The organism is Pseudoalteromonas prydzensis (genome assembly GCF_001661495.1).
Lineage (GTDB): Bacteria > Pseudomonadota > Gammaproteobacteria > Enterobacterales > Alteromonadaceae > Pseudoalteromonas > Pseudoalteromonas prydzensis.
Genome location: NZ_BDDT01000006.1, coordinates 229,318 through 286,988 on the forward strand (window position 1 = coordinate 229,318; position 57,671 = coordinate 286,988).

Annotated in this window: 46 protein-coding genes and 3 pseudogenes (2 of these 49 only partly in view); 31 read left to right on the forward strand and 18 right to left on the reverse strand. The window is 40.0% G+C overall.

Annotated features, from left to right (window positions below; genetic code table 11):
• A protein-coding gene (yejK, locus tag A7968_RS13415; RefSeq protein WP_064667073.1) for a nucleoid-associated protein YejK crosses the window boundary here: on the reverse strand, positions 1-174 show its beginning. It extends 840 nt beyond the left edge of the window; 174 of the gene's 1,014 nt are visible here — the first part of the coding sequence; it begins with the start codon at positions 172-174; the stop codon falls past the left edge of the window.
• A 62-nt stretch (positions 175-236) separates the two neighbouring features.
• On the opposite strand from yejK, the gene A7968_RS13420 reads away from it, so the two are divergent.
• The 7 genes from A7968_RS13420 (at position 237) to A7968_RS13450 (ending at position 6,486) form a co-directional block, all read left to right on the forward strand.
• Complete coding sequence (locus A7968_RS13420; RefSeq protein WP_016707302.1) at positions 237-449, forward strand: YejL family protein; 213 nt, start codon at positions 237-239, stop codon at positions 447-449.
• 5 nt (positions 450-454) lie between these two features.
• Positions 455-1,951: a DUF3413 domain-containing protein gene (locus A7968_RS13425; RefSeq protein WP_064667074.1), complete on the forward strand. Its 1,497-nt coding sequence runs from the start codon at positions 455-457 to the stop codon at positions 1,949-1,951.
• A gap of 73 nt (positions 1,952-2,024) precedes the next feature.
• On the forward strand, positions 2,025-2,501 hold the full coding sequence (locus A7968_RS13430) for a DUF4124 domain-containing protein (protein ID WP_064667075.1): 477 nt from the start codon (positions 2,025-2,027) through the stop codon (positions 2,499-2,501).
• 81 nt (positions 2,502-2,582) lie between these two features.
• On the forward strand, positions 2,583-4,295 hold the full coding sequence (aceK, locus tag A7968_RS13435; protein WP_064667076.1) for a bifunctional isocitrate dehydrogenase kinase/phosphatase: 1,713 nt from the start codon (positions 2,583-2,585) through the stop codon (positions 4,293-4,295).
• A gap of 15 nt (positions 4,296-4,310) precedes the next feature.
• On the forward strand, positions 4,311-5,249 hold the full coding sequence (locus A7968_RS13440) for a LysR family transcriptional regulator (RefSeq protein WP_064667077.1): 939 nt from the start codon (positions 4,311-4,313) through the stop codon (positions 5,247-5,249).
• 174 nt (positions 5,250-5,423) lie between these two features.
• On the forward strand, positions 5,424-5,867 hold the full coding sequence (locus tag A7968_RS13445; RefSeq protein ID WP_064667078.1) for a ferritin-like domain-containing protein: 444 nt from the start codon (positions 5,424-5,426) through the stop codon (positions 5,865-5,867).
• 223 nt (positions 5,868-6,090) lie between these two features.
• A complete protein-coding gene (locus A7968_RS13450; protein ID WP_064667079.1) occupies positions 6,091-6,486 on the forward strand; it encodes an ExbD/TolR family protein in 396 nt (131 codons plus the stop codon).
• A 58-nt stretch (positions 6,487-6,544) separates the two neighbouring features.
• Here the strand turns inward: A7968_RS13450 and A7968_RS13455 are convergent, their stop codons facing one another.
• The 4 genes from A7968_RS13455 to A7968_RS13470 form a co-directional block, all read right to left on the reverse strand.
• Positions 6,545-9,544: a TonB-dependent receptor plug domain-containing protein gene (locus A7968_RS13455; protein ID WP_064667080.1), complete on the reverse strand. Its 3,000-nt coding sequence runs from the start codon at positions 9,542-9,544 to the stop codon at positions 6,545-6,547.
• Between the two features lie 42 nt (positions 9,545-9,586).
• A complete protein-coding gene (locus tag A7968_RS13460) occupies positions 9,587-10,663 on the reverse strand; it encodes a FecR family protein (RefSeq protein WP_064667081.1) in 1,077 nt (358 codons plus the stop codon).
• Positions 10,660-11,217 carry an RNA polymerase sigma factor gene (locus tag A7968_RS13465; RefSeq protein ID WP_064667082.1) on the reverse strand — a complete coding sequence of 186 codons (558 nt, stop codon included), beginning with the start codon at positions 11,215-11,217 and terminating at the stop codon, positions 10,660-10,662. Before A7968_RS13465 ends, A7968_RS13460 begins: the two co-directional genes overlap by 4 nt.
• Before the next feature lie 128 nt (positions 11,218-11,345).
• Positions 11,346-12,236 (reverse strand): LysR family transcriptional regulator, encoded by an 891-nt coding sequence (locus A7968_RS13470; RefSeq protein ID WP_064667083.1) that lies wholly within the window; start codon positions 12,234-12,236, stop codon positions 11,346-11,348.
• 112 nt (positions 12,237-12,348) lie between these two features.
• On the opposite strand from A7968_RS13470, the gene A7968_RS13475 reads away from it, so the two are divergent.
• The gene (locus A7968_RS13475) at positions 12,349-12,996 is read left to right on the forward strand and encodes a peroxiredoxin-like family protein (RefSeq protein WP_064667084.1); all 648 of its coding nucleotides are present in this window, start codon (positions 12,349-12,351) and stop codon (positions 12,994-12,996) included.
• Positions 12,996-13,760, forward strand: a complete 765-nt coding sequence (locus tag A7968_RS13480; RefSeq protein WP_064667085.1) for a haloacid dehalogenase type II — start codon at positions 12,996-12,998, stop codon at positions 13,758-13,760. The genes A7968_RS13475 and A7968_RS13480 overlap by 1 nt, the downstream gene beginning before the upstream one ends.
• A gap of 85 nt (positions 13,761-13,845) precedes the next feature.
• Here A7968_RS13480 and A7968_RS13485 read toward each other — a convergent pair whose 3' ends face one another.
• Positions 13,846-14,448 (reverse strand): TetR/AcrR family transcriptional regulator, encoded by a 603-nt coding sequence (locus tag A7968_RS13485; protein WP_064667145.1) that lies wholly within the window; start codon positions 14,446-14,448, stop codon positions 13,846-13,848.
• Between the two features lie 238 nt (positions 14,449-14,686).
• On the opposite strand from A7968_RS13485, the gene A7968_RS13490 reads away from it, so the two are divergent.
• From A7968_RS13490 to A7968_RS13525, 8 genes are all read left to right on the forward strand, one after another.
• Complete coding sequence (locus A7968_RS13490) at positions 14,687-15,889, forward strand: efflux RND transporter periplasmic adaptor subunit (RefSeq protein ID WP_064667086.1); 1,203 nt, start codon at positions 14,687-14,689, stop codon at positions 15,887-15,889.
• A gap of 14 nt (positions 15,890-15,903) precedes the next feature.
• Positions 15,904-19,077 carry an efflux RND transporter permease subunit gene (locus A7968_RS13495; RefSeq protein WP_064667087.1) on the forward strand — a complete coding sequence of 1,058 codons (3,174 nt, stop codon included), beginning with the start codon at positions 15,904-15,906 and terminating at the stop codon, positions 19,075-19,077.
• A gap of 120 nt (positions 19,078-19,197) precedes the next feature.
• Positions 19,198-19,839, forward strand: a complete 642-nt coding sequence (locus tag A7968_RS13500) for a hypothetical protein (RefSeq protein WP_064667088.1) — start codon at positions 19,198-19,200, stop codon at positions 19,837-19,839.
• 68 nt (positions 19,840-19,907) lie between these two features.
• Positions 19,908-20,963 (forward strand): agmatine deiminase family protein, encoded by a 1,056-nt coding sequence (locus A7968_RS13505; RefSeq protein WP_064667089.1) that lies wholly within the window; start codon positions 19,908-19,910, stop codon positions 20,961-20,963.
• Positions 20,960-21,853, forward strand: a complete 894-nt coding sequence (locus tag A7968_RS13510; protein ID WP_064667090.1) for a carbon-nitrogen hydrolase — start codon at positions 20,960-20,962, stop codon at positions 21,851-21,853. Before A7968_RS13505 ends, A7968_RS13510 begins: the two co-directional genes overlap by 4 nt.
• Before the next feature lie 44 nt (positions 21,854-21,897).
• Positions 21,898-25,371: a transcription-repair coupling factor gene (gene mfd / locus A7968_RS13515; RefSeq protein ID WP_064667091.1), complete on the forward strand. Its 3,474-nt coding sequence runs from the start codon at positions 21,898-21,900 to the stop codon at positions 25,369-25,371.
• A complete protein-coding gene (locus A7968_RS13520) occupies positions 25,372-26,208 on the forward strand; it encodes a CsiV family protein (RefSeq protein WP_064667092.1) in 837 nt (278 codons plus the stop codon).
• A 19-nt stretch (positions 26,209-26,227) separates the two neighbouring features.
• Positions 26,228-26,479: a hypothetical protein gene (locus A7968_RS13525; RefSeq protein ID WP_064667093.1), complete on the forward strand. Its 252-nt coding sequence runs from the start codon at positions 26,228-26,230 to the stop codon at positions 26,477-26,479.
• 52 nt (positions 26,480-26,531) lie between these two features.
• Here the strand turns inward: A7968_RS13525 and A7968_RS13530 are convergent, their stop codons facing one another.
• The 4 genes from A7968_RS13530 to A7968_RS13545 all read right to left on the reverse strand — a co-directional run bounded on the left by A7968_RS13530 (position 26,532) and on the right by A7968_RS13545 (position 32,447).
• On the reverse strand, positions 26,532-27,080 hold the full coding sequence (locus A7968_RS13530; protein ID WP_064667094.1) for an HPP family protein: 549 nt from the start codon (positions 27,078-27,080) through the stop codon (positions 26,532-26,534).
• A gap of 69 nt (positions 27,081-27,149) precedes the next feature.
• Positions 27,150-28,505, reverse strand: a complete 1,356-nt coding sequence (locus A7968_RS13535; protein WP_064667095.1) for a hypothetical protein — start codon at positions 28,503-28,505, stop codon at positions 27,150-27,152.
• Between the two features lie 111 nt (positions 28,506-28,616).
• Positions 28,617-31,334, reverse strand: a complete 2,718-nt coding sequence (locus A7968_RS13540; protein WP_064667096.1) for a TonB-dependent receptor — start codon at positions 31,332-31,334, stop codon at positions 28,617-28,619.
• A gap of 690 nt (positions 31,335-32,024) precedes the next feature.
• Positions 32,025-32,447 (reverse strand): hypothetical protein, encoded by a 423-nt coding sequence (locus A7968_RS13545; RefSeq protein ID WP_064667097.1) that lies wholly within the window; start codon positions 32,445-32,447, stop codon positions 32,025-32,027.
• A 340-nt stretch (positions 32,448-32,787) separates the two neighbouring features.
• On the opposite strand from A7968_RS13545, the gene ccoN reads away from it, so the two are divergent.
• From ccoN to A7968_RS22955, 13 genes and pseudogenes are all read left to right on the forward strand, one after another.
• Positions 32,788-34,221 carry a cytochrome-c oxidase, cbb3-type subunit I gene (gene ccoN / locus A7968_RS13550; protein ID WP_064667098.1) on the forward strand — a complete coding sequence of 478 codons (1,434 nt, stop codon included), beginning with the start codon at positions 32,788-32,790 and terminating at the stop codon, positions 34,219-34,221.
• 12 nt (positions 34,222-34,233) lie between these two features.
• Positions 34,234-34,908, forward strand: coding sequence for a cytochrome-c oxidase, cbb3-type subunit II (ccoO, locus tag A7968_RS13555; RefSeq protein ID WP_064667099.1), 675 nt, complete (start codon positions 34,234-34,236; stop codon positions 34,906-34,908).
• Between the two features lie 6 nt (positions 34,909-34,914).
• Positions 34,915-35,100 carry a cbb3-type cytochrome oxidase subunit 3 gene (locus tag A7968_RS13560; protein WP_064667100.1) on the forward strand — a complete coding sequence of 62 codons (186 nt, stop codon included), beginning with the start codon at positions 34,915-34,917 and terminating at the stop codon, positions 35,098-35,100.
• A complete protein-coding gene (gene ccoP, locus A7968_RS13565) occupies positions 35,097-36,062 on the forward strand; it encodes a cytochrome-c oxidase, cbb3-type subunit III (protein WP_064667101.1) in 966 nt (321 codons plus the stop codon). The genes A7968_RS13560 and ccoP overlap by 4 nt, the downstream gene beginning before the upstream one ends.
• Before the next feature lie 148 nt (positions 36,063-36,210).
• On the forward strand, positions 36,211-36,702 hold the full coding sequence (locus A7968_RS13570; protein ID WP_064667102.1) for a FixH family protein: 492 nt from the start codon (positions 36,211-36,213) through the stop codon (positions 36,700-36,702).
• Between the two features lie 10 nt (positions 36,703-36,712).
• On the forward strand, positions 36,713-39,088 hold the full coding sequence (locus A7968_RS13575; protein ID WP_064667103.1) for a heavy metal translocating P-type ATPase: 2,376 nt from the start codon (positions 36,713-36,715) through the stop codon (positions 39,086-39,088).
• A complete protein-coding gene (gene ccoS, locus A7968_RS13580) occupies positions 39,085-39,252 on the forward strand; it encodes a cbb3-type cytochrome oxidase assembly protein CcoS (RefSeq protein WP_064667104.1) in 168 nt (55 codons plus the stop codon). Before A7968_RS13575 ends, ccoS begins: the two co-directional genes overlap by 4 nt.
• Positions 39,245-39,916 (forward strand): sulfite exporter TauE/SafE family protein, encoded by a 672-nt coding sequence (locus tag A7968_RS13585; protein WP_064667105.1) that lies wholly within the window; start codon positions 39,245-39,247, stop codon positions 39,914-39,916. The genes ccoS and A7968_RS13585 overlap by 8 nt, the downstream gene beginning before the upstream one ends.
• Positions 39,917-39,957: 41 nt before the next feature.
• Complete coding sequence (locus A7968_RS13590; protein WP_064667106.1) at positions 39,958-40,692, forward strand: FNR family transcription factor; 735 nt, start codon at positions 39,958-39,960, stop codon at positions 40,690-40,692.
• 104 nt (positions 40,693-40,796) lie between these two features.
• Positions 40,797-41,723, forward strand: coding sequence for a universal stress protein UspE (gene uspE, locus A7968_RS13595; protein WP_064667107.1), 927 nt, complete (start codon positions 40,797-40,799; stop codon positions 41,721-41,723).
• A 74-nt stretch (positions 41,724-41,797) separates the two neighbouring features.
• Positions 41,798-41,941 (forward strand): annotated as a pseudogene (locus A7968_RS23200) (tRNA 2-thiocytidine(32) synthetase TtcA); the annotation flags it as partial.
• A 142-nt stretch (positions 41,942-42,083) separates the two neighbouring features.
• On the forward strand, positions 42,084-42,407 hold the full coding sequence (locus tag A7968_RS13600; protein WP_064667108.1) for a hypothetical protein: 324 nt from the start codon (positions 42,084-42,086) through the stop codon (positions 42,405-42,407).
• A 259-nt stretch (positions 42,408-42,666) separates the two neighbouring features.
• A pseudogene (locus A7968_RS22955) lies at positions 42,667-42,843 on the forward strand (IS66 family transposase); the annotation flags it as partial.
• Positions 42,844-43,090: 247 nt separating this feature from the next.
• On the opposite strand, the gene A7968_RS13605 reads toward A7968_RS22955, so the two are convergent.
• The 4 genes from A7968_RS13605 to A7968_RS13620 form a co-directional block, all read right to left on the reverse strand.
• A complete protein-coding gene (locus tag A7968_RS13605; RefSeq protein WP_064667109.1) occupies positions 43,091-47,635 on the reverse strand; it encodes an NACHT domain-containing protein in 4,545 nt (1,514 codons plus the stop codon).
• A gap of 312 nt (positions 47,636-47,947) precedes the next feature.
• Positions 47,948-48,841: a tRNA 2-thiocytidine(32) synthetase TtcA gene (gene ttcA / locus A7968_RS13610; RefSeq protein WP_064667110.1), complete on the reverse strand. Its 894-nt coding sequence runs from the start codon at positions 48,839-48,841 to the stop codon at positions 47,948-47,950.
• A 147-nt stretch (positions 48,842-48,988) separates the two neighbouring features.
• Positions 48,989-50,167, reverse strand: a complete 1,179-nt coding sequence (locus A7968_RS13615; RefSeq protein WP_064667111.1) for an HNH endonuclease — start codon at positions 50,165-50,167, stop codon at positions 48,989-48,991.
• Complete coding sequence (locus A7968_RS13620; RefSeq protein WP_064667112.1) at positions 50,160-52,112, reverse strand: AAA family ATPase; 1,953 nt, start codon at positions 52,110-52,112, stop codon at positions 50,160-50,162. Before A7968_RS13620 ends, A7968_RS13615 begins: the two co-directional genes overlap by 8 nt.
• A gap of 363 nt (positions 52,113-52,475) precedes the next feature.
• Here A7968_RS13620 and ttcA (A7968_RS13625) point away from each other — a divergent pair.
• Positions 52,476-53,246, forward strand: a pseudogene (ttcA, locus tag A7968_RS13625) (tRNA 2-thiocytidine(32) synthetase TtcA); the annotation flags it as partial.
• Positions 53,247-53,314: 68 nt separating this feature from the next.
• Here ttcA (A7968_RS13625) and secF read toward each other — a convergent pair.
• The 4 genes from secF to A7968_RS13645 all read right to left on the reverse strand — a co-directional run.
• Positions 53,315-54,241, reverse strand: a complete 927-nt coding sequence (gene secF, locus A7968_RS13630; protein ID WP_064667113.1) for a protein translocase subunit SecF — start codon at positions 54,239-54,241, stop codon at positions 53,315-53,317.
• Positions 54,238-56,082: a protein translocase subunit SecD gene (secD, locus tag A7968_RS13635; RefSeq protein WP_064667114.1), complete on the reverse strand. Its 1,845-nt coding sequence runs from the start codon at positions 56,080-56,082 to the stop codon at positions 54,238-54,240. The genes secF and secD overlap by 4 nt, the downstream gene beginning before the upstream one ends.
• Before the next feature lie 104 nt (positions 56,083-56,186).
• Complete coding sequence (locus A7968_RS13640) at positions 56,187-56,684, reverse strand: hypothetical protein (protein WP_064667115.1); 498 nt, start codon at positions 56,682-56,684, stop codon at positions 56,187-56,189.
• A gap of 121 nt (positions 56,685-56,805) precedes the next feature.
• Positions 56,806-57,671: the 3' portion of an NAD(P)-dependent alcohol dehydrogenase gene (locus A7968_RS13645; RefSeq protein ID WP_064667116.1), read on the reverse strand. Its footprint extends 184 nt past the window's final position; only the last 866 of its 1,050 coding nucleotides appear in the window; its start codon lies off the right edge, out of view; its stop codon occupies positions 56,806-56,808.

Below are 57,671 nucleotides of genomic sequence, written 5' to 3' on the forward strand. Positions count from 1 at the left end.
ACTGAAAGCACAAAACCCTTTACCTGGTTTGCCGTTGTATGCGTGATGAAGTTGCTCGATGAATACAGCAACTTTTTCATTCACTGCCATTTCGTCATTGCGCAAATGAATTTGCGTATCGTCGTCTTTTTTGTCTACATAATGAACGACTAACTTTTTAACATCTATTGCCATCTTTGTTTTTCACGCCTCTGGTGTTAAAATGTGAGAATATAACTCTTTTATTGAACCAACTGATGCCAATCTTATCAAAATATTCTAATGATGAAGTAGAACAAATCGTCGATCAGCTCATTGATGTGTTAACTAAGCACAATGCGCCGGTTGATTTAAGTCTTATGTGTTTAGGAAATTCTATCACGCATATCTTAAAAGAGCATGTACCAACAGGGAAAAGACAAGCGGTTGCAGACAATTTTGCTAAAGCACTTGCGCAATCGGTTAAATAGACTTTATGAATTTATCGCAGCACAATCAATTTTCGTCTAAAGCAAGTCAATTATTAAGTTGGGGGCATTGGTTTACTTTCGCCAATATCGGCTTAGTGTTGCTTATAAGTTTAAGCTACTTATTTGCCGACTCTCCGCCAACTAGCTTTATGGGTATTCTTTATATGCTAGTGACTTGGCTTAGCCACACTAGTTTTATTACCTTTATTGCTTTTGTGCTGACGGTATTTCCGCTGAGTTTAATATTTCCTTATCCGCGACATATTCGCGGTATGGCGGCGATCCTCGCCACCTGTGGAGCATCTTTACTGACTCTCGATGCCTATGTCTATTTTAACTTAGGGTATCACTTAAGTAGCTCTGCACTACCTGAAATTATCAGTTTATTGTGGCACCGGTTAACTAGTTCCCCAGCCCTAACCACCTTACTTGCTGGCGGTATTGTCATGCTCATTTTTGCATTTCAATTACTCGCAAGTAACTATACATGGCATCATTTAGCGCGTTTAAAACAGTATAAGTTTGCCCGTTATGCCAGTTCGTTTTTATTAGTGTGTTTTGCACTGAGCCACAGTATTCATATTTGGGCTGATGCTAATTTAAAATTTGATATCACCAAGCAAGATAATGTATTACCGCTGTCTTACCCAACAACGGCTAAAAGTTTGTTGGCAAAAAATGATTTATTAGACATCGAAAGTTATAAGCAAGCTCACAATGTGAAACTTAATACACAAAACATGAATTACCTTGCCCCGGCTCCCCTTGCTCGGTGCGATAACTTTAGTGCTGCAACTATTGATATTTTAGTGTTTAACACTGATGAGGCATTAACAAGTTTTGCTGAACAACATACTAATTTGCATAAAACAGAGCGCTTTTTACAACCGAGTGCTCATCAAGATGCTTTATTTAGCTTAATTTACGGTTTACCTGCGTATTACAAACCAGCATTAATGACAGAGCAAACATTGCCTGTTTGGCAAAGTAATCGTCGCAGTATGAGTATCAATGGCTTTGCTGATTACGACTACATTAATAACGATACAGCCAACAATGCAGCCATTCGTATTATAGAGGCTGATGAAAATACCACGCTTCGTGCAGATGTTACGCAAGTATTTGCATTTAGTTTAGCCAGTACTGAGCAAGGTATTGTTTCAGCCTCGTCATTATATAGCACTGATAAAAAAGTAACCCGGATTGAAGGTTTGATCCAACCAAGTGATTTAATTGCTACCAGTGTCGGGCAATATCTAGGCTGTAAAACTATCGCCCAACAAACGATGTTAGGCGTTAATTTATATGGCAAAAAAGATGATATGGGGGTTAACTATTCGCAAGGCGTTTTTATTGCTTATAAGAAAGACCGTATCACGTTAATTGATTCCGACGGTAATTATAAGAATATTTCTGCTGCACAGGGATTTTCTATCGAGCAAGGTTTAGATATTCCATTTTTAGTGCAGAGTATTAAAAAACTAAAAACCTTTACCCAATAACGCCACTGGCGATTTGCCCTAGTTAGGTTATAGTTTTATATTCAACTATGATCTAACTAGGGAAGGCTGTGTAATGAAACTGTGTGCTCTGTACGTTATTTTTATCAGTTTGCTGCTCGTTGCTGAGCCGGCTGCTTGCGCCGATAAATATTACAAATGCGTTACCGACAAAGGCACTACATTTAGCCAGTTTCCTTGTGGCGGTCAAGCCACAGAGCATAAATTGACCGTATCACCAAATGTTACGCCCTCCAGTGGTAATCATGTCAAACTTCTTAATTCACTTGAACGTGAACAAATTGTTCGCAATCTCAATGCTGAAATTCGTAGCGTAAAACACAAGCTAGCCATTCTAAGCCGCGACCGTGATCGTGCTGAATATACGCAGCAACAACGGCTTAATCGTTTAATGAGTGATGATGAGAGAAAAAGCCTTACAAAAGATATAAAAAAACAAATAAAAGTACTTAATAAAACCTATGCCAAAAATACTAAAGCCGTTAACAAGCAACTCTCCGAATTAGAAAAAAAACTAAAACATTATGATTAAGCTATTGGGTTTTACCAATATTTAGCATACTCTTAACAATTGTAGAGTATATGCTCTATCGTCATTTTGGAGTACCCGTTCATGCAGCCACAAAACATTGCCGAGCTAATTTTAAATGGCTTTAAAAAACATTATAAATTATTTCAGCAGATCACTGCACAAGCCCCTCTCGCATTTGCCAAGCGAGACTGGGCAAAAATGCATGATATTAGCCGCCTGAGAATAACCTATTATGATGAACGGGTAAACGAAACAACCCAGCAATTGCAACAGCACGCCAAGCAACTTGATGAGTCTTTGTGGTTACAAACAAAACAGACCTATCAGCATTTTTTAACCTTTCACCCACAGGCAGAATTGGCTGAAACGTTTTATAATTCAGTATTTTGTCGGTTGTTTCATCGGCGTTATTTTAATAATGATTTTATTTTTGTTAAAGCCACCTTAGCCGATGCGCCTGCGCTTCCTGTTGAAGCCGAATACCGTAGTTATTTTCCTGTTGTAGACGGCTTAAAACCAACAATTCGTAAAATGATTAATCAGTTTGACTTTAAAGCCGATTTTGTGAATTTAGAGCGCGATATACGACTGCTTGTAAAAGCGTTTTACAAACAAGCGCCCGATACACACCACCGTGCATGGCAAATGCGTTTTGATATTTTGCAAACACCTTTTTATCGCAATAAAGCCGCGTATATTGTTGGTCGTGTAGTGTCGCAAAGTGGCGTACAACCCTTTATTATTGCCGTATTACATCATCAAGATGAAGGTCTTTATTTAGATGCGCTACTGACTAACTCATCACAAATGCGGGTTATTTTTGGTTTTGCCCGCGCCTATTTTATGGTTGAAACTCATGCACCTTCAGCTTTAGTGCGATTCTTAAATCAACTAATGCCCAACAAAACCTTAGCCGAGCTTTACAATGCCATCGGTTTTCATAAACAGGGCAAAACAGAATTCTATCGTGAGTTTTTAACCCATTTACAGCGTTCTACTGATGACTTTGTGATTGCCCCTGGCACACCTGGTATGGTGATGATGGTATTTACCCTGCCTTCTTTTGATTATGTGTTTAAAATAATTAAAGATAAGTTTGGTGAGAGCAAACCGTTTGGTCGCGATACAGTACTTAAACGCTACCAATTAGTAAAAAGCCACGACCGTGTTGGCCGTATGGCCGATACTATAGAGTATTCTAACGTCGTATTCCCACTCGCACGTTTTAACGCTACATTACTTGCGCAGCTTAAGGCAACCATTGGCTCATCGATGATCATTGAAGGAGACTTATTGATCATCAAACATATGTATATTGAACGACGGATGACACCGCTCAATTTATACTTAGAGAACGCCAACTACGAGGATGCTGCCGTTGCAATAACAGAATACGGCCAAGCCCTTAAAGAGATGATCGCGGTTAATATATTTCCTGGCGACATGCTGCTTAAAAACTTTGGCGTGAGTAAACATAAGCGCATTATTTTTTACGATTATGATGAAGTGCAATATTTAACAGATATGAACTTCAGAGCGCTGCCTAAAGCAAAAAGCTATGACGACTACTTAACCAATGAACAAAGCTACTCTGTAGCACCACAGGATGTATTTCCTGAACAATTATGCACCTTTGTAATGCCTAACCCGCGTTATAAGGAAATTTTTACTCAGGCACATCCTGAGTTACTCGATGTAATATTTTGGCAGCAAGCACAACAAAATGTAAGAAAAGGCATTGTTAGTCATATATACCCCTATCCGGCAGCACAGCGATTTATCCACCAGTGGTAAACGAAAGGACACACAATGAATATCAGTAAAATAGATTTAAACTTACTCGTTTATCTCGATACCTTATTACGCGAATGCAATGTTACTCGCGCCGCACATCAACTAAGTATTACACAACCGGCCATGAGTAATGGTTTAAAGCGTTTACGTAATTTATTTAATGATCCAATTTTGGTGCGAACAAGCGACGGAATGGTGCCAACCGAGCGAGCAATTGAATTACAGCCGGTGATCCGCGGTATATTAATGACCCTAGAAGAAACCCTTGCGCCTAATCGCGAGTTTGAAGCTGGTCAAAGTAAGCGAGTATTTCGTATTATGGCCAGCGATTATGCCGCCAGTACGTTAGCGCCTAAACTATTAAGTAAGCTTCATGCAGAAGCGCCCGATACCACCTTAGATATCCTAACTCCTAGTGACGTAACCTTTCATGATGTTGAAAACGGCAAAGTTGATATGGCGATTAACCGCTTTGAAAATTTACCGCAATCGTTCCATCATAAGCGAATTTGGAAAGACAGCTTTTGCTGCTTAGTCAAAGCCGACAATCCAATAATCAAAAACTTCAGCTTAGATAGTTATTTAAAAGCCCGTCACATTTGGGTGAGTAAAACAGGTTTTGGGGTAGGTGTTGGCATGGATCCCAAAGATGTGCAAAAACTGGGTTGGGTAGATGAAGCCCTCGCACACTTTGGTAAACACCGTAATATTGCTACTTTCACCCGTAATTATCATGTCGCTATTCACTTAGCGAAAGAGCAAAATTTGGTTGCTACACTGCCGTCAAAAGCCGCCAATATTTATTTAGACGATGCTGGTTTAAAAATACTTGAGCCACCTTTTCCTATTCCGCCATTTGAACTCGATATGATCTGGAGCCCATTATTACACCGTGATGCAAGTCATATTTGGTTACGCCAAAAAGTAGCTGAAGTAGCCGATGAATTAAAATAACACTCTTACAAAGTCTGTGTAAATTTTGCTTACTGAGCTTAACTTAGTAAGCAAGCCCCTCCCCAGTAGTTAGATTTACCCTATAATATACAAAGTGTTATATTAATTTTTCATACTGGAACATGGCTTGCTTTAGTTAATGTGAATTTCATTAAACTTAAAGAGGTCATAATTATGAATACCCATCAAGGACAAGACGTTAATCATATCACTGACATTATCCAAGTAATGAACAGCGGCATCGACTTTTATGAAAAAGCCCAACAGAAAGTCAAAGATCCAGCAATTGGCGCACTTTTTCAACGTATGATAGATGCGCGCAAAGTGAGTGTTGAAAACCTACAACCTTATGCAATCAATGAGCAAGGAGAGCGCGAAGATGGCTCATCATTTGCTGTTGAAGCTCGCCGAGCCTACACAGCACTGATCACTAAGTTCAGCTCAAATAACGATGAAACTTATGTTAAAGAGCTTGAAGAAGTGGAAGATAAAACACTATCAGAAATCAAAACAGCGATGAAAAAACCACAGCCACATGACTGTGAAGCCGCACTGGCTAAAGTATTATTAACCATGCAAAGCTGTCATACGGAGATGAGCCGTATGCAAAAACATTAATCACACTCATTAACTCAACGCCCAACCTTGTGTTGGGCTTTTTTATGCTAAAAACCATATTCTCATGAATTTTATAACAAAAAAATGCAAAGAATTAATAAAAATAAAATGTTTATTTAACCACGATAGATTTTTATTCTACTAACTTTATAAATAGGTACCTGAGATCCGCTGTGGCGCCGCAGCATTTATTTAAACTTAATAAATATAATAAGGTTCCATTATGAGAAACGAACAACATATAAACCCACAAAACGCTGACGTTGATATGACCCCGATGCTTGATATCGTATTCATATTATTAATTTTCTTTATTGTTACAACATCGTTTGTAAAACCTGTGGCTATAGAGCTACAACGACCTTTAGATAAACCTAATATTGATAAATTAACTAAAAGCGCTCATTTTAGTATCGACCAAAATAATGCCGTACATTTTGGCGAACGGTTAATTGCATTAGACCAAATAGCCACTAACCTCGCCATGTTTGCAGCGAACTATGAAATATCCGCAGTGCAAATTTCAGCGAACGAAAACAGTAGCCATCAAACATTGATGACGGTAATGAACAACATCAAAGATTATGAAAACTACCCCATCACACTGATATCAAATTAAACGCGCAAAAAAAGGGCCTAACGGCCCTTTAAAGCTAAATAACGTAGGAGAAGTTATTTTAGAAGCGGTATTCAGCACCTACATAATAGTAAGCACCGTTAAAGCCAAATGGCGCAGAGCGACGTGAGTACTCAAATACCCCAGTAGAACTAACAATGGTATTACCTGCTGCATCCACTATAGTGCCTGCGCGTGAGTTACCAATGGTGTTTTTATCTGGGTATACGTCAAATAAGTTGTTAGCACCAATATTCAGTGACAGATTATCAGTAACAAAGTAGTTCACTTTAACATCAGTTAGAATCTCAGCCCCGTAGGTTTGGCGTCCACCATCTTCAACTGTGTATTCACCGTAACGGTTAAGAGATAAGTTCACCGTCCAATCTTCTAAACGATAGAGCGCACTTAAGTTAACTCTGTCTTGTGGTTGCCACTCTTCGATGATTGAAATTTCTTGCGAAGAAAATACGTCTTCAACAGGAATTGTTTCAAGGCCACTGCCCTGTGGAGTAAATAAGTCCACCACATCGGTTTCAGTAAAGTTAGCTGCTAAGGTAAAATCTAGCGTGCCGCCTAACCCTTCAGTATTCCAAGTCGCAACAAAATCAATACCTTGCGTTTCAGTATCAGCCCCATTTAAGAAAAACTGCCCAGCACCTGCACCAGAGCTAACCAGCGCTGCGTCTAGGGTGTCTGCTAAGCCTTTGCCTAAACGATTACTGATCACAATGCGGTCATCAATATCAATTGAATAATAATCTAACGTCACATTGATGTTATCAGTCACGTTGTAGACAATCCCCATACTCAGGTTTTGCGATTTCTCTTCTTTGAGCTTTGGAATACCAATACTTTGTGCAAGCGTACTGTCATTTCTAAAGGTCCCTACTTCTTCAGCCACTAAGTTACCATTAGGACCAACCACAAATTGGGTACTGATGTTATTAAAATATAACTGCTGCATCGATGGCGCTCTAAAGCCTGTGCTCACCGCACCACGTAAAGATACATCATCAGTAACCGACCAGTTACCAGCAAGTTTAAAGTTTACCGTATCACCAAAACCTTTATAGTTATCGTAGCGAAGTGCGCCTGAAATTATGACATCATCAATAATGTAGGTTTCAGCATCAAGATAAAATGAAATAACATCGCGCGATTCATCCACCGATGACGCTGGCGCAGAGCCGCCAAAACCTTGTGTCCCACCTGCTGCATTTTCGCTGCCAATACCGCCGCTCATACCATCGTAAATATTAACACCATTGTTGGTATCGTAATCACGGTATGCGTATTCACTGCCTTCTAAAATACGGTATTCATCGGTACGTAATTCAGCCCCCATAGCAAGTGAGAAATCGTCATAATCTTGCGTAAAATCAAGGTTAATCGTTTGCAATGATAGCTCCATACCATACGCATACGCTTGGCGAGGAATAGTGGCACGAATATCATCCGCACTTAAACCTTGTTCATAACGTAGTAAATTAGCGTATGAGCCATTGATAGTGTCACTGGTAGTGTAATCAATGCTGTTTTCACCATAGGTGTATGACAAGTCAAGACTTGAGCTATTATCAAACTCTTTTTTAAAGCCAAAGTTATAAGAAATATCATCAATTGTGGTATTAATTTTTGGTAAGAATCCCATTGGGATCACTGCATCACCATCTTGCAGTACAGGGTTACCGCCGCCATTGGCGTTTTCACGGAAAAATGCGGCAGATTCATTATCACGAGTTGAGTAAGTAATAAAACCATATAACTCGCCACCTGCTAGTTCATAGCCGGTATTCACCGTTAGCGCAAATTGTTGCGAGTCTGCATCACCAATTCTAAATGTATCACGTGGCGCAGTCAGCTCACGAGGATCGCCCGCTAATAGCGTGCCATCAGAAAGTTCTGTACAGCCATAAAATTGGCAAGAGCCATGTAAACCGGCGCGATTAGTCGGTGCACGGTCGCGGTAATTGATTGTGGTATTTAAATAACCGTCATCACCTAACGCAAAGCCTTTATTAAAATCAACAGTAACGGTTTCGCCATCACCTTCAGAATATTGACCATAATTAACCGCGGCTTTCCCACCTTCATCAGCGTCTTTTAAAACAATGTTGATAACGCCCGCAATCGCATCCGAGCCATATTGCGCAGCCGCACCATCACGTAGCACTTCGATACGCTTGATTGCAGCAGCTGGGATCGCATTCATATCTGTACCTGCAGTACCACGCCCTACAGATGTGTTGATATGGATAATACTGGCTTGGTGACGGCGCTTACCATTAATAAGTACTAAGGTTTGATCGGGACCTAACCCACGCAACGTAGCTGGACGCAGTGCATCGGTGCCATCACTAATCGATGAGCTTGAAAAGTTAAAAGAAGGTGCAATAGCTTGCAGCATACGACCCACTTCTGTTTGCCCTGTATTTTCCAGTGCTTCTGCACTTAAAATATCAACAGGCACAGGTAAATCTTCAACTGACCGCCCTGCTACACGGCTACCGACGATGGCAATTTTTTCAATGTTTTCTTGCGCGGCTTGTTGTTGTGCGTTTGCCACTTGGCTGTTGGTTGCCATTAAAAGTGGTAAAACAGCGGCACTGACCCCTGAAAGCTTTCTCATGTTGTTATCATTCCTATTGATTTGTTTGAGTTTTATACTCAGTAAACCATTTTGATCAACAACCGCATCGAGTTCAGTCTGTTTTAGCATATTGCTAAGCGCTTCTAACTGAGTGTAATAACCATACACTGATTGAGCTTGGTATTGCTTGGCTAAATCAAACGAAAAAACCACCGTTTGTTCTGTTTGTTTGGCAAATTCAATCAGTGCTAGGTCTGCTCGCTGCGCTTTTATGTCAAATTGTATCATTTGTGATTCAGCCGCTGCACTTTGTACATTAAAACTTAATGCAAGCGGTGCGACGGCTAAACAGCCACAAAGTGAATACGTTTGGTTACTGCGCAACTTATATAAACAGTTGAGAAAGAATAATCCGCTATGTAATTTTATCTTTTTATTAATTATTTTATTACTTTTTGCTTTTACCATTGTAACTTCTGACACTTTTAATCAAAGAGTAAGCCAAAAAGATCAGCTATTATCGGACTGTTTTAGACTCACAATATGCTCACCTAACCGTTCATGCTCAATGGCTAAATTTAATCGTAAACTATCAAGCAACCCGACAATATCCCCAGCCTTAAAAACACCCGCTACCTTTAGTGAAGCTAAACTAGGATCTGCTAATTCAAAGCGTGTTGCGGTATAACGACTCACTTCTTGTAAAGCGTCGCTAAGCGGTTCACCATTAAAAATTAACATCCCTTGTTGCCATGCTAAATCGCGTTGTACATCGTCTTGCGTCAAACGCGTAATTGGTTTTGTTATACTTTCTTTTATCAATGCTTTTTCACCAGAGATGACAATACTGGCATTAATATTTTTAACTTTTGCGGTATCGTTACTGGCGTTTTGCAATTGTACAAAATCATCCGCATTTACAGCGACAGAAGGGTCAGTGATCATTACTTTACCTTCTGTGACTACTAATTCTAAATCAGATGCCGCATTACGTTGTACATTAAATACTGTGCCTAACGCTGTGAATGACTTATCTCCTGCCATCACAGTAAAAGGGCGAGCGGCATCTTTGGCAACGTTAAAACGTCCTTCACCACGACTTAAAATTAATTGGCGACGGCTATTTGTATACGCCACTTCTAATAAACTATTAGTATTAAGTTGCACTATTGTACTGTCAGGTAATACAAACGTGGCTTGCTCACCCACTTTAGTACGATAAATCTTGCTGTATTTTGCTTGTTCATGAGGTGCACTTGGCCAATGCTCAATAGCAATAAACATAAAGCTGGCAATCAGTAAGGCTGCAAATACACTTGCCGCAATAGAGAAATTAGCTGTTCTTTGCACAGGCTTGTTTATGCCATGCTTATTGGGGAATAAACTGCTTAGCTCATTTAATACGCTCAATTCGTCCCATAATTGGGCTAATTCAAATACCGCATCTTGATGGGCTTTATTTTCTTGCACCCAAAGCTGAAACTCGTGGCGCTCTTGCGCTGATAAGCCTCGATCCATGGCACTGATCCAACGACTCGCTTTTGCTTGAATGGCGTCTTTGGACGAAAACTGATGAATATTACTCATTTTCCCACCCTCCTGGCAGGTTTGATTGTGTGATTGTGCTGCTCATCCAACTGTTCATGCTGCTGCATATAGTGCATCGACTGTAACAAACCTTTAGCGATATGTTTTTCAACCGTACTTTCACTTAACTTCATATGCGCTGCAATTTCTTTTTGGCTCATGCCATACACTTTCTTTAATATAAAACATTTTCGTACTGGCTGACTTAATTGCTCAGTGGCACGACAAAATAATAAGAAACGCTCTTTTGAGGTTACTTCATCCTCTAATTGCATTGATTTCAACGACTGTTGATAATCATCCGAGGTGTCTAATGAGTCACAATGTTGATTATCCCATTTTGCAATATGATTAAGCGCTAAATGCTTAGCGGTTTTTAACATATAGCTACGAGCATACTTAATATCTTGTTTTAAATCAGCCTGATAGCTTTTAACAAAAGTTTCTTGTACGATATCTTCTACATCATCTGGTTGTACAATACGCGAAACAAATCGACGTAACTGCGAAGACAATTCTAGAAATGTAGTGGATAATGCAAGCTTTCGCGTCATTACTGACTGTACCTTTGTTATTATTATTACGCTAAGAGTACGAGTTTTGACGACAATTACAAGCGCGATTGTTAATTTTGTGGTTATTAGCGCTGTTTCACTCACAAAACACTTACACTATTTTCTTTTTAAGCTGTAGGTAGGTTAAATAACGACTTCATAAACTCATAAAAGACTTCAGTTTTTCGTGTGGGTAAACTGTTTTGCGGTTTTAAAAACCAAACTGGCGCATCGTTATCAGCTAAAATCCCAGGTAGCACTTCAATTAGCTCACCTGTCGCTAATTCTTCAGAAATCGCTAATTTAGACTTGATCGCAATACCGTGCCCTGCAATAGCCGCTTGAGTCATATTATCTGAATTTGAAATAGTAAAACGCGTTTTCGCGTTAAAGTTAACCACGGTTTGATTATCATCTTTTAATTTTAGCTGGCGCTGCCAAGGTAAACATACCCAATAATGTTGTGCTAACTCAGTTAGATTATTTGGCATACCGTATTTTGCTACATAGCTTGGCGCAACACATAAAATACGATAATTATTCACGACCTTACGAGAAAGCAGTGCTGAGTCATTCAGTTTACCCACGCGAATAGCCACATCCTGTGCATCATCGACTACATTGACAAAATTATCTGAAATCAAAAAATCTAATTTTAAATCAGGATATTGCTCCTCAAACGCAATCAGTTTAGGCATCACGTATTTTGAAAACACCCAAGGTGGCATGGTTACTCTGAGTAAACCACTGACTGATGATCTCCGTGCGCCAATACTATGCTCAGCATCATGAAGTGCCTCTAAAATCGAGCCAACTCGTTGATAAAATATTTCACCTGCTGGTGATAAGCGGATCCTTCGGCTATCCCTGAACACTAATACTGTTGATAATTCTCGCTCTAACTTACTGAGCCGATGGCTCACCGTTGCAGGTGATAATGCCTGCGCACTGGCCGCTGCCAACACCCCTTTGTTTTCTACAATCGCTATAAATGTTTCTAAATCACTGATGCTATACATACGCTACCCTCTTATATTCGATATTTTCAAATATAGCTTTCAGTTTTGCAAAGTATATTTAAATAAACCAAACAGTATACTGGTCAACATTCGAGTCAAAGAGGAAACAATAATGAGTTTAGCAACCCAAATAGCCGTTTACGAGCAGCAAAAAAAAGCCAATGTACCCGCTGATATTCTTGCTGTCATGGATCAAACCACAGAACAATTAATAGCAACTCACATCAAAGATAATGCCTTGAAAGTCTTTGATACTGTTACAGATTTCAGTTTGACTAATCAACATGGTGGTGCAACAAGATTAGCCGATTTGCTTGCTTCAGGCCCTGTAATTATCAGTTTTTATCGTGGCGGTTGGTGCCCGTATTGTAATTTAGAGCTCAAAGCGCTCAATGCCCTACTCCCTGATTTTAAAGCTCTGGGAGCACAGCTTGTGGCAATTTCGCCTCAGTTACCCGACGCTTCTTTAAGCACCGCTGAAAAGAATGCCCTAGAATATAATGTGTTATCTGACGTAGGTAATCTGGTTGCAGCGCAATTTGGCTTAGTGTTTACGCTCGATGAACGCTTAAAGCCCATTTATGCGCAATTTGGGTTAGATATCCCGCAAGCAAATGGTGATGACAGCTTTCAACTACCTTTGCCGGCAACTTATGTGGTTAATCAACAAGGGATCATTACCTACGCGTTTGCCACTGAAGATTATACCTTACGTGCAGAACCAAGTGATGTGCTTAACTCATTAAAGAGCGATAAATAATGACGCTAATGAAAAAAGTACAAACATTGATTGTTTCCTTTTTAGTCACTTGCATTTTTTTTGGAGCAAACGCAATGGCAGCTCAACCTCAGTTCAGCAAACCTAAAGTTATTATTTTTGATGTAAACGAAACACTACTTGATCTTGAGTCTATGCGCACTTCAATTGGCGCAGCATTGGCAGGACGTGAAGATTTATTACCACTGTGGTTTTCAACTATGTTGCATCATTCATTAGTCAGTACAGCAATTGGTGATTATCAAGACTTTGGTAAAGTTGGCGTGGCATCACTATTAATGGTGGCGCAAAACAACAATATTAAGCTCGATGCAGAGCAAGCAAAAACGGCCATTGTTACACCGTTATTAAGTTTACCCGCGCATCCTGACGTAATAGCAGCACTGCAGGCACTCAAAGATCGTGGTTATAAGTTAGTAAGCCTCACGAATTCATCAAATCATGGCGTTAAAACGCAATTTGAAAGTGCTGGTTTAACCGGTTTTTTCGACGCACGCTACAGCATTGAAGATATTAAAATTTACAAACCAGATTTACGTGCCTATCAATGGGCGCTGGATAAATTAGGGGTAGAACCAGAGCAAGCACTGATGGTTGCAGCGCATGGCTGGGATGTTGCAGGGGCAAAAGCTGCTGGCTTGCAAACTGCTTTTATTGCGCGCCCGGGTAAAGCGCTATATCCATTGGCAGAAAAACCTGACTATAACGTGAAAGATTTAACTGAGTTAACCGCTCTACTTAAATAAGCCTGCTCTAGGCTTCAGCTAAACACTGATTTTACCCAAATCAATACCCAAGCGGCCAGTTAATGGAATAATCATGGCCGCTTATTTATTGCTGCAGTTTAATACCGCTAATAAAAAATCGTGATGTTAAGTCAATTAGTTGCTCAATTTTTTTTTCATCAAGTGCTGGTTTCCATTGGATCACTTGCTCCCAGTAGGCCATTTTCTTTAGCCCACCGTAGAAAAAGGCCGCAGCAATATCGGCAGGAATATCGTTTAATACCCCTGCTGCATGTGCTTGTGCAAACCAGCCTTGTAATCCTTTGCCACAATCTAAAAATTTAGCTTCTAGGCGCGCGGCTTGTTGTTTATCACGCATTGATTCAATGATCACAATACGCGACAAGGTTAAATAGTCTTCATCACTGCCTAAAGAAAGTGACAAGCGAGCAAGATCTTTTAGTTGCTCGTAAATTGGTACGTTGCTGCGAAAATGATAATTTTGTAACTGCTCAATACGCGACAGCAGCAATAACACTACATCATCAAACAAAGCTTGTTTATTGGCGTAATGCTTATAAAGTGTGCGTTTTGAAACATTCGCTTTTTTCGCAATCGCTTCCATGGTTGTACCCACTAAACCACGTTGCGCAAACTCCTCTACCGCAACGCACAATACATCATTTTGTTTAGTACTATTTGGTTCCATACTGCCCCCAATATTTATCCAAATATTATACATGAATTTGCAATATAATCGCACTTTAGAAAAAGTAAACGCAAGTGTATACCTTAAACATGAATAGGTATACACTTGCGTTTACTTAAGCTAAATGGATTCAGCAAGCGCTATTTAAGTTGATCATAAAATCAACACTGTGCCATGCTATTAACTTAGAAAACATTTACTATTATTCATACTTAACAATTGGAACTGTGGAGTAACCATGCGTCTGCCTTTCGCACCATCAAAATTATCTTTACCTTTATTTTTATTAACCTCAGCCGCATTGTTACTGCAAGGCTGTAGTGAAGCCCCTGAAGCTGAACAAGCAGCAATGCATCCAGCAAGCGTTGCAACAACCATAGCAAGCTATGAAGATGCGCCGTTTACAATTGAACTGCCAGCCACCTTATCTGGCTCTAAAGAAGTTGAAGTGCGTGCCAGAGTGACAGGAATTTTAGAATCTCGTAACTTTGATGAAGGTCAAACCGTTAGCCAAGGACAATCTCTTTTTACTATCGATTTAGCCCCGTATCAACTCGCTGTTGAGAGCGCGCAAGCCGCCTTAGACGGCGCACAAGCCTCATTAGTACAATCTGAGCGTGAGGTTACACGTTTAGCAAAATTACGCGCTGACAAATCAGTATCACAACGTGACTACGATAACGCCAGCTCTACTAAAGATATTGCCAATACTACGTTAGCGGCCGCTAAAGTGGCACTAAAAGAAGCCCAGCTCAATTTAGAATATGCACAAGTAAAAGCACCTGTTGCTGGTGTTATGGGCCGTGAATTTGTCTCAGAGGGCACTTATGTATCAGGCCCTGATCTATTATTAACGCAAATAACGCAACTTGATCCGATTCGATTACGCTTTGGTATTTCTGAGCGCGAGCAGTTACAAATGCGACAAGATGTCGCTAATGGCTCATTAACCTTGCCAGAAAAAGGCCAATGGCACACCAGCATCAAACTACAAGATGGCTCACTGTATCAACGAACCGGCAAAGTTAACTTCTCTGACGTGCGTATTAACCCAAATACCGGCACCAGTGAGCTGCAAGCAATTATTCCTAATTCCGACTTTAAACTACGTCCTGGGCAGTTTGTACGCGTTAGATTAAGTGGCGCGGTGCGTAAAAATGCGTTTGTGATCCCACAGCGCGCAGTGCTTGATAACGGTACTGGCAAGTTTGTGTATGTCGTCGCAAAAAATGAACAAGGCGGCACGATTGCCCGCCCAGCACCGGTTGAAGTCGGCGAATGGATCCAAAAGCCTGATAATCAAGGCGATAAAAACTTTTGGCTGATTAAGTCAGGGATCCAGCAAGGCGATGAAGTCATCATTGATGGCATGGCAAAGATTTTCTTTCCGGGTATGCCAGTGGCTGTTAACAATGCAACAAACAAGGTAAGCGCGGAATAAGCGCAGGGAGTATTATGTTTTCTCGTTATTTTATCGACAGACCTATTTTTGCGTTTGTGATCTCTATCGTCATTGTTTTAGCAGGCCTTGCAGCTATGCGCAGTTTGCCCATTGCGCAATACCCTGAAATTGCCCCACCGGTTGTGCAAGTTACAGCAGCTTATCCGGGAGCTTCAGCTGAAGTACTTGAACAAACAGTCGCAGCACCAATAGAAAACGCCATTACCGGTGTAGAAGGCATGATGTATATGTCTTCAACCTCTACCAGCTCTGGTGCAACAACGATTGAAATAACCTTTGAAATTGGTACCGATATTGACCAAGCTGCGGTCAATGTCAATAACCGCGTCAAACAAGTTGAAGCCCGGTTGCCAGAAGAGACACGCCGCCAAGGTGTAGTAGTGCAAAAAGGGTCATCAAGCTTTTTACAAGTGCACGCGTTTTATTCGCCAGATGGGAGCCGTGATAGTCTATGGACGTCAAATTATGTGACACTGAATATTTTAGATCGCATCAAACGTATTCCCGGCACTACTAGCGTACAAATTTTTGGTGCTAAAGATTACGCCATGCGGATTTGGCTGCGTCCTGATGTAATGAGTCAGCTCGGTGTGACGGTTGAAGAAGTAGCGGGTGCTATTCGCAGCCAAAACTCTCAATATGCGGCGGGTTCGATTGGTGCAACTCCCACTTCGCAATCTGCGCAAGAGCTCGTTTACAGCGTGACGGCACAAGGGCGTTTATCGGAACCGGAGCAGTTTGAAGAAATCATTATTCGTTCAAATCTTGATGGCAGTAGCTTACGATTAAAAGATATAGCCCGTGTTGAACTAGGTGCGAAAGATTATAACTTTAGAGGGACCATCAACGGTAAAGAAGCCGTGCTCCTTGGTATTTTCCTGCAACCTGGCGCCAATGCCCTTGATGTAGCCGCAGAAGTAAATGGCGTATTAGCACAAGTGACCCAGCAATTTCCGACAGGCCTTGCTCACTTAAATTCGTACGATACCACCCGTTTTGTTGAAGTCTCAATTCGAGAAGTTGTCATCACCTTAATTGAAGCAATGGTGTTAGTGTTTCTAGTGGTATTTTTGTTTTTACAAAATTGGCGCGCCACGCTTATTCCAACCCTTGCCGTGCCGGTATCACTACTTGGCACATTTGCGGGCATGTATATGCTTGGCTACTCAATTAACTCGCTGACCTTATTTGGTATGGTGCTGTCTATTGGTATCGTGGTGGATGACGCTATCGTGGTACTTGAAAATGTTGAACGTATCATGCATGAAGAGCATGTTAGTGCCCATGAAGCTGCCATTAAAGCCATGAAAGAAGTATCAGGCCCTGTTGTTGCGATTGTGTTGGTGTTGTGCTCTGTATTCGTGCCGATTGCCTTTTTAGGTGGCTTAACTGGTGAATTGTTCCGTCAGTTTGCCATTACTATCTCAATTGCAGTGAGCTTATCAGGCGTAGTCGCACTGACCATGACGCCCGCTTTATGTGTACTTATCTTAAAACAAGAGCACAAACAAACCGCCAAATTCTTTTTATGGTTCAACCGTGTATTTACCAAAATAACCAGTAAATACGTGGGTGCCGTTGGATTTATGGTGCGCCGCGGTGCATTGGGGCTATTGCTGATGATTGGTATGGTGTCAATCACCATTGGACTTTGGAAAAACACTCCTGGTTCACTGGTGCCCGATGAAGACCAAGGCTTTTATATTTCTGCAATTTTTTTACCTGATGGCTCCTCATTAGAGCGTACAGAAGAAGTCGTCGCAGAAGTAATTAGTGCCGTACAGTCAAACCCTGCCAATGAAAATGTCGTGGCATTCACAGGTTTTGACTTTATCGGTGGCGGTTATAAAAACAGTGCAGCAACCTTATTTGTAACACAAACGCATTGGGACGAACGAGAAATTGATACCAAAAGTCTCGTTAATGAGCTGTTTATGAAAACCGCACATATAAATGAGGCTTTAGTGCTGGCGTTTAACCCCCCTGCTATTTTTGGCTTAGGCAATACTGGCGGCTTTGAATTTTATATTCAAAACAAAGGCGCAGGTGGCCCGGAAAAGCTACAACAAGCCATGGGGCTAATGATGGCTGAAGCACAAAAAAGCCCGATATTAAGTGGCTTACAAACATTATGGCGTCCAAATGCACCGCAATTAAAAGTGGATGTAGACCGCGAGCAAGCCCGTGCCATGGGCATTGAGATTGACGATGCGTTCACCGCCCTTGCTGGCACACTCGGCACTTACTATGTTAATGATTTCAATAAATTTGGTCGTGCATGGCAAGTACTGATGTCGGCAGAAGCAGAGTTTAGAATGAAACCGGATGACATAGGTCGAATTTATGTGAAAAACAGCCAAGGTACTATGGTGCCCATGTCGGCGTTTACTAACATAGAATACAGCCGCGGACCAGAAAGCCTGAACCGTTATAACAACCTGCCAGCGGTTAAATTGCTCGGTAACGCCGCACCGGGTTACAGCTCTGGTCAAGCAATTGCTGAGGTAGAGCGTATTGCGAAAGCCGTCTTACCACCGGATATGACTTATGATTGGACCGGCTCTGCGTATCAAGAAAAGCGCAGCTCAGGCACCACAGGCATTGCCTTAGGCCTTGCGGTGATCATGGTATTTTTGATCCTTGCAGCACTTTACGAGCGTTGGTCTTTACCATTATCGGTGATGTTGGCCCTGCCATTTGGTACCTTTGGCGCGTTGGTGTCAATCTGGTTAGTCGGCATGACCAATGATGTCTACTTCCAAATCGGCTTAGTGACTTTACTTGGCTTAGCCAGTAAGAACGCCATCTTGATTGTTGAATACGCCTTGATGAAACACCAGCAAGGTTGGAGCGCAAGCGCTGCAGCACTTGAAGCTGCCCGCCTACGGTTTAGACCGATTATTATGACCTCATTGGCGTTTATTTTAGGTGTAGTGCCTTTGGTTATCAGTTCTGGCGCCGGTGCTGGCGCACGTCATAGTGTTGGTACTGGGGTTATGGGCGGGATGATGGCTGCAACATTCCTAGCAGTATTTTTTGTGCCTCTGTTCTTTTACTGGCTGACAGAGCGTAAATTAACAGAGCAACGCTCCCGTGCAGATTTAGCGGATGAAATCGCAGCTCACCATAAACGAGAGCATGTCGATACTCAAGAAGGTAATGTTTAATTACTTACAACAAAAATATAAGGGCAAACAGTAGTTTGCCCTTTTTTATGGCAACTTGATAACTAGCAATTTTATGTTGTCAGCGCTACTATATTAATTCGTGCGTCGAGGAGCCTAATTATGAACAGTGAAAAATTAACCGAGTTTGAGCAGTACTTTCAAATAGATGAAAGTAACCGAGTCAATTTATTTGCCGTAGATGATAACAAGGTGCCGACAACGTTAGCGCAATTAGAAGCCGATATTCCCCCGTTATTTAAACTCGCCAATGAAGTGAGTGAACTCGAACAAAGCTCTCTCAGACCACTGCGTAACTTAGGTGATGTGGCACAAGAACTCGCGGTGTTTTTACAAGCACAATCGCGCAAAATTGACTTGATAATGAGCCATATTTTAGCTTCAGAACAACCTGAAGATAACGCTATGTATTGTGATAGCTACGGCGGTGGCGGTGTAAAATTAACCGATACAAAAGCTTACTCAATTGGCCAAGCATTTCGCACAAAACTGTTTTTACAACACGAAGCATCTGCAATTTATTGTTATACCGAAGTGGTGGCTGTTAATAAAATTGACGATGAACATTACCAATACACCTTACTATTTAAAGCTATTCGCGACACTGATCAAGAACTTGTCGTGCGTGCCAGTTTGCATGCACAAACTCGACAGCTTAAGAAGCGCCAACAACAGCAAGCTGATGAACAATCTTTTGAACAATTGAAAACCGACGAAGAAACACCGACAAAGCCTGAACAATAACCATGAAAAAGCTGACATATGCGGCTGAAATGCTAAACTAGCCACACCTTTGTTTGTTTATTAAATTCATGAACTTTAGACTATTACCCGAATGGGCTGAGCAAGACGCTGTTATGCTCACTTGGCCTCACCAAGCCACTGATTGGTGCGACAACTTAACCGCTGTAGAGCCGGTCTATGTGCAACTATGTCAACACATCTGCGACGTTCAGCAATTAGTGATCATCGCTCATGATGAAGCATTAAAAACCTACATAAGCCAGTTGTTAACTCAAAATAAAGTTGATTTAAGCCGTGTGCATTTTGTGGTGACACCGTGTAACGATACATGGGCCCGCGATCATGGGCCACTGACCTGTGCTGCATTAGAAGATAGCAAGCAACTAAAAATCGTTGATTTTACCTTTAATGGCTGGGGTAATAAATTTACCAGTGATTTAGATAACCAGATCAATGCAGTACTGGTTGAGCAACTTGCCGATCCTGCTAATCAATATCAAGCCCTCAACTTAGTGTTAGAAGGCGGTGGCGTTGAGATTGATCAACACGGTGTATTATTGACCACCAGTGAATGTTTACTCAATCCAAATCGTAATCCTGATCTAAGCCAGCAAGACATTGAACAGTGCCTGCGTGACCACCTTGGCGCAAGCGACTTTTTATGGGTTGATCACGGCTATTTAGCCGGTGACGATACCGATAGTCATATCGACACTTTAGTGCGCTTTGCTCCCAACGATACCTTAGTGTATGTAAAATGTGATGACGAAAGTGATGAGCACTTCAGTGCTCTCAATGCTATGGAAAAACAGTTACAAGGTTTTAAAACAACCACAGGTAAACCATATACCTTAATTGCTTTACCTTGGCCTAAAGCCGTCTTTAATGATGATGGCGACAGATTACCTGCTACCTACGCAAACTATTTAATCATCAATGGTGCAGTGCTAGTCCCAACTTATGCGGATGAGAACGATAATTTAGCGCTTGCGCAAATTCAGTTAGCATACCCTGAACATCAAATTATAGGCGTTAACTGCCTACCTATTATTCATCAATTTGGTAGTTTACACTGCATTACTATGCAATTACCCCGTGGATTTTTAGCTGGAGCATCATTATGAGCAGCCCTGCAAATTTAACTGTTGCCTTAGTGCAGCAAAGTAACACTGATAATGCCGAGCAAAACATGGCGAAATCAATTGCCGGTATTCGCGATGCGGCAAGCCAAGGTGCGCAACTTGTGGTGTTACAAGAGTTACATCGCAGCCTTTACTTTTGCCAAACCGAAGACGTGGATGTATTTGATTTAGCGGAAACCATCCCAGGACCAAGTAGTAATGTACTTGGTGAATTAGCGAAAGAGTTAGGCATTGTTATTGTCGCCTCGTTATTTGAAAAACGTGCCACAGGCCTGTATCACAATACTGCGGTAGTACTTGAAAAAGACGGCACTATTGCTGGTAAATACCGTAAAATGCATATCCCTGACGATCCAGGTTTTTATGAAAAATTTTACTTCACACCAGGTGATTTGGGTTTTGAACCTATTCAGACCTCGGTAGGCAAACTGGGTGTACTGGTTTGTTGGGATCAATGGTTTCCAGAAGCTGCACGTCTTATGGCGATGGCGGGTGCTGAATTATTAATTTACCCAACTGCTATTGGTTGGGATCCCCGAGATGATGAAGGTGAGCAAACTCGTCAAAAAGATGCCTGGGTGATTTCACAACGTGCGCACGCAGTTGCCAATGGTGTACCTGTTATTAGCTGTAATCGTGTTGGTCATGAAAGTGATCCAAGTGGTCAAAGTGACGGTATTCAATTTTGGGGGAACTCATTTATTGCCGGTCCCCAAGGTGAGCTGCTAGCAGAAGCGAATAACACTGATGAGCAATTGTTACTGGTTGAACTTGATCAAAAGCGCTCTGAAAATGTTAGACGAATTTGGCCGTATTTACGCGACCGTCGTATTGATCATTACCAAGATTTAACCAAAATATATCGCGATTAAGAATAAATTAGCGCCTCTGTTGAGGCGCATTAAAGGAGTAGTAAATGGCGTTTGCGCAATGGGCAGCCTTGCCTTGGGTAAAATCTCAAAAAGATAAAATTCAATGGGGGCAATTAACCGGCAGTGGCTTAAGTATTGCCATTGCTCAAGGGGTGAAACAACAAGCTGGCTTAGTGCTGATCGTTACTCCTGATACCCCGAGTGCGCTGCGCTTAGAAACCGAGTTAGAGTGCTTATTGCCAGATCATCCAGTGATGATTTTTCCTGACTGGGAAACACTGCCATACGATCACTTCTCACCACACCAAGATATTATTTCATCACGTTTAGCCACTTTAAATACGCTAAAAAAAGAACAACAAAGTGTATTGATTGTACCTGTATCAACCCTGATGTTACGCACCGCCCCGGCTTCGTTTATTTATGGCTCAACCATTAATTTTAAAGTTGGCGATATTCTTGATACTCATCAACTTCGTGATAACTTAGAGCAAGCGGGCTACTTACACGTACAACAAGTGATGGAGCATGGTGAGTACGCTATTCGCGGCTCAATTGTTGATTTATACCCTATGGGTAGCCCACACCCATTTAGGCTTGATTTCCTTGATGACGAGCTCGACACCATTCGTTTATTTGATGTTGAGAGTCAACGCTCAGATGAAAAAGTCGACAAAATTGAATTACTGCCTGCGCATGAGTTCCCTACCAACGAAGCGGATATTGAGCGCTTTAGGATCAACTACCGCGAAAAATTTGGCGCCAGCTCGTCGCAAGACTCCGTGTATATGCAAGTAACCAAAGGCAATTGGCCGGCAGGTATCGAATATTATATGCCACTGTTTTTTGACCAGTTAGCCACTATCTTTGATTACCTACCAGAGCACGCTACAGTAATGCAATTAGGTGACTTAGAAGATGCCGCTGAGCATTTTTGGCATGATGTGAATGTTCGCTATGAGAACCGCCGTGTTGATCCACTGCGTCCATTGCTTGAACCGGTTGCACTGTACCAGCCTATAAATGAACTATTTTCTAATTTAGGCAATTTTGCCCGCATTCGCCTCTCGCAGGCAAAACTGCCCACCAAAGCAGGTAATAAAAACCTCACCACCAGTGAATTACCCGCAGTACGCATTGATCATAAACTGCATGAACCGTATCAAGCCTTTATAAATTATGTAGCTACACAAAAAAAACAAAAAGGCCGAGTTTTATTATCGGTTGAGTCTGATGGTCGCCGCGAGTCACTGCTCGCCATACTTAAACCCAGTGGTCTAAAATTTAAAGAATACCCTACCTTTGACCAGTTTGTGCAAAGCAGCAGTGATGTTGGCTTAATTGTCAGCCCGCTGGAGCAAAGTGTGGTGCTTGGCAGTAAACCAGCGTTATCTATTATTACCGAACAAGAACTACTCGGCATTAAAGTATCGCAGCGACGCCGTCGCAAGCATAAATACGAAGCCAGCCAAGATGCGTTAATTCGTAACCTGGCTGAGCTAAAAGTTGGCCAACCGATTGTCCATCTTGATCATGGTGTTGGCCGTTACCAAGGCTTGCAAACAATTGATGCCGCAGGCCTGATCACCGAATTTGTCACTATCACCTACGCCAATGAGGCTAAATTGTACGTGCCTGTTTCTGCACTGCATATGTTGAGCCGCTACTCCGGAGGGGAAGAAGCCAGTGCCCCGCTACATAAACTAGGCTCTGACGCGTGGGAAAAAGCGAAAAAACGCGCCGCTGAGAAAGTCCGTGATGTGGCGGCTGAATTACTTGATATCTATGCGCAGCGTCAAGCAAAACCAGGAAATGCCTTTAAACTTGACGGAGCCGCTTATCGGGTATTTAGTGATGGTTTTCCATTTGAAGAAACCGACGACCAGCGCAACGCCATCGAAGCCGTACTCGGTGATATGCAAAGTAAACAAGCCATGGACCGACTGGTCTGTGGTGATGTTGGCTTTGGTAAAACAGAAGTGGCAATGCGCGCCGCCTTTGTTGCCGTTAACGATAATAAACAGGTCGCAGTATTAGTACCTACCACGTTACTTGCGCAACAACACTTTGAAAACTTTAAAGACCGCTTTGCCGATTTACCCATCGAAGTAGGTGTGCTATCTCGCTTTAATTCACCCAAAGAGCAAAAAGACACACTTGAAAAAATGGCCAAAGGCACCTTAGATATTGTTATTGGTACACATAAGCTGATCCAAGCCGATATTATATTTAAAGATCTTGGCTTACTGATTGTTGACGAAGAGCATCGCTTTGGGGTTCGCCAAAAAGAAAAAATCAAATCCTTGCGTGCAGATGTCGATATATTAACCCTTACCGCAACACCTATCCCGCGTACTTTAAACATGGCGATGAGTGGCATGCGCGACTTATCCATCATCGCCACACCGCCTGCAAAGCGGTTAGCTGTGAAGACTTTTGTTCGCCAGCGTGATGCTGACTTGATCAGAGAAGCCGTTCTTCGTGAAATTAAACGCGGCGGCCAAGTTTACTTTTTACATAACAATGTTGAAACCATTGACCGAGTTGCTGAAGAAATTAGCGAATGGGTGCCAGAAGCAAGTGTTGCTTCTGCTCATGGGCAAATGCGCGAGCGCGATTTAGAACAATTGATGAGTGAATTTTATCATCAAAAATATAACGTACTCGTATGTACCACCATCATCGAAACGGGTATTGATATCCCAACGGCGAATACCATTATTATGGATAGAGCCGACAAACTCGGGTTAGCACAATTACACCAACTTCGCGGCCGTGTTGGCCGCAGCCACCACCAAGCCTATGCTTACTTATTAACGGGTAATCCAAAAGCACTCTCAAAAGATGCAGTTAAACGCCTTGAAGCGATTGAATCATTGGAAGATTTAGGCGCTGGTTTTGCACTAGCGACCCATGATCTAGAAATTCGTGGCGCTGGTGAATTATTGGGTGACGACCAATCCGGACAAATGCAAACCATCGGCTTTAGTTTATACATGGAAATGCTAGAGCAAGCAGTGAAATCCTTACGTGAAGGTAAAGAGCCCACCCTTGAAAACTTACTTCATCAACAAAGTGAAGTCGATTTAAAACTCGCAGCATTATTACCCGATGACTATATTCACGATGTTAATGCGCGATTGGGAATTTACAAGCGGGTTGCTAGCTGTGCTAATCTTGATGACATGGATGAATTACAAGTTGAACTCATTGATCGCTTTGGCTTATTACCAGATGCCACTAAAAACTTATTTAGTTTGCAGCAGCTGAAACTTAAAGCCAGCGAATTAGGCATCAAAAAAATTGAAGCAAATCCAAAGGGGGGCTATTTTGAGTTTAGCCAACATACTAAGGTTAACCCTAGCTTCATTATAGGTTTGATACAAAGTGCGCCTAAGGTGTACAAAATGGATGGTGCAAATAAGTTGCGCTTTGCGATCAATGAGGCCAATGCCCGTGAACGCTTAAAAATGGTCACTGCAATGATTGCAGATTTCGAAAAAAAGGTTAGCCATTAAATGTTGCTTAAAAAATCTCTGATCCTATTGTGCTGTGTATTTAGCAGTACAGCATTTGCCGAACGCTGGTTTGAAGTAGAAGTACTTATTTTCAAACAGCGCCCTGCTCCCTATTTACAAGAAGATTTTAGTTTAGAGCGAGAGCCTATCAAAGCAAAGCGAAGCCTTGATTTACTTACCCCGCTTTATAGCGAGCAAGCCAAACAAGATTGCATTAACGGTGACAGTCGCTTTAATTCGCAGTCATTAACAGACTCAGTGATTGGCGCAACTCGCTCTAATTTATGTGATGACAGTATTGATTACCTGCACAGTTACTCTGAATTGCCGTTAAGCCCATTAGCGCCTGCTAAAGACGATATGCAGCAAACCTACTTACTTGCTCCTGAACAACTGCAATTTAAATCACAGCAACAACAGTTAGTACGTAAAGGCCTAAAGCCGCTATTACACACAGGCTGGCGTTTTGAAGGTGCGAGCCAGTCACGCTCTGAACATATTAAACTATTTGGTGGTAAATTATTGCGCGCCCCCATGGTTGCCAACCCATCGCAATACCCTAGTAATGACTTTATAAGTGTAGTTAGTCCTGAGCAAAACTTGGCTCCTGTGATTGAGCAAGAAGCCGATCAATGGGAGCTGGACGGTAGCTTTAATATTTACTTACGTCATTACTTATTTATTAACGCCAGTTTCGATGTTAATGAAAGACAAGTCACCGGTGAAATTCAACACGCTCGATTTTCACAATTCAAACGGGTTATAAGTGGTGATATTCATTATTTTGATCACCCTAAAATGGGCATGATTGTACAAATTAGAAAATTCAAACACTAAAATAAAGGAAGATAAGCAAATGAAAAAGCTTTTAATCATTGCGGCGGCACTTAGCCTTGCGGCCTGTTCAAAAGTAAGTTTAGAGAATTACGAAAAAATTGAAATTGGCATGGACAAAACCGACGTTGAAGCTATATTGGGCAGCGCTGATAGTTGTGTTGAAAAAACCTTACATACTAATTGCACCTGGGGTGATGAAACTAAAAGCATCGAAATCACCTTAGTGTCTGGCAAAGTCTCTTTATACAGTAAAAATGGTTTAGAAAAATAGACTAATTCCAGCTCAGTCAGTGATTAAATCACTGCCTGAGCTAGTCCCAATGCTACCACCAATAAACCGGATAATGACGCTTAGGGTTACGAGACAAATTATTAACTAACAACCCTACCAATAACATTATGCTTGCACCTAACAGTACAGGGCTAATTACATAATAATAACCAAGTTGTTGGATACTGTCGCCACCTATCACTGCAATCAATGCTGTAGCACCACCTGGCGGGTGCAAAGTCCGCGTTAAATGCATTACTGCTACCGATACTGACACCGCAATCGCACAGGCTAGCATTAAGTCCGAACTTAAAAATTTCGCAACCGAAACCCCCACTATGGCACTAAAAACATGACCTCCAATAAGGTTACGAGGTTGAGAGAATTCGGCTAATGGTGCACCATAAATCAGCACTGCGGTGGCACCAAATGAGCCAATTAAAAATAAATTAGTTAACGGATCAAACTGGATACTTTTACCAATCATAGCAACCAAGTAAATGCCTAAAAAAGAACCAAGTAAAGACCAGAGAATTTTACTCATTGGTTTACGCGGTGGGCATTGACTGGTGGCAGTCATTCTAGAGATAAGTAGGCGCATTGCGCTCCCATTCAAGCAGTATAAAGAGGGAGATAATACCTGATGGGTATTGAAAATCGACCACTATATTTATTCCATTTCGCTATAAATAAGCTCTATGTTAACTATTTTACTTCTATTTAAAGTGATCTTATAACGCTGGTATTTTATCCCCTCGTCATTTTGATAAGATAGCACCACGTTTAATTGATATCTGCGCTCTACACTTTGTTTAGATATCTTATTATTATCAATATGATATAGCTTACCTTCGCCTTTTTTTAAATTACGCGTAAATGCAGCTAAACTAAACTGTAAGTTCTGCTGAAGGCTGTCGTAACCGGGTAGAAACTCTTTAGCACTGACCCGTATTTCACTGGCAAAGTGTAACCACTGCGCGGCTTGCTTGTTCTGCTGACGTCGTTTAGAAAATATTTTTCGCACATCTTCTGGAATATGCTTAAAGCGAGTATATTCAAGCCATATATATTGTGTCGCTATCTTGTCTTTGGTAACACTATTACGAAATTGGAAGCGCCATTTAGGCCGCCCTTTTACAATCGCGCGCCAAATGACTCGGGTGATATCTTCTTTGAAGATTTCACGCATGCCATAAATAGCCCCTAAAATAATCACCAAGGTCGCTGTCACTTCTGTAAAAGTGATACGCGCATTTAATACCACCACCATCACAAATGCCATAATAATTGCAGTTACAGTGCCTTTAACTAGGCGTTTTAAATAACTATTAAGATGACGAGTGGTACGATTGAGCACTACCCCATGCTCAATCAAACGTTGTAATAAACGCATTTTATTAGTGAGCCGATTGGCATCTATCAGCGTCGATTCTGAGTTATATTGCTGCTCATTACGATAGTCTTGCTCTGATCTGCAAAAGTTCATCAGATCAGTGCGCTCTTTGGCATAATCACTACTGCGCGGCCCTTCATCAAGCAACTTTAAAAATGATTGCTCGATATGCCAACTTAAATAGTTGTCAGCATTGGTGTAAAACGAAATCAGCTTTTCATCATCAGGAGTATAACGTCTTAATTTTTTTAATAAGCTAATACTCTGCTCGCACAACTCTGTGGCGCGTTGATAAAATTCAGCGTGATCTTCAATTTTTTGCGTGTCTTTAATATCGGTGTCAATCGCTAAGCGAACTTGGTAACAATAGAGATTGAGATTTTGTCGGTAATCTTGCTGCTCGCCTTTGTTTTTACTTACAAAGCGACTACGCACTAACGGTAAGTGAATATTATTGGCGTTATAGGCTAAATGCGATTTAAAGTGATGATTAAAATATGCTTCTTCGGTTAACGTTTGCGGGTTAATACCCATTTCATTCGGGATGGAAAAATACAGGTCAATACGCTGCTCAGAGCGTGGGCTCAGTTCTGGTTCAATAATAAAGGATAGATTTTCATCCTGTTTTAACAATCAACTCTCCTAAAAAATATAGATACTTTTAGTTTACTGTGACACCTGTATTTGTTCAATAAAAAAGGCCTAGTAAACTAGGCCTTCATAAGAATCAACTATTCTTACTAATTAGAATTTAACATTCACACCAGCGAAGAAACGACGACCTAGTACATCGTATGTGTACGGGTCAGTGTTTGAATCATTATTACCAGTGTAATAAGGAGGTGTTTTATCAAACAAATTATTTACGCCTGCAGATAGCGCAACAGTTTCATTGATCATGTATGAACCACTGATGTCATGGTAGATAACAGTTGGTGTAGACGGCGCATAACACGTGTCTTTACCGATACATGAGTAACTATCCATACCAGAGATATAACGAGCTTGATACTGTGCATCCCAGTTATCGCCTGCTGCATTTAGTGTAAAATTAGACTTAAGATCTGCATAGCCACCAATGTTTGAAGTTATCAAACCAGCGTAATCAACAGTATCATCAAGAACAGTTACAACATACTCGTCTAGGTAAGTGGTGTCTAAACCAGCTTTCCAGTTAAGGCCTGCAGCTTCAAAGCTATATGCTAAATTTAAATCTACGCCAGACGTTTCCTCAGCACCAACATTTTGCAGCTGGTTGTTGAAACTAATTCGACCGGTGCTATCCATGCCGATATTAGCTGACTGACATAATACAGAATCAGCATTTGCAGTTGTTGCTAAACATTGATCAACAATATATTGCTCGTTAACTGATGCAATCGCATTATCAATCTCAATCTTGTAATAATCAACTGTCATGCTGAAGCCGTCAAACCACTCTGGCTCGTATACGATACCAGCTGTGAAAGTATCAGCTTCTTCAGGAGTAAGTAATGAGTTACCACCTACTGTTACTTCAGCTTGATCTTGTGCACCAGGGAAAGTTACACGTTCAAAAGAAGGTGAATTACCTGAATAAAGCTCAGAAACGGTTGGTGCGCGGAATGCTGTAGATACTACACTACGGAACATTAGTTCGTCATTTGCTTTCCATGTTAAACCTAGCTTCCAAGTTTCATCAGAACCAAATGTGCTGTAATCAAACGCACGTATTGCAGCGCTTAGCTCTACGTTTTGAGCAAATGGTGCATCAGCAAGTAATGGGATTGCAAATTCAACATACGCTTCATTTACGTCAAAGCCGCCAGCTGTTGGTTCAACCATAGGGTCATTGGCAAGGCCTTGCGCTGTTAGTGAATCTGGTGTATACCATGCTTTCTCTTGACGGTGCTCAACGCCCGCAGCAAAAGCAGCATAACCTGCTGGTAATTCAAACATTTCACCTGATACAGATGCTGAAACGATGAATAACTGGCTACCACCATTATTTACTTCGGTGTAAACATTTTTACGGAAATCTTCAGATGTCCATGCAGCTTGATCAAGCGGGTTAAATGTACCTTCAGTAATTTGTTCTTGAATAGCACCCATATTGTGAAGGTTGGCTGTTTTATCAACAGAATCGTTACGACCGAAGTTAGCTGACACATCCCATGAGTAATCACCAACAAAACCTTCTGCACCAATTACCGCACGAACAGTGTCTACAGACTGTTCGAAATAACGAGGGCCAGTGTCTGACATACGACGCCCATAAGAGATATCATCACCATATGCGTAGTTTAATGTGTCAGTAATATATTTACCGTCTGCATCACGATCAGCAAGACCATCGCCATCACGATCCACTTTACCTAGATAAGTTTGACCAAGTAATGAATTACCCATATTTTCATTGTACTTGAAATCAAACCATACTGGCTGTGCTGCCATTTGCTGTTCAGACCAACGTTTTGTATAGGTAAATTCCGTAAATACACGTGTATCGTTTGAAATTTCATAACTTGCAAGGCCAGTTAAGTTCAAACGCTCCATTGGCGTGTATAAGTAGCTATCTGGCGCAAAGTTATAAAGGTCTGAATCTGTATACGGATGAAGTCCACCAAGGCCGCTTAAACCATCATCGGTTGGGGCAAGACTTGAAGTAACAGGGTTACCATCAGCATCAACTGTTGAACCATCTTCATTTACATCACCAATTACGCCACCTTGCCAAATATGGCCACCTGGGCTGTATGGAGAACCACCGTTACAGTTTAGACCGTTAGCACCTTCTGCAATAGGACAGCTTGAGAAATCACGATCTGATTGCTTTGCTTTACCACGGTCAGTGTACTGCATACCGATAACAATATTACCTTTATCGAATGAAGAGCCAACTGTAAAATCAAATGAATTTTCAGTTGCATCGCCTTCGCCAGTTATTGCCGAGTTGACGTTCATGTCAAGGCCTTCGAAGTCATCTTTTAAGATGATATTCACAACACCCGCTACCGCATCAGTACCATATACAGCAGATGCACCATCTTTTAGTACTTCTACTGATTTGATCATTGAAACAGGAATAGTGTTAAGGTCAACAGTTGATGCAGCACCAGTTCCTGAAGCAATCATACGACGACCATTCACAAGTACTAGCGTACGACTAGAACCCAAACCGCGTAAATCAATACGTGCATTACCGCCTGAACCATTATTTACGCCAGGGTTGGTCATTGCGCCGCCTGTTGCGGTCATCTTTTGTAATACGCTATCGATGCTAGTTGCACCCATCGCTTTAATATCGTCTGCGCCAATTAGTGTAACTGGGCTTGCGTTTTCCATATCTGAACGCTTAATGCGAGAACCCGTTACTTGAATTTTTTCAATTGATTGTGCGCCATCTTCCGCAGCTGCAACTTGCAATGATGAGAACATAGGAATAGCTGCAAAAACAGCTAAACTAAGAATAGATTTTTTCATGTGAAACCCTACTTGTTGGAAAAATACCTTGCTCAGGTAGTGCTCGTTATTATTAGAATCACGAGTCAACGGAGGGCAACTTAGGTGGGTTTAACTGAATGAAAACTGAATGAGAGGTCAATAATTAACATGGCATCAGTTACAAAACCCTCAATAGGTACAAAGGTTAATGAATGTTTCATTGTTAACGACTTAATACCCTTAAAATTCATATAGATAAATTTAATTTAGAACATTAAAAACACGTATGAAATCAAACCGACTGAGTTTGTAATTTTATGTAACTGATACAAACAAATACCTAAATTAGAAAATTTTACAACTTAATCACATCATTTTAGTATAACTGCAAAACTGAGTAATAAATGCTAACCATACTTATGCAATAAATTTGCGTATTTAAGCTAATTACCCCCTTATCTATAGGTGTATATATATATTTAGTGCTGTTCATTGCAGCTTAAGAAATAAATGAGGTTGCTTTATGCAGTAGGAAAATTAACTGTAAATTATAAGGAGATGTACTTTCACAAGCATAGGATAGTGCGAATTAACGTTCAATTTGATTTAACTGTCATAAAATAGTCATTGAAAAATGGCTATAACGTGCAAGGTATAGTTGATTGTGAGCGGATGTGGGAGGTATTGGGAAGTATAAAGCTATGATCAATAAAAATCTTAAAGTAGCTATTAATAAGTCACATTAAAGTAATAAAAAACTTGCTCAGCTTGCTCCTGCTGATTTTTAACTGCGAGGGCTAATTTCCAAGTCATGTTTCGCTCTGCACAAATCCCAACCATAGTCTGGGCAACTAACAGGCCATCACTAGCTTCAAAGAAAACGGGGATAAACCCCATATACATAGTAATGCCTTCAAGCTTTGCGCTTTGCACTGTATAACCACTGGGTAAAGACAAATAAATTTCAAAAGGCGTTTCTGGACTTACTTTTTGCTCTCCTAACCAAATTTTGACGTGGTTGTTATATTGGCATACTTGATTTGGTAGACAACTTGCAGCTTGAGCCTGCTCTTCTATACTTATCGTTTGTGAATCACATGCAATTAATAGCTTTAATGCGCTTAAAAACACGATTAAAAATTTAATTGGCATAGCGTTCCTTGGATAAAATAAAGTCGGATACTAATCAGCGGACTGTTAAAATACAACCGCTGAGCAGAATTATTACGCAAAAGTACAAAAAGTGTCTCAAAAATAGTCAACTCAATGAGAAAAATTGATTGATGTCATAATTTTATGCAATTGACCTATCTTTTTTAGGCCAAAAATTTTATCATTTCCCCGCAAAAATAAGGGTTTCTCGAGTTTGTTTTCTGAAGCAGTCAAGGCATTGAGGGTTTTTGATAACATACTTGTGAAAAAATAGTAGGCCCCACTTTAACAAAGTGGGTAATTCATTTCTAAACGCATATATTGCAGCGGAAGCCAGAAAATGAGCCAAACAGTAGCATCACAAACTGAGTACAACTATAAGGTTGTACGCCAATTCGCTATTATGACAGTGATTTGGGGCATCGTTGGCATGAGTATTGGGGTTCTGATTGCTGCCCAATTAGCTTGGCCAGCACTTAACTTTGATACACCATGGTTAACATACTCTCGACTTCGTCCGTTACACACGAACGCAGTTATTTTCGCATTTGGTACAAGTGCACTTTTTGCGACGTCGTATTACGTCGTACAACGTACCTGTCAAACGCGCCTTCTTTCCGACAAATTAGCCGCCTTTACATTTTGGGGCTGGCAGTTAGTTATCGTACTTGCGGTTATCACTCTACCTCTAGGTATAACAAGTTCAAAAGAATATGCTGAGCTTGAGTGGCCAATCGATATTCTAATCGCTATTGTCTGGGTTACCTATGCAGTTGTATTTATGGGCACTATTGCTAAACGTAAAGTGTCTCATATTTATGTTGCTAACTGGTTCTATGCTGGCTTTATTATTACTGTTGCAGTACTTCATATTGTTAACAGCATGGCAGTACCAGTATCACTGACTAAATCATATTCAATCTACGCCGGTGCTGTAGATGCAATGGTTCAGTGGTGGTATGGTCATAATGCTGTTGGCTTCTTATTAACGGCTGGTTTCTTAGGTATGATGTATTACTTTGTACCAAAACAAGCAGGTCGCCCAGTTTACTCTTACCGTTTATCAGTTGTTCACTTTTGGGCACTTATCTCGCTTTATATTTGGGCTGGTCCTCACCACTTGCACTACACGGCACTGCCAGATTGGACACAAAGTTTAGGCATGGTTATGTCTATTATCCTATTCGTTCCATCTTGGGGTGGCATGATCAACGGTATCATGACGTTATCAGGTGCATGGCACAAACTACGTACTGATCCAGTGCTGCGTTTCTTAGTTGTTTCATTATCTTTCTATGGTATGTCTACCTTTGAGGGACCGATGATGGCAATTAAATCTGTAAACGCATTGTCTCACTACACTGATTGGACCGTTGGTCACGTTCACTCAGGTGCGCTAGGTTGGGTAGCGATGATTTCAATTGGTGCTATTTATCACCTTATCCCTGCATTATTCTCGCAAGGTCGTATGTACAGCGTAAAACTTGTCAATACCCACTTCTGGTTACATACCGTAGGTGTTGTACTTTACATAGTTGCAATGTGGATCTCAGGTGTTATGCAAGGTCTAATGTGGCGCGCGGTTAACGCTGACGGTACATTAATGTATAGCTTCGTACAGTCGCTACAAGCATCACATCCTTTCTATGTTATGCGCTTCTTAGGCGGTGTATTCATCGTCGCGGGTATGCTAGTTATGGCTTATAACGTTTACCGTACAATTTCTGCGAAAAATGATTCGTTGAAATTAGACGCGCAAGCACAGTTAGCATAACGGAGCGAGATGATGAGCAATAAAAATTCACAAAACAAACATGAAATAGTCGAAAAGAATATCGGCCTGATGGCTATCTTGACTGTTTTTGCTATCAGCTTTGGTGCATTGGTAGAGATCACGCCACTGATGTTCCAAGACGATACAACAAAGCCTGTGGACGGTTTACGCCCACTAAACGCGCTTGAAATGGAAGGTCGTGATATCTATGTACGTGAAGGTTGTTATAACTGTCACTCACAAATGATCCGCCCTTTCCGTGACGAAGTAGAACGTTATGGCCATTACTCTGTCGCGGGCGAATCAGTATGGGATCACCCTTTCCAATGGGGTTCAAAACGTACTGGTCCTGATCTTGCCCGTGTTGGTAAACGATACTCGGACGACTGGCATTACGCTCACTTAGTTGACCCACGCGCTGTGGTTCCTGAGTCAAACATGCCAGGCTTTCCTTGGTTAGCAGAGAATCGCGTTGATACCAGCCTGACTCTGAAAAAACTTAAAATTTTCCGTGATACATTTGCTATTAATCCAGAAAACCCAGCACACCCAGGTTTAGGATATGGTAGCGATGAAGAACTAATCGCTGACGTTGCTAAAGTTGATGCAATGAATGAGGGTAAAGGTGCAACAGAAATGCAAGCCCTTATCGCTTATTTGCAACAACTTGGCACACACTTGAAGTAATTAATTATGGATTACGGAACATACAGAGGCATTTTAACTCTGGTAATTTTAGTACTATTTATTGTCATTGTTGTGTGGGCGTACAGCAAACGTAGTAAAACACGTTTTAAAGACGCCGCAAATGTCATCTTTGAAGATGAAAAAAAACACAACGATACAATCTCTAACGAGGAAAAGGGGTCTGAGAAATGACTAGCTTTTGGAGTATATGGGTTATTGTATTAACCCTTGCCTGCTTATTTATCATTTTTGGCTTACTTGTGTGGAATTTAACAAACTACGCAGGCGTTAAAGAAGGTGAAAGCTGTGGGCATGAATTTGATGGTATTGAAGAGCTAAACAACCCACTGCCTAAGTGGTGGACTTACATGTTCTTTGCAACATTCGTATGGTCAGTTTATTACTTAGCAGCATACCCAGGTTTGGGTAACTGGGAAGGTTTAGGTAAGTGGACCAGTTCTAACCAAGGTGTAACTTCTTTAGCGGAATCTAAACAAGCTGTTGAAGATGCCAAAGCGAATGGTCAGTTTGTAAAGCTTGATAAAGAATATGAAGCAGCTGAAGAACGTTTTGGTCCTATTTTTGCCGCTTTTGCACAGCAAGATATCGAAACGCTTGCTACTGATGAAAAAGCGCTTGAAATTGGTCAACGTTTATTCGCCCAAAACTGTTCACAGTGTCATGGTTCAGATGCACGCGGTGGTCAAGGCTTTCCTAACCTAACAGATAAAGATTGGTTATACGGTGGCACACCAGACAAGATCAAAGAAACTTTATTACATGGTCGTATAGCCGCAATGCCACCATGGGGTGCAGCATTAGGTGAGCAAGGCGTTAAAGAAATGACCGCTCATGTACTAAGCTTGTCTGGCCGTACTGTTAACCAAAAAGATGCAGCCGCTGGTGCAGCTAAATTTGCTATGTGTGCCGCGTGTCATGGTGCAGATGGTAAAGGCTCTGTTGCTCATAACCTACCATTTGGCGCTCCTAACCTAACGGATAATATCTGGTTGTATGGTGGTTCACAACGCGCTGTTGAAGAAACGATCATTAATGGCCGTGCAGGTGTAATGCCAGCGTGGAAAGACATTTTAGGTGAAGAAAAAATCCACCTATTAACGGCTTATGTATATAGTTTATCGCAAGATAATTAATTAAAACGTTAATGAAATGTTTATAAATTAATCTTTTAATTCAATAGATTAATTAAGATCAAAAAAGCCTCCATCTGGAGGCTTTTTTTTAGTCTTTTCAATTTAAATCCTATAAAATGCCCTTATCGTAAACAAATTAAGTGTATTTATGACTCTTACTCCTTGGTATAAAAATTTCTGGCCTTGGTTCTTAATCTTCTTTCCGCTAGTTGCCATTATTGGTTGTATTTCCCTTTTTATTACCGCAATCGGCAATGGACCAGATATGGTGGTTGATGATTACTATAAAAAAGGCAAAGCAATTAACTTAGAGTTAAGTAAATTCGATAAAGCTAAAGCGTTATATCTACACGGTGATTTGCACGTCGCTAGCGACAAAGTAAGCTTTAAATTCAATAAAGGTGATACCAGTAATATTCACTCGTTAAAGCTGTCTTTTTATCATCGCACAATTCAGGATCATGACTTTACTACTCATTTAACACCTAATGCGAACGGTGAATTTACTGCGATTATCAAACCATTTATTAATGGCACTTATACTGTATTTATTGAGCCAACCGACGGTAGTTGGAAGCTCAAAGAGAACATCACTTTGCCAAGTGGGCAAAGTATTGCCATAAGCCCTGAATATAAGTAGCCGCCCTATCATGTCAAAGCATTGCTTTCATTGCCTTGAAAGTGTACCTAGCGGCTTTACCGCTAGCGTAGTGATCGACGGAAGCGCACAGCCAATGTGCTGTATTGGCTGTCAAACTGTCGCTGAAACAATTGTCGCCCAAGGCATGACCGATTATTATAAATTCAGAACTGTAACCGCTGGTAAAGTTGAGCAGCTTGTCCCTGCGCAGCTTGAGCTTATCAAAAGTTACGATAATGAAGATATTCAAGATGAGTTTATCGCCACAAACGCTGATGTAAGTGAAGTGCTCCTTACTGTTGAGGGCATCACCTGCGCTGCGTGCGCATGGCTCATTGAAAAACAACTGCTGAATATGCCAGCAGTAAAACGCGTAGATGTAAACACATCAACCAACCGTGCAATGATCCAGTGGCATAAAGCGCTCTTGCCACTGAGCGACATAATCAAATCATTACATGAAATTGGTTACAAGGCATACCCGTTTCAAGCCGATCTTGAAGCAAGCCAAAAACAACTGGTTGCCAAAGCCTACATACGCAGGCTAGGTGTAGCTGGTTTAATGACCATGCAAGTGATGATGTTCGCATTTGCCATGTATTTTGGTATGTTCTCTGGTATGGAAGATAACTTTGAACAGTATTTTCGCTGGATCAGTCTAATACTTGCCTCACCGGTTATTCTTTACAGCGCGATGCCCTTTTTAACCAACGCAATTAATGGTTTAAAAGCAAAACAACTTAATATGGATTTACCCGTTTCATTGGCTATTTTTGGCGCATATGCCGCCAGTAGCTATGCAACCGTTATGGCCGTTGGCGAGGTCTATTTCGAATCGATTTGTATGTTTACTTTTTTACTATTACTAGGTAAATATTTAGAGTTTCGTGCCCGCCTTAAAGCCAGCGAATTTACTGCTAACTTGCAAAAACTTCTCCCACTTACAGCTCGTAAATTAGATGCTGACGGCCAAGAACGTATTATTGCAGCTAAAAAGCTGCAACTTGATGATCGAGTCTTAATTAAAGCTGGTGAAACCATTCCTGCAGATGGCATTATCTGTGCGGGCAGTACCACGGTTGACGAGTCAATGATGACTGGTGAACATTTGCCTGTAAATAAATACATTGACCATCAAGTTTTTGCAGGAACGGTCAATCATGATGGCGTGATTGAAATTCACATCAACAAAATTGGCCAAAACACACTTTTAAATCAGATAATAAAACTACAGCACAACGCACTTGCCACTCGTCCAAAGTTAGTAGAAATTACTGATAAAGTTGCACAATGGTTTGTAGCTTGTTTACTAATATTTGCTTCTATCACTGCTATAGGCTGGTACCAGGTCGACCCTGAACATGCATTTTGGATCACCATTGCAGTGCTTGTAGCAACCTGCCCTTGTGCACTAAGTTTAGCTATTCCAACCGCACTTACCTGCGCTGTGGCAACCTTGACTCGTAAAGGCATACTCATTAAGCAATCACATGTCCTCGAAACTCTGCCGCAATTGACCCGCGTTGCATTTGATAAAACCGGCACGTTAACGCAAGGACGGTTTACACTCGATGCCGTTGATTTATTATCAGGTTCTCTATCTAAAAAGCAAATTTTAGCTTTAGCCGCTCAGCTCGAAAGCTACTCTGAGCACCCTATCGCCACAGCCTTTACTGAGTTTACCTCGGGACAACGTCATTTAACCAACATTAAAATTCATCCGGGTCTTGGCATCACCGGTGAAGATGACACTCATCATTATGCAATAGGTAAAAGCGGCTGGTTTAACAGTAAAAAAGGGAATGCCCAAGCCACTTTTTATATTGATCAACAACCGGTTGCTAACTTTTATTTTGTAGATGAAGTAAAAAACAATGCAGCACAATTAATCACCTCTTTACAACAGCAAGGGTTAAGCTGTCATATGCTAACGGGGGATGCCTCTACTGCTGGCCAACAAATTGCTAAAAAGCTCAAACTTGATAGTTATAAAGTCGGCTGCTTGCCTGAAGATAAACAAAGTGAAGTACAACGCTGGTCCAGCCAAGGTGAGATTGTTGCAATGGTCGGCGATGGTGTGAACGACAGCCCTGTTTTTAACAGTGCACATTTATCTATTGCAATGGAAACTGGTGCCGATATTTCCAAAAATACCGCCGATGTGGTATTACTCAATAGTGATTTAGCCGCTATCGAGCATTTATTAACGGTATCGAAAAAAACACGCCGAATAATAAAACAAAATTTAGCACTGTCATTACTCTATAATGGCTCAATCTTACCGCTTGCGGCACTAGGTCTTGTGGCGCCTTGGATGGCGGTCATTGGGATGTCGGCAAGTTCCATTATTGTGATTAGTAACTCACTGAGGTTATTAAAGTTATGAGTATCATTTATATCCTAGTCCCCATTGCTATTTTATTTATATTGATTGCAATTGGGGTGTTCTTTTGGGCTGTTCGCGGTGAGCAGTTTTCTGATTTGAACAAGCAAGGTCACAGTATTTTGTTTGAAGACGATAAAGAGCAGCACAAAAAAAGCAATGATTGATCCGTTATTCGTCAGCGCATTCATTATGGGGTTGATTGGCAGTGGTCACTGTATTGCGATGTGTGGCGGTATTGCCAGCTCCTTACAATTAGCCACTGATAAAACCCGTCCCTTACAGTACTCTATTGCGTATAACGTCGGACGCGCTGGTAGTTATATGTTAGCGGGAGCACTGGTTGCTGGGATCAGCAGCCATTTTGCCACACAAAATCATTGGGTCGCGTTAACGTTAGCATTATTAAGTGGCCTATTTATGATCTTAGTTGGCTTGTACATCATGCGTTTAGGCGTAAGCTTACAATGGCTTGAGTCGCTAGGAAAAACCTTAGTGTGGCAGCACTTAGTGAAGCTAAACCGCTTTATAATGCCAATCAACTCAGTACCTAAAGCAATTGCTTATGGCGCATTATGGGGCTGGTTGCCATGTGGTTTAGTCTATTCAGCGCTAACGTGGGCTATGACTAGTAAAACAGCCTCTGATGGCGCTTTGGTCATGCTATTTTTTGCTCTTGGTACATTTCCGGCCATGTTTAGTATAGGCATGGGCGCACAAATATTACATAAAGTATTAAACCACCCATGGGCGCGCATAGCATTGGGCAGTATGCTTATTTGGTATGGGGTTTACTTACTTATTATTGCAACTGATCGGCTGCTGCATTAATCTTAGCAGATTAATGTGACATCATTTTATGGACTGAACTAATGGATTTATCACACAACAAAGCTAAAAACAATTGCACTATCAGCTGCAACGACTGCAGTATTAGCCAATTATGTTTGCCCTTCACCCTCAATGGTCAAGAAATGGATAAACTCGATGAAATCATCGAGCGTAAAAAGCCATTACATAAAGGTGATTTCCTGTTTGAGTCGGGTGCGCCATTAAACGCTATTTTTGCAGTTCGTTCTGGTTCATTTAAATCATACACTCTCTCTGAACAAGGTGACGAGCAAATCACTGGCTTTCACTTAGCAGGTGATTTAATTGGTTTTGATGCAATAAATAAGATGACTCATCAAAGCTTTTCTCAAGCACTTGAAACATCAATGGTGTGTGAAATCCCATTTGACACATTAGATGAATTGTCTGGCAAATTACCCAAGCTACGCCAACAAATTATGCGTTTGATGAGCAGTGAAATTAACTATGATCAAGAAATGTTACTGTCACTGAATAAGAAATCCGCTGAAGAACGTTTAGCCAGTTTTATTTTTAATTTATCTAATCGCTTTGGTGAGCGTGGCTTTTCCCGTAAAGAATTTCGCTTTACCATGACGCGTGGTGAAATTGGTAATTACCTTGGCTTAACAGTTGAAACAATTAGTCGTTTATTAAGTCGCTTTCAAAAAGCTAATTTAATAAAAGTCGAAGGTAAATTTATTACTATTTTAGATAGTGACGGTTTATCTGCCGCCGCGGCCATTCACCCAAAATAACTTGATCTAGCGCAACATCTGCTTTGCTGTTACTTTAACTACTGATGAAATACGTTACACTGTAAGTATTATCTAGACATAGAATGTAGTTAAAGGAGCAGCTTATGAACAGTATCAAACAGATCCTCGCTATTATCGATCCAACTGCTGACTCGCAGCATGGTTTATCCCGCTCTATTGAACTTGCTAAAAAATCCGGTGCCAGTATCACCGCTTTCATGAGCATTTATGATTTTTCCTATGAAATGACCACAATGCTCTCCGGTGATGAGCGTGAAGCAATGCGTAACGCCGTCGTGAAAGACCGTCAATTATGGCTTGATGACATTTTGGCACTATACCCAGAGATCAAAATTCAAAGTCAAGTAGTGTGGCACAATCGTGCCTACGAGGCGATCATCGATACCGTCATCAACAATCAGTTTGATTTAGTCGTCAAAGGCACCCACCAGCACGACACTCTGAAATCAGTCATTTTTACGCCAACAGACTGGCACTTAATTCGCAAATGTCCAGCGCCTGTCTTGTTAGTCAAAGATCAAGCATGGCCTGCACAAGGAAATATATTAGCGGCTGTTAATGCCGTTAGTGAGAACCAACAACACCTTGATTTAAATCATCGTATTATTAAAGACGCGCAGTTTTTATGTGAACTTGCCAACGCCAGTTTAAGTCTGGTCAACGCCTACCCTGCAACACCGGTAAATATTGCAATTGAAATTCCAGAGTTTAATCCGAGTGTTTACAATGAATCGGTTAAAAAACACCATATTGAATCAACCCAAGAGTTAGCCGCGAAACATAAAATTAGTCAGCAAAACTGTGTTATTGAAGAGGGGCTACCGGAGGATGTGATCCCGGATGTCGCTAAGCGTTTGAAAAGTGAATTGGTTGTCATAGGCACCGTTGGTCGTACCGGCTTAAGCGCTGCATTAGTGGGGAACACTGCTGAGCATGTTATCGACAGTTTAGACTGCGATGTATTAGCACTAAAACCCGATGGCTACGTCAGTCCACTTGCGAAAAACTAAATAAGCTTTGTTGATTAGATTTTTCAGCATATAATACGCCCCTTTATTTTACGCATAGTATTCAAGGGGCCGTAATGTCGCATTCTGTTCAAGCCAAAGCTCAATTTAACTTCAATAAGTTACAAAAGCGCTTACGTCGCCAAACTGGTCAAGCAGTGATGGACTTCAATATGATTGAAGAAGGCGATCGCATCATGGTCTGCTTATCCGGTGGCAAATTATATTCAATAACTATATTGTAAAGCATCTTTCACCTACTTCCCCCTTTTGATATCTATTATTAATTTTATTTTCCACAAAAATATGTAAAGTCTGCTATTTTATAAGAACACCTTATTATTCAAAAAAAATTTGTAAAGTATGAATGTCAGTAAATACCGTCTTGGGGATAAACGCTTTATTGCCTTCATAGATGAGAATCACATCCCTGTAGAACCTTTAGCAAATGCTTTTTTGTATACAACTTTTTTTCATTCATCTATCGCTACAAAATTTCGAATAGCCAATGAATTAAAAATTATTTTGAATTATTTCAAATCAAAAGCAATTAACTTAGAGGAGAGGATTTCAACAGGAGAACTATTAACAGAAGCAGAGATTAGTAATTTTTACGCTTCAATGAGAATGAATAAAAGCGCTTTGGATCAAAAAGATCAAATTTATTCCATAAACACCCCCAGATAATGTGCAGGTGTCCCACCCCAATTTAGATTGCAACAGTAAAATACCATTGCTATGAATACCCGAGATATAGTATCTATTTCCACTAAAGGGTTGGAGTTTAATGTTATTTTATCTGAACTGACCAATGCTACGAAATCTATCTTTCTAGATGTTGACTTCATTTATGCCCTCGTCAAAAGTAGCTATTTTTACTTATCTAACTTTAACAGCAATTTTCATAAATGTTGAATAAAAATTATTATTTTTTGAAAAGTATCAAAATAGAATTCCATCGAAAATGGTGTTTAGTATAGCCAGCAACTATGCGATAAATCAGTTTGAAAAGTTCCGGCGTTATCTTGATATTAGCAGGCTCAGTATTGATAACAACCGCGCAACGCGAGCCATAAAACCGTTCGTGATAGGCCGAAAAATTGGCTGCTCTCAATATCAGTAATGATGTAATACGAGTACCATACTTTATAGTCTTGTTGAAATTGCAAAGGCCAACGATCTTATGGTGCATAACTATATCTCTATTTGCTTTGAACACCTTGCTGAGCAGCAGAATAACTTTGAACCGCTATTACCCAAGAAAATTAAGCTAGGCTAGGTGTCGATAGCTATTCACTTACTAAATAGCCCCCTGTGTCAGGATAGTTAAACCGAAGCCCTGCTTAATTGCTATGACATTTTTCATTTTGCTATGAAGACCTTGACGCCGCCTCTGCCGCTTGCTCTGCTTGATATGGAACCGTATCCAAGAGCCTCTCATACATTGACATTGCTTGTTCTTTAATAGACGGAGTTGTTCTTTGTAAGGTAACTGTTAGCTCAATTAATTTGTCTACATCTTGTAAATAGCCATGAGGTTTTTTTTCTAGTTTCTTATCAAGAATAGCTTTTAATATAAGTAATATCGCTCGTAATGCTTTAGGCCGAGGATTGATATTAACTAATGCTTCAAGTATGTTGCGTGAATTTAGAAGCTTTACAAGCTCGGGCTGCTCAGACAAAAATAAAAGCAATTGTAAAGTTATATCATCCTGGGGCAGCTTCTTATTAAATGGGAATAGTGAATTTAATGCAGAGGCGATTTGTGTTGTATCTACACGCATACAACTCATAAGCATCTCATGTGAGTTTGCTCGAATATTACTTTGGTAATACCAACCTGAAGCAGCAGCATAGATTCCACCTTTATTCACTACTACATTACCTGACTGCAACAAACTATCCCAATAAACTGCCATTTTTTTACTTGCACGATTTGAAATTACTAACCCTGATATCAGTTCGGCGGCAGCCTGCTTACAAGTATCATTACTATTTCCCCACTGCATTAGAATCTGCATTAACAACGATTCTTTAAGCCGCTCTACTAGCCTCCATAATGTATGAACAAGTATAGGGCTTTCAAATAGTACAGGAACAGACGTAAGTAAGCTCTCGAATAAGGCGTTGATCTTATCTTCATTTGCCCAATATAGCTGCTCTCCCTGTATAGTTAATATAAATTGCCAGTTGCTTTCTGATTTCGATACTTGAAGGTAGCTTAAAAGGATACAAATCCATTGATCGTAATCTGGTCTTTTTCTGGCTAGTAATCCCATATAAATTGCATTCAAGATATTAATGCTAGCAGTAGAGCTATAACTAAACCCTCCTCCTCGTCCAAACAAAATGGCATCGTCATTTGATTGATCATAGTGATCAATGGAATCAACTTCTTTATCAATCTGGTGATGTAGATACTCAACAAGCAGGGCTATCTCTATGGAGTTAAGCCCTTTCTCTCTGCGTGCTATTTCCTCATAGGCTCGTGCAACCCCGCTAACCCATTCCTTGTCTGTAAACCCCTTTGAATTTAGATCGTTGATTAATGTCTTTATTTCATTTGTTGTAAGGGTCTTAATAGAACTTAACTGGGCGACAGCATCGCCAGCAATTCTTTCATGTACGCTCTTAACAAAATGGGTTCGTAGCATGAAGGTGGCTTTTTGTGGCTCAGCAATAGCAAATTGACTGAATGCTTGTGAGAACGCGGAAATTTCAGCACCTCTCCAGTGTCGCCATTTAGTTTCAGTAACTATAGTCGGGTCACTAAGCCTATCGAGCATATTCATAATATTTTCTACAGACGATAATTTCATTTGCTCAGCTGACATTGGTGAACTAATACACGATAAGGTACCGACTTGGCACCGTTGACCAATTTTAAGTTGTCCATAGGTATCACGCTCGAATATTTGTCGCCGCCTGCGAGGTGTTAAGATCTGACTTGGTAATCGTGCTAGTAAAGATAAGCGATATTCTTCATTTTTCGAACGAATATAATGACGGGTCTTTACGTCTGGGTAGGCACTTAGAGGGTTAAGTGTGTAGCTTTCTATAGTATCTCTAACTAATTCTGCTTGTAGGAGCGTCCAATGAGATGAGCTTTCCTCAAGCAACATCATAGTTAAGTGTCCGTTAACAGACCGCATTATATTTTGGTCGTCGCTAAAATAGCCATGACCAATGCAAAGTCTAGCCTCATTCTCAATAAGGTAACTTACAATATCGGAAGTTAATGCCGTGGGATTTGAAGCAAAAGCTATCACTAATAATGATTGAACTTCATCAAAATCTACACTTGAAAACTTTTTCGCTGTTAAAGTGAATTGGGACGGATTGTTAGTGGCTAAACAAACTAACGCTTTTAGTAAAATCCCAACCATTCCACCCCCTTTAGAGATTTCGTCAAAGTCATCACCGAAAGAGGCAGAGCTTCTAAAAGTTCTTGAAATTTCCTGTTGTACTTCACCTTCATCCAGTATTTCTATAAACCATGGGAACAGAACCTCTATGAACATTGAAGGGTGAGCAATTATATAGCTTTCAATCGACAAAGAAGATTCCCATAAGATTTTGTCGCGCTCAGCGTACAGCCATGTTATTAGTAATTGTAATGCAGAGTCATGTTTCGAGTTTTCGAACAAATCTTGGATATATCTCGATATCGAATGTGTATCAATTATTTTTGTTGATATAATGGCTTCTACTAGCTGGATTGCTCCTGCTGATGATGCTTTTGAACGGGATAGCACATGAAAGCTAGGCGTATGATACTCCTCACCTTTCCAGTAGCTTTCGATCAAATAAATAACGTTATTTTCATCAGATTTAACTTCCTCAATCAGCCATAAAATCACATCTTCGATAAGCATTGGATTTTGCATTAGTGACGAAAGTTCATCTGCTAAATATTCGCGCCAAAGACTCCACTTTCTTGCAGTCTTTGAAATGACCCTTGATGCAAGAGCGTCACCGTCTTCTATTACTCGAAAGATTCGCTCAGCGTCCTCGTAGTCGGGAGATAGGGTCGATGTCATAACATCGATCAGAAGGTGGTAAATATGGCGACGTACAGACGGATCAAACAATAGCCTATCCATAATTTGATGGTACTGAGGTTTATCATGCTCTCGGAGGTACTCAAGTCCTCTTAATATGGTACTCCTAGAAAACAGTCCATTTTGTTTTTCAAGAACAAATTCGTAGAAATTGCTATCATCAGTAAGGAAGGACTGTGACTGAAAGTCGTCTAACCAGGCTTGGTGACTGAAGCCGATATTATCTCCAAAAAGTACTAGTATACCTACTGATTCCAATTTTGTGAGTAGAGGTTGGTAATCGAAAGTATATGCATTAATGGGGCGTCGAAGAACCTCTTCGCGAACCATATCGGAAGCTAAGCGTTGTAAGAATTTATTACATTGCTCCTTCAAAGGATCATTTGCCAGCTTTTTCTCAAGCCATCGTGATAACAGGTTTTTAGATGTAATCTCCATTTTATTATCGCCGGCTTTCACCAAGCTGACATATAAGCTGAGGGCAAAGGGAACTTGGAGTGTTGGATACATCGAAGCTGGAATACTAGCTTTATGAATGTTTATCTCTTCAAGAAAGAGTTCGACGTCTTTCTTAGGTAAAGGATTGAGGTTGATCTCTTCAGCGTTTAGCTGAGTGAATCTAGTGTCAAAACTAGCTTCAAATGGTCTTGAGGATGCAATTATGTGAATCGGGTACGTTTTTCTAGCCTCGAAATATTCTTTTAAGCCTAAAATGAGGTCTATTAATACTCTAAAACGGCTGGAGCTTTGATCCATAACCTCACTTACAGCATCCATTTGGTCGATGATTAACACGAGCGGAGATTCTTGAGAAAGTTCAAGTAGTGAGGCTACTAGGCTGCCCTGTCCTTCACATTTTAGAAAGGAGGCTAGCTCTTCTAGGTCGTTAATATCTTTATCTAACTCATCAGCTTTAATCGCTAAAACAGTAAACTGGGTATCAAGTAGCCGTTCATAAAGTGAAGAAAGCAGTGAAGATTTGCCAGAACCAGCTCCCCCTATGAGTAGATAACAATTGCTTTCCTCTGTCTTTAAACGATGTTCTAGCGTTTCTAGTTCAGGCCGTTTTATAAAGCGATTCTCAATAGTCTTTTGCCAATTATGAAGTGGTAAGCTTGCGTGCTTTAAATCGGCTAACACTAGTTTATAACTATATGAACCAGAAGGAGGTTGATGAATATCTTGAGGTAATTTGAAGAATCGCTTACGAACATCTTGATTTATATCGAGCCATCGGTTTAGTTCATGTGGGCGGATTAACTGGTAGCTCATACTTTGAATTTTAGAGAAAATACTATCAATTACATCGCCAGATTCAGTGTTCTTAAATCGTTGGTAGCTCTTAATCACTAGCTTAGTTGCAGACTCTACTTCAACCTTATTTTCTTTTAACCAATTGAATGGCTTTTCAAAGAAATCATCAACTTCCGCTTTTGGATCGGTACTCAGTGCTAGACAATATGTAAAGTCTTCTGGGTATGGTAATAAGTCAGGGGTTAGTTCACTATGTAAAAGAAATTTAACGACTTCTTTTAATACATCCTTTCGAGAATACTTTTTTCCTTCTCTTTTACATTGGACTAATCCTGCTGGTACACCATTATTTGTTAACCATACATCTCGACCTTGATCTGCACCAGTAATCATTAGGCGCGACTTATCAAATTCTAACTCAGTATTGTTACAGCCAGTGTAAAATAAATCCCATAAAAGTAACTCAAAGTGTTCTGGTGCCAATAGGTGAAATGGCATTGAGCGAACTTCAGATTGAATAACATCTGTTGATGCTATTCTCTCACGTAATATGAGTACATCCTCTGTTTCAACTACGTTGAGATAGCCTAACTCACTCAAAACACTCTCCCTTAAACCATTATTTTTTATAAGTATATAAGATTAGTATCATTGATTATTCAATCCAACACCAATGAAATTTCTTTATTGTATGAAAATTTTAAAGCTAAAATTTGGCTCCAGCCTCTAGTTGGAAGTTAAAAGCTGACTTATTAGATATCTAGTAAAACAGGGGAAGCTAAAATCTGACTCGTTGAGAGTAACGAGTCAGATTTGAGTGCATTTTGGTATAGTAGAAGTTATGAGATTTGATTAATAAGTTCTATAAATTACAAAAGTGAAATTTATAAGTTCAAACTTGGCTGACCAATACTATATATTAGTAACATCTATATATAGTGATTCATCTATATTAGTAGATGATACTGTGGCTTCACTAAATTCGTAAACGTCACGCTCACCATCTCTTGCTAATGGCAAATTGACAAAATCGAATAACTCCCTGTCAGCTAATTGACTTGGGCTAATGTTTTGAATAGATTTAAATATGCTTTCAACACGGCCTGGTGACTTTTCATCCCATTCCATTAACATCCCTTTAATCGACTGCCGTTGTAAGTTTTCTTGTGAACCACATAAATTACAAGGAATTATAGGGTAGCCTTTATGTTTAGCATAGGTAATGAGATCTTTTTCTCGACAGTAGGATAATGGACGAATAACAACATTACGACCATCATCAGATCGTAGTTTAGGAGGCATAGCTTTCAATCTAGAGCCATGAAACATATTAAGAAACATAGTTTCGACAATATCGTCCATGTGATGACCAAGTGCGAGCTTTGTTGCACCAATTTTTTCTGCAAATGAATACAATGTACCACGACGAAGACGCGAGCAAAGGCCACAGGTAGTTTTACCTTCTGGAATTTTGTCTCGAACAACTGAATATGTATCTTTGTCTACTATGTAATATGGTATACCTAAGGTCTCAAAATAATCAGGCAAAATATGTTCAGGGAAACCCGGTTGCTTTTGATCTAAGTTAACTGCAATAACATCAAACTTTATTGGCGCTGACTTTTGAAGCTGCAGTAAAATGTCGAGCATTGCAAATGAGTCTTTCCCTCCACTTATGCAAGCCATCACAACATCCCCATCTTCAACCATATTATACTCAGTGATAGCATTACCAACATTTCTTCTGAGTCTTTTTTGCAGTTTATTTAGTTCAAGCGTATCTGTTCCGGTGTCTTGTAAGTTCATTGATTTTGCCCACACAGCCAGTGTGACTGGCAGTTATACATAAGTGAAAGTTTGGCGCGGATTATACGGTATTTAGTGCGTAGATGAAATATTCTATCAATACAAAATAGAGTGGATTTTGCAGAATGAAGAAATATGACACCCAAACTAATTTTTGTAGTTTTTATTAGTTAAGGTACTTAATGTATCTAGCCTAAACTTGTATGTACTCGTATTGTATATGTTTCTATCCCCCCCAATATCAAACATTGTAACTATATTTTCTCTAGTGTTTAGGAACTCTTCAAACTTGGGTCCGAGTAACCCTTTAAATGACTCATATTTATCATTCATTGATTTGTATTCTCGCTTTATCGAATCTTTTTGATATTCGGCTTCGAGCTCAAATAATGTAATATTACTTTTAAATTTAGTACAGCCATTTAAAAATATTATAGGTGGCTCATCCAAAAGAGGTACGAAACTAAAAACTTTATAATTCCTAGTTCCAGCAAGTAGTGGATGCATATTTTTCATATATGTATCTTTAGACTTTTTAAATTTTTGGTTACAAAAACCACATGAAGGAACTAAATTATATAGTGTAGTTGCCAAAAATGGATATCTACTTTTAGGATAAAAATGGTCTAAATCAGGTCTCGCTGTTACATATTTTCCATAAGTAATTTCTACATCCCTTTTATTACAGTAAGGACAGATTTTTAAATAACTTGATTCAATTATTACTTGCCCAAACTCGGTTCTCAGAGCCTCATAGTTAAAAATTTTTTCTAGCTTATCAAACCATAACGGATAGATATTTCGAACACTTTTTGGTGTAACTGAAGTACCTACGTGTACATTTCTAATCCTGCAACATATATGGTATATTTTTAATGGGCTTGTTGCCTTTTTAAGTTCAACAGAGAAATATTTAGCCAATATGGAAGATTTTTCGTTTAGAATTTTATCCAACTCAATGATAAATTTATCCTTTAATGCAAGAACAATGTTTTTATCTGTATCAGTTTTAGACTTAATCAAAGAGACATCAAAATTCAAATCATAACTTCTAAAGTTGAAATATGGATTAAATCTATCTGCAAGAAGAGGAAAATTTTCATAAATCTCATTTATCTTCTTGCTCAAGCTTTTTGGAGGACAAAATACTAAGCTCAAAAGAAATGATTCGCTAAATAGAGAACTGTAAAAATTTGCATTAATCTGGCACTGTTTCTTCATCTCTGCATATACAATTTTTTGCTGTGATAAAGCATTTTTAAAAAAATTAGAGTTCTTTAATTTTTTTTGGAAACCTGTTGGGAAATAGTATTTAAATTTAACCATCTAGCAAAGCTTCCTTCAGAGCTTTATTACATATTTTATTAACTAGTTTTATTTGCTCTTTGGTTAAAGCAATGTTCTTTAATTTTGCATCGATCATCTCTTGAAGCTTTATCCTTGAATGCTCTCCATAGGTTGAATCTAAATGCATTCCTTCTAAATAAAAATCTGATAAAACTGTTCCAAAACCTAATGAACTACATGCTACCGGTTTTCCATCTTCAACATTAAGAGCTAATATATCTTCAGGCAAAAAGTCGCCAATTATCAGTGGTGAATGTGTAGTTATTATAAATTGAGATGTAGATTCACAATTTAAGTTTTTTATTAATTCTATTAAATCAAAGACAAATTTCCTTTGCCACTCTGGGTGAAGGTACAAATCAGCTTCATCAATGAGAAATAATTGAAAGTTATAGGGGCTTTCTCTCAATAAGAAGTTAAAAATAGAAGAAAAAAGGCTAGTTTTTGCAAATTCACCACTGCTAAGCCCCTCCCAACCGTGATCAATGCTCTTTTGTAAATAAAGAGGTAACTTAGTAACTTCCTCAGAAATATATGCTATATCCAAAGGAGTTGAGTACTTAATTTGTTCGATGCCGGAGTAACCTTCAAACACAGTAGACGAGTTTAGGGCAGGATATCCTTCAGTATTAGAAATAAGTTCTTCAAGCCAATAATTCTTTTTATACAGAGTCACACTAGGATTATTGTTTACAATCTCTCCAGATTTAGTACTAGTGATATTTCTAATAACTTCAAGGAAAATATCTAAATCCATCCTCAAGTCATGTTGCAGTCCGTTTAGACTTTCATATAATTGACTAGGACTTCCATTTCTATTATTACTGTTATTTTTTAGTACTTGCTCTATAGCGCTGGCTAAAATTCCTTCAATATCAAAGTCCGAATCCCAAACATTTCTATTTAGCAACTCTCTGTTATTAATAAGCTTACCTATCAAATTAATGCAAAGATATGCCGATAAATTTCCATCTACTTTATGCTTTAATATATTATTTCTAAATATGTTTAAGATCCCTTTAGATACTATTGCACCTACACTATGGTCGGGAAGAGTAACATCTAGTGGTAAAAGGTAAGAGAGACTATCATTGTTTGAAATATCAGATAATATAGTTCGTAAATAGTAGTTAGAAAAGTCAGATATTAAATTTTCGAATTCAATTGGAAGCTCGCTAGGCTCTTTTGCAAGAAATAAAGATTTTAATACATTATGGCCATCTTTCACATCAGACTGGGATTCCCTTAGATAACTAGAATAGAAAGATTCGTTATTTTTAAAATAGCCTTCTTTAATTAAATAACAAACAAATGACTCTTTGATCCAATTTTTTAGGGCTGGTGTCATACCTCTAAACTTAAAGGTATAAACAACATTGCTACTATATTTATTTCCTTTTCGTTTTAAATAACTAAATATGTTCTCAAGTTGTTTAGTTCTATTTTTTTTACTTGAACTAAGTTTTTCAGAAGATAAGTTGACAACATTTTTCTTACTTGCGTTCTTGTTCGCGCTAAAACTAGATAAATTATTAACTTTTATTATCTTATGTAGATGTCGGCTTTCTAAGTGATTTATTTTATGATCTTTAATTTTACCACATAATCTAAAATTAAAAGGTTTAGTATTTAGAGTCTTTTGAAAAAAAGTCTTACTATTATTGTCAAAAAATAAAAAAGCACCTGAACTTTCAATATTACTATACAAACTCTCGATAAAATCTAAAATAGATGTCTTCCCAGACCCATTTTTACCAATAATAGCTTTTATATTTATCCCTTCATAAAAACTCTCTATGTACTGATCGTTTTTAGATATCAGTAATTCACCTTCCTTCAGATGAAAATTGAACTCAGATGTAAGAGGAATTGATATATTGTGAAGTTGAAGATGTTCTTCAATATGGACAAAGACTAGTTTCATGTATTTTGATAGTTTTTCTTTAAATATACCTATTTGATGACAGTAGAGCAATGAGAACTGTTCTTTAATCTTAAGAAGAAGTTAGATACTTTTAATTCATTAGCAAAAATTTTAGCTGCCTTTAGTAAAACTTCTCTTTCTTTAGAGACATCTTGAAGTCGATGATCTAGTTTCATCGAAATAACTTCCTACCCAAAACATTTCTAATGGCATTTTGTAAAGCATCATAAACCTGAAAATACATTAAATCTCTCTTTCTTCTTTTTAGTTAACAGTATCTTTTATTTTTGTAATGCTTGAAAAATTTAAGTTGCTGAAAATAAACTAAAATAAACATTTTATTTTTGATATTATTTAATATAAGGGAAGGACAGTTATACTCTATTAGATATGCTGCAACATTTACAACGTGTTGCCCCCATCAAGTTTGAGCTTTTTGCTGTTAACCTAGATCAAAAACAACCTGGCTTTCCTGAGCATGTGTTACCTGAATATTTAGACACACAGAATATTGAATACAAAATTGTCGAAGAAGATACCTACAGTATTGTTACCGATATCATCCCTGAAGGTAAAACCACTTGTTCGCTCTGTTCACGATTACGTCGCGGCATTCTATACCGTACCGCAAATGAAATGGGTGCAACCAAAATTGCCTTAGGCCATCATCGTGACGATATGATTGAAACACTGTTCCTAAACATGTTTTACGGTGGCAAACTAAAAAGCATGCCCGCTAAATTAATGAGTGATAACGGTGAGCACATGGTCATTCGTCCATTAGCTTACTGTAAAGAAACTGATATTGCGCAATACGCTATTAGTCAAGCCTACCCTATCATTCCATGTAACCTGTGCGGCTCACAGGAAAACTTACAACGTAAACATACTAAAGCGATGCTTGCTCAGTGGGATATTGAGCATCCGGGTCGTATCGAAAGTATTTTTACAGCAATGCAAAACGTCGTACCATCGCACTTAGCGGATAATGAATTATTTGATTTCGCTAACTTGCAAACCGGTGAAGTCATTGATGGTAGTGATATTGCTTTAGATAAGCCTGATATCCCAAAACAACCAGCAACTGCAGTTGATCCAGAGTCAGCCGAAGTGGTCACTATCAACCTTAGCTAGTCGTTTTAGCAAGGTGATAAAATGCCGCGTCAATCGCGGCATTTTTGTTTTCTTGTTGATAAAGTCAGTTACGGCATATCCATTAACGCTTGGCTTTGCTCGTCCACCTTTACTTGATAGTTCTCATGTCTTAGGCCAAGTAACTGCGGTAACGTGGCTGCAATACAAATTGATGACAAAGTCCCCACCACGATCCCAGCAAATAACGCAATTGCAAAACCGTGTAATGGTGCGCCCGCCAACAACCAAACACTTGCGACTGTCGCAAGCGTGGTGCCAGAGGTTATCAAGGTACGGGTTAAAGTGCTTTTAATCGATTCGTCTATCACTGTATTGACACTGGCTTGTTGTTTTTTAATATCTAAACGCAGCAGCTCACGCACTCTGTCACCAACAATAATTGAATCATTCAAGGAATAACCAATAATTGCTAACAAACTCGCTAACACCGTTAAGTTAAAATCAAGCTGAAGCCATGCAAATAAACCAACCACAACAATCACGTCATGCATTAAAGCAATAACAGCACCCAATGCTAAACGCCATTCAAACCGCAAGGCTAAGTAAATCATCACAGCAATCATTGCCGCAAATAATGCTAAGCACCCTTGCTCAAATAACTCATCCCCCACTTGTGAGCCTAGATAAGAAGATGACACAACGTCAGCACCTAGCGTTTCATCTTGCGTAAGTGCAGATAACCAATCAGAGTTATTCGCTTGCTCTGCTTCTCTTAGCTGAAAATGTTGGCTAGATTGTGCACTCAAGATAAAATGACCAGCATGATAGTCACTAATTTTATCGGCTAATTCAGCCTTACTTATAGGCACTGAGGTGGTAAATTCGGTTAAATACCCGCCCGTAAAATCAAGACCAAAATTTAATCCTTTGGTAGCAATCCCTATGACAGAGAAAGCCACTAATAAAATAGACAATACCAAGCCTGATAAACGTAACCGCGTTGCTGTACTCATATTTTCAGTTGTAATATTCATGCGCGGGCTCCTTGTTTACTTGCCAATTTTAAGTACAACGTTTGGCTCAATGCCTTTGATACATAAACACCAGTAAACACACTGGTTATGAGTCCCAGCGCAAGCGTAATGGCAAAACCTTTTATTGGCCCATAACCAATGCCATATAAAATAATAGCGGTGATCATAGTGGTAATATTGGCATCAAATATAGTGCTGAAAGCTTGTTGATAGCCCTGCTCTATTGCTTGATATGGCGCGCGACCTTTACGTCGCTCCTCTTTGATACGTTCGAAAATAATAACATTGGTATCAACAGCCATACCAATCGTCAGTACCAAACCTGCTATTCCTGGCAAAGTGAGGACCACACCAGGCAACAGCGACATTAACCCAACCAAAGCGGTCAAATTCAGTAATAAGGCAATATTCGCCACTAAGCCTAAACGGCGATACCACAAAGCCATAAACGCTAATGTGATCCCCATACCTAACATTAAAGCAGCTAAGCCATTATTAATATTATCGGCCCCTAAGCTTGGCCCAATGGTTTGCTCTTGCACTATGGTTACCGGCGCAGTTAGTGACCCTGCACGCAATAATAGCGCTAAATCTTGCGCCGCTTGCGGACTTTGCATATTAGTAATACTAAATTGACTGCTCAAGTGTTGGGCAATATTAGCCACATTGATCACTTCACTTTTTTTAACCACATTGCCTTGGCTATTTTTGTAATACTCAGAATACACCGTGGCCATTGGTTTACCGATATTACGTTTTGAGAACGCCGACATGGCTTCGCCACCTTGGCTGTCTAAGCTTAACTGTACTAACGGCTTACCCCATTCATCGCGACCAGAATGAGCATTATTAATGTGTTTACCTGAAAAAATAGCGATTGGATCTAGGTTGATTGTTCCGCCATTTTGCAGCGTAAACGTTTTACCGCCATATTCTTTGAGTTGATAAAAATCAAGTGATGCCGTTGCACCAATGATCCGTTTTGCTTCACTAGGATCTTGTACTCCGGGCAATTCAATCCGAATACGTTGCTTACCTTGGCGCTGGGTTACCGCTTCCGTGATACCTAATTCTTCAATACGGCCACGCAGAGTCGTCAAGGTTTGGCTCATCACTTCTTTATCAAATTCGCTGCTGCCGTGTTCACTAAAACTAAATGCCACTGTTGTTAATTTACCTTGCGAATGCTCAGTCGCGCTTAAACGTTCAAAACGCGTTAATACCTGCGCTTGTACTGCAAGCAGTTCATCTTTAGCAGCTGGTAATGCATGTAATTCGAACCCCTGTGCATTTTGCTGTAGACGAACTCCTCTGGCTTTCTCATCACGAATTATCGTTTTTGTTTGCTCATAAGCACTATTAAGTTGCTCTTGTTGTGCTTTAACTAAATCAACATCCAATACAAACAGCACGCCACCATTAAGATCTAACCCCAGCTTTATAGGCGCAAGCCCTAGATTTTGTAGCCAGTCAGGACTTGTCTGATGAGTCACTATTTTTACATTCAGCTGGGTAAACTCATTTTTTAATGCTTGTTGAGCTGCAGCGCTTTTGGTGGGCTCCTGTAATAACACATTTAATGAAGATAGCGATTGAGACGCTTGCATAGATTGCTCAACACTAAAACCGTGTTGATTTAAAAAATCAATGACATTTTTTTGCGTATCAATTGCTAATAACTCAGAGTGTGATGGCTGTTGCGGTGTAACATGCAACCACGATTTTGCAGGATATAAATTTGGTAAGGCACTGATAGTCAATAATATCAGCGCTACAAGCATCGCCATATAGCTTATTTTAAAACGCTGCAACAGCGGTTTTTTTGATGATTTTTTTAACATACTTCTTCCTTAAGCCTAGCAAAGCATAGGCTTCACGCCAGATAGACGCAGTTATTTACTGCTTTAGCGAAATCACTAAAACACCGAAAAATTAACTGGAAGAATTAACTGTGGTAGGTAAGGACTGCCCGATACTGCAAATTAGCGTCTTTCCACCCACTCAAACGTGACTTTTTCCCATCATAAGACACAAACCAAGGTAATCGTGTTGGTGGTTCAAGAGGTTGCAAAAAGAGTTGCCGCGCGAGGCTTGGCACAAAAAACTCAAATATAGCCGCATAATTTGGCTCTACTTGACTATGATACAAAAATAATGAGGAGTTGCTTGCCGTTAAACGTGGCTGCAATGATTCAAAACCAGCACCTTGCGGTTGTTGATCTGCAGCTAACATAGCGACTTGTTTACTCACAGATAAGTGAGTCGATACAGGTGTATGAATGACTTTTGAATTTAAATCAATTAACTGCGAAAAAACCTCTGCTCCAACCAATACGCTCGACTGTGACTGAATCGTCTGCTTGCTACTAGCAGCCGTTGCCTGCACACTAAAAAGTGCAGCAAACATCAGTAATACGGTAAGGACTAAGCGAAAGCGAATCATTTTATTATCAAAAAAGTGAACTAACTTATTAATGAGGCTGAATCATACTATTTCAATAGCTAATTTACGATAAAAAAAGCCGCAAGCTTATTACCTGCGGCTAAACAAGCACGGATTTAAATTAATCAACTGTCAATGATGACATGTCAATCACATAGCGGTGAGATAAATCGCCTTCTTTTAGGCGCTCAAACGCTTGATTAATTTCATCCATTTTAATCATTTCAACTTCTGGGAGAATATTATGCAGCGCACAAAAATCGAGGATTTCTTGTGTTTGCGCAATACCACCAATTAACGAGCCCGCGACGCGACGACGACCCAATAATAATGGCACTGAATTTGACTCTGCCATTTCACCCACTTGGCCAACCAACACTTGCGTACCATCAATATCTAAAAGCGGTAAGTATGGCGTAAAGTCATGCTTAACTGGGATAGTATTAATGATTACATCAAGTTGATTACTATAATCTCGCATCGCCTCTTCATCTTTAGAAACCAAAAAGTTTTCCGCGCCGTATTCAAATGCTTGATCTTTCTTATCTGCACTTCGACTTATAGCCGTCACATGAGCTCCCATTGCCGCAGCTATCTTAATCGCCATATGACCTAAACCACCTAACCCTATAACACCCACTCGACTTCCAGGTCCAACATTAAAAGTACGAAGCGGTGAATACGTTGTAATACCCGCACAGAGAATTGGCGCACACGCGGCTGTATCTAAAGAATCTGGTACATTTAAAACAAACTCTTCACGAACCACTATGTGTTTTGCATAACCACCTTTGGTTGCCTCGCCCGTCACTCTGTCTTTTCCTGAGTAGGTACCAACCATCCCTTCTCTGCAAAACTGTTCTTCACCTTTATGGCATTGTTCGCAATTTAAACAACTGTCTACCATACAGCCGACGGCAACTGTGTCGCCTATTTTATATTTACTTACTCCCTTACCGACTTCAATCACGCGACCAATAATTTCAT

Coding starts and splice junctions, on each gene's coding strand:
- A7968_RS13420 (WP_016707302.1), top strand. CDS start 237: ATGCCAATCTTATCAAAATATTCTAATGATGAAGTAGAACAAATCGTC.
- A7968_RS13425 (WP_064667074.1), top strand. CDS start 455: ATGAATTTATCGCAGCACAATCAATTTTCGTCTAAAGCAAGTCAATTA.
- A7968_RS13430 (WP_064667075.1), top strand. CDS start 2,025: ATGAAACTGTGTGCTCTGTACGTTATTTTTATCAGTTTGCTGCTCGTT.
- aceK (WP_064667076.1), top strand. CDS start 2,583: ATGCAGCCACAAAACATTGCCGAGCTAATTTTAAATGGCTTTAAAAAA.
- A7968_RS13440 (WP_064667077.1), top strand. CDS start 4,311: ATGAATATCAGTAAAATAGATTTAAACTTACTCGTTTATCTCGATACC.
- A7968_RS13445 (WP_064667078.1), top strand. CDS start 5,424: ATGAATACCCATCAAGGACAAGACGTTAATCATATCACTGACATTATC.
- A7968_RS13450 (WP_064667079.1), top strand. CDS start 6,091: ATGAGAAACGAACAACATATAAACCCACAAAACGCTGACGTTGATATG.
- A7968_RS13455 (WP_064667080.1), bottom strand. CDS start 9,544: ATGGTAAAAGCAAAAAGTAATAAAATAATTAATAAAAAGATAAAATTA.
- A7968_RS13460 (WP_064667081.1), bottom strand. CDS start 10,663: ATGAGTAATATTCATCAGTTTTCGTCCAAAGACGCCATTCAAGCAAAA.
- A7968_RS13465 (WP_064667082.1), bottom strand. CDS start 11,217: ATGACGCGAAAGCTTGCATTATCCACTACATTTCTAGAATTGTCTTCG.
- A7968_RS13470 (WP_064667083.1), bottom strand. CDS start 12,236: ATGTATAGCATCAGTGATTTAGAAACATTTATAGCGATTGTAGAAAAC.
- A7968_RS13475 (WP_064667084.1), top strand. CDS start 12,349: ATGAGTTTAGCAACCCAAATAGCCGTTTACGAGCAGCAAAAAAAAGCC.
- A7968_RS13480 (WP_064667085.1), top strand. CDS start 12,996: ATGACGCTAATGAAAAAAGTACAAACATTGATTGTTTCCTTTTTAGTC.
- A7968_RS13485 (WP_064667145.1), bottom strand. CDS start 14,448: ATGGAACCAAATAGTACTAAACAAAATGATGTATTGTGCGTTGCGGTA.
- A7968_RS13490 (WP_064667086.1), top strand. CDS start 14,687: ATGCGTCTGCCTTTCGCACCATCAAAATTATCTTTACCTTTATTTTTA.
- A7968_RS13495 (WP_064667087.1), top strand. CDS start 15,904: ATGTTTTCTCGTTATTTTATCGACAGACCTATTTTTGCGTTTGTGATC.
- A7968_RS13500 (WP_064667088.1), top strand. CDS start 19,198: ATGAACAGTGAAAAATTAACCGAGTTTGAGCAGTACTTTCAAATAGAT.
- A7968_RS13505 (WP_064667089.1), top strand. CDS start 19,908: ATGAACTTTAGACTATTACCCGAATGGGCTGAGCAAGACGCTGTTATG.
- A7968_RS13510 (WP_064667090.1), top strand. CDS start 20,960: ATGAGCAGCCCTGCAAATTTAACTGTTGCCTTAGTGCAGCAAAGTAAC.
- mfd (WP_064667091.1), top strand. CDS start 21,898: ATGGCGTTTGCGCAATGGGCAGCCTTGCCTTGGGTAAAATCTCAAAAA.
- A7968_RS13520 (WP_064667092.1), top strand. CDS start 25,372: ATGTTGCTTAAAAAATCTCTGATCCTATTGTGCTGTGTATTTAGCAGT.
- A7968_RS13525 (WP_064667093.1), top strand. CDS start 26,228: ATGAAAAAGCTTTTAATCATTGCGGCGGCACTTAGCCTTGCGGCCTGT.
- A7968_RS13530 (WP_064667094.1), bottom strand. CDS start 27,080: ATGCGCCTACTTATCTCTAGAATGACTGCCACCAGTCAATGCCCACCG.
- A7968_RS13540 (WP_064667096.1), bottom strand. CDS start 31,334: ATGAAAAAATCTATTCTTAGTTTAGCTGTTTTTGCAGCTATTCCTATG.
- A7968_RS13545 (WP_064667097.1), bottom strand. CDS start 32,447: ATGCCAATTAAATTTTTAATCGTGTTTTTAAGCGCATTAAAGCTATTA.
- ccoN (WP_064667098.1), top strand. CDS start 32,788: ATGAGCCAAACAGTAGCATCACAAACTGAGTACAACTATAAGGTTGTA.
- ccoO (WP_064667099.1), top strand. CDS start 34,234: ATGAGCAATAAAAATTCACAAAACAAACATGAAATAGTCGAAAAGAAT.
- A7968_RS13560 (WP_064667100.1), top strand. CDS start 34,915: ATGGATTACGGAACATACAGAGGCATTTTAACTCTGGTAATTTTAGTA.
- ccoP (WP_064667101.1), top strand. CDS start 35,097: ATGACTAGCTTTTGGAGTATATGGGTTATTGTATTAACCCTTGCCTGC.
- A7968_RS13570 (WP_064667102.1), top strand. CDS start 36,211: ATGACTCTTACTCCTTGGTATAAAAATTTCTGGCCTTGGTTCTTAATC.
- A7968_RS13575 (WP_064667103.1), top strand. CDS start 36,713: ATGTCAAAGCATTGCTTTCATTGCCTTGAAAGTGTACCTAGCGGCTTT.
- ccoS (WP_064667104.1), top strand. CDS start 39,085: ATGAGTATCATTTATATCCTAGTCCCCATTGCTATTTTATTTATATTG.
- A7968_RS13585 (WP_064667105.1), top strand. CDS start 39,245: ATGATTGATCCGTTATTCGTCAGCGCATTCATTATGGGGTTGATTGGC.
- A7968_RS13590 (WP_064667106.1), top strand. CDS start 39,958: ATGGATTTATCACACAACAAAGCTAAAAACAATTGCACTATCAGCTGC.
- uspE (WP_064667107.1), top strand. CDS start 40,797: ATGAACAGTATCAAACAGATCCTCGCTATTATCGATCCAACTGCTGAC.
- A7968_RS13600 (WP_064667108.1), top strand. CDS start 42,084: ATGAATGTCAGTAAATACCGTCTTGGGGATAAACGCTTTATTGCCTTC.
- ttcA (WP_064667110.1), bottom strand. CDS start 48,841: ATGAACTTACAAGACACCGGAACAGATACGCTTGAACTAAATAAACTG.
- A7968_RS13615 (WP_064667111.1), bottom strand. CDS start 50,167: ATGGTTAAATTTAAATACTATTTCCCAACAGGTTTCCAAAAAAAATTA.
- A7968_RS13620 (WP_064667112.1), bottom strand. CDS start 52,112: ATGAAACTAGTCTTTGTCCATATTGAAGAACATCTTCAACTTCACAAT.
- secF (WP_064667113.1), bottom strand. CDS start 54,241: ATGAATATTACAACTGAAAATATGAGTACAGCAACGCGGTTACGTTTA.
- secD (WP_064667114.1), bottom strand. CDS start 56,082: ATGTTAAAAAAATCATCAAAAAAACCGCTGTTGCAGCGTTTTAAAATA.
- A7968_RS13640 (WP_064667115.1), bottom strand. CDS start 56,684: ATGATTCGCTTTCGCTTAGTCCTTACCGTATTACTGATGTTTGCTGCA.